The sequence below is a fragment of the uncultured Butyricimonas sp. genome, assembly GCF_959596855.1.
GTDB classification, from domain to species: domain Bacteria; phylum Bacteroidota; class Bacteroidia; order Bacteroidales; family Marinifilaceae; genus Butyricimonas; species Butyricimonas muris.
Genome location: NZ_CAUFYA010000022.1, coordinates 1 through 57,671 on the forward strand (window position 1 = coordinate 1; position 57,671 = coordinate 57,671).

A 57,671-nucleotide genomic window follows, 5' to 3' on the forward strand; every position below is an offset into this window, starting at 1 on the left:
CGGACGCCGAACCCACATGGAGCAACCTATATAAACACATCTTGTGCCTGAACACCATTCTGAGTGAAATCGATGACTTCAAAGACGAGAAAGGCGACGGCTACCGACGAATCAAAGGAGAATCACACTTTCTCCGGGCGGGATACTACTTCTTCCTGACAAACATTTACGCTAAACCCTACTCGAAAGCCACGGCAAACCGGGAGCTGGGCATACCCTTGAAACTAACGGCAAAAATCGAAGACCGCAACTTCACCCGCAACACCCTGCAAGAATGTTACGACCAAATGATCTCCGACTTACAAAACGCAACGGTGTGCTTGAAAGGCATCGACCAACCCACCACCTTCCGGGCATCGGCAGAAGCCGCACACCTTCTACTAAGCCGCCTATACCTCTACATGGGCGAATGGGACAAATGCGTAGAACATTGCGACTCCGTAATGAAAAAAACAAAATATCACCTTCTCGACTACAACACCGTGACCGCGGGCAAAGCGCTATCCGCCACGTCACCGGAAACCATATTCACGAATGGTGGAAACTCCTACGGTGGTTCCAACGAATTATATATGTACATGTACCGTAGTTTTTTCCGGGTACGGGACGAATTCTTAAAACTATATGCGCAGGGAGATTTACGCAACAAACTATTCTTCAAATCGGGTAATTTCGGGGGAGCCCGTTACAACTACCCGAACAAACAAGCCTCCTCTGCCGGGGGTGAATATTCCGATACCTTCGGGCTCCGGCTATCCGAAGCTTACCTAAACAAAGCCGAAGCCTTAGCCATCCTTGGCAAAGAAGCAGAAGCCATCGAATTGCTCAAAGCCTTGCGAGCAAAACGATTCGCGGACAAGAACGGTGGTGAAATCACTCAAAGCGGCGAAGACCTTGTAAACTTCATCCGCACCGAACGCCGTCTGGAATTCACCTTTGAAGGACATCGCTGGTTTGACCTGCGACGTTATGCCGTCAGTCCAAAATACCCTTCCGAAACAAGCATCCGCCACCCCTACTACGAGGATGGCTCCGCCGTCACCTTGAGCGATATGGTACTGGGCAAATACTCGGAAGAACCTTCCGGATGGACTCTCCTGATCCCGGAAGACGAAATCACCGAAAACCAAGGAGCCCTGCTCCAAAACGAAGGACGCAAAGACCGACAACCGGAAAGTAAAGAATAACACCCTAAAAAACACCATAATATGAAAAACAATATATTACTAAATATCCTTTTGGCAAGCCTACTTTTCTGCGGATGTGCAAGCGATGACGGCAAATTAGCCCCCACGTACGCCGATATCGACTGGTTCGCCATACAGCCCAGTGACGACCCTCTAGACGGATTGCGTTACGATATTTACAAGAACAACAGGATATCCGTCTACTACAACGACACCATCGGTTCTCAATACAGGGGTATGTCCGGATACGGCGATTCAGTCATCCATTACGAGATATTGGACTTATGCTACACGATAGAAGAAAACAACCAGACCGTCGAATACATGTTGTCGACAGACCGGGACAAACTCTACGACGCCGTCAGATTCATCCAGCAAAAAGTAATCCCCGACATCCCGGCAGTAGCCTATCCTAAAAGTTTCCTACTCGTCAAGGAACTGATATTAAACACGACCTCTTCCACCACCATGAGAACAGGGAAAACATGGACGGCAATGATGACCACCGCCGTTGGCAACGTTGAAGACATACAAGGAATGACCACGGAGGAACAGAATGATTTCGCTGCCGAAATCACGGGAGCAACCTGTGGGGCTTACCTGTACAGCAACCCGACGGAACAAGTCGAAAACTTCTACGCCCTCTCCGAGAAACTCGCGGAATGGGCAGACCCGGAAGCCGGGCATACCATATACAACTGCGTCCTTGACAATTACTATAAAGACCCTAGAGATGCCCATCCGGCATTCGACATCTGGTACGGGTTCGGCTTCCTCGCTCCCAACCCGGACGGCAGATACGCCGACGTCGACGAATACACCACCCCGACAAAAGCGCAAGACCTTGCCGCCTACCTCAAAGCCACACTCCTGTACGGGGACGACCTTGACCTATTCCGCGAGAACATGAAAAAAGAGATGAATGAAATCATCCCCGACTTCCTTGAAGAAAACCTTGACAAAAACGATCTGAAAGATCTCACGGAACAAGAATTTCAGGAACTCGTGGACGAATACGCAGAATACTACATGGAAATCCTGCTCGACAAATACCGAAATGCACTACTATTCGCGAATGAACTGAAAACCATGACAAAAAAATAATTCGGAAAACCTTAAAATTCGACGAACATGAAAAAGTTAATATATCTACTCTTGACCCTATGCCTCGGTAGCGTGATTGCCTGCAACGATGACAAAGAAGAAACACTGGACTTATCGGCGACAACCGTCACGCTCGAGGCAAGCGGAGAACCGCAAAAAGTGGAAGTGTTCACGGACAACCCCCAATGGCGAATCGTCGCTTCCAAAAACTCATGGATAACAACAGACCGTGACAGTTGCTACGTGATCGTGGGAGCCGAACCCAACCCCACCAAATCAGAACGGACGGAACGAGTGATCGTCGTTTCACGCAAAACCCCGGGCTTCCTCATGGTCACCCAAAAAGCCAGCATGCGGGCAATCGGCGACCCGTACCCGGATGCCACCCATCCCATCGGCATCGTCTACAAAGTCACCCACGGGGGAGAACACGGTCTGATCATGTCCCTCGATATGTTTGAAGGAGAATGGGGCGTACCGGATGTTCTTGAAAAAGTGCAATCGGAAACCGACGGCAAGAACAACACGCTCACCGTCATCCACAACCACAAAGACGCCCCCGACTTTGCCGAAAAATACCCGATTTTCCACTGGATATACAACACCAAAAACAGCAACAACCCCGACGGGGAATGGTACCTGCCCTCCTACCAAGAATTACAGGAACTTTATTTCGCCGCCACCGGGTGCAAACAACTTGCCGGTACACACAACATCACGTGGCGGAACCAATTCGACGCCATGGTAAAAGCCGTCGGCGGAACACCCTTCGTCTATGACAACAATATGCACCTGTGGGCATCTTCCGAAATGACCGCACAAAATGCCTATCAGGTACTCTTTAAAACAAACGAAAAAAGTATGCCCTACACCTCCAAAACGACCAAACGGTGGGTGAGAGCGATCCGAGCCTTTTAAATAACCACTCAATAAAAACAAAATGTTAACTTTAAAAACTGGATGTATGAAAAAATTGTATGTACTCATCCTGGCACTAGCCCTTCTTGTGCCATGTAGCCTAGCGTATGGAGGAGAAAAAAAGAGAAAGGACAAAAAGAAAACCACTCAAACAGACTCCATAAAAAAGAAAGTCAGCAAATACGACAAACTCCTCAAAAAACCGGGTTGCCAAACCGCGAAAGGAAATTTCATCACCTTACACAAACTCGGGGGAAAAGTCTACTTTGAATTCCCGTTAAAATACATGACACGGGAGATGCTGATCGCCTCCACCCCGGCGGAATCCAGTGAACCCACGGTATGCCCCATCGGGTACAAGGGACGGGACCCCATGCACGTGAAATTCGTCCTTGAGGACAGCCTCGTCTACCTGCAACGCGTGACCAGCTCGGTAACGTACGACGAATCCGACCCGAACCTGACCCGGGCAGTCAAAAGCAGTTTCAAAGACGTGTACATCAAAAAATACCCCGTTCTGGCATACAATCCGGACAGCACGGCTGTAGTTTTCGACATGACCTCCCTGTTCATGACCAATGAGCCCGAACTTTCCCCCATCATCACGCAACTGGGTCCCTTGTCCGTCGTTTCCAACATGAAATCAGACCTGTCCTCGTTAGGTAGCATCAAGGCATTCGACGACAACGTGACCATAGAATCCAATTTGTCGTTCAGCTACGTACTGCGCTACCTGTTCTTCTCCGGCGGCGGCGGCGACGTATCCGCCCGGGTAGTACGCACCGTACTGCTATTGCCGGAAGACAAAATGAAAGCCCGCGTATCCGACTCCCGCGTAGGTATCTTCCTCACCATGAAACAACACATCTCCACCGAGGAAGACAAAATCAACTTTTACAGCATAGCCAACCGCTGGCGGCTCGAACCAAAAGACATGAACGCATGGGAACGGGGCGAACTGGTAGAACCGAAGAAACCAATCGTGTACTACATCGACAATGCCTTCCCGCAATTGTGGCAAGCCCCCATAAAAGAGGGTGTACTCCGGTGGAACAAGGCATTCGAGAAAATCGGATTCAAAAACGCCGTGCAAGTCCGGGACTTCCCGAAAGACGACCCCGACTTTGATCCGGACAACCTGAAATATTCCTGTATCCGCTACGTCCCGCTCAGCATCGAGAACGCAATGGGTCCCTCGTGGGTTGATCCCACGACCGGGGAAATCATCAACGCATCGGTCATCGTCTACAACGACATCATCAAACTAATCAACAATTGGCGTTTCGTGCAAACGGCACACATCGATCCCTCCGTCCGTGCCAAAAAAATGCCGGACGACATCGTGAAGGAATCCATCGCCTATGTCATCGCCCACGAGGTAGGACACACCCTCGGGTTAATGCACAACATGTCCGCATCCAACGCCTACCCCGTTGATTCATTACGTTCCGCCTCCTTCACCCAAAAATACGGTACCACACCGTCGATCATGGATTACGCCAGATTCAACTACGTGGCACAACCGGCTGACACGGGTGTAAGGTTAACCCCTCCCGACTTGGGCGTGTACGATGAATTCGCCATCAAATGGTTATATTCCCCCATCTCCGGTAACCTAACCTCCGCCGAAGAAGCCAAAATTCTCGAAAAATGGGTGGACGAAAAAGCCGGAGACCCCCGTTTCCGTTATGGCAAACAACAAATCCTAAGCCGTTACGACCCGACTGCCATCGAGGAAGACCTCGGCGATGATCCGATCAAGGCAGGCGAATACGGGATCAAAAACCTGAAATACATCTTCGCCAACCTGAACGACTGGATTCAAAACGACGAAACCACCCTGCACCGGCAGGAACTGTACGGAGAACTAGCCAGCCAATACTTCCGCTACCTCCGCAATGTGATGTACAACGTGGGCGGCATACGCATGACCGCGGTGAAAGAAGGCACACCGGGCAAACGTTTCGAAGCCCTGCCCAAAACACTGCAAAAACGCTCCATCACTTGGGTATTGAACCAACTCCGGGACTGCGAATGGTTGGACAATCAAGCAAACGCCCCACAAGCAAGCCTTTCTCTGAAAATGTCCTCCCGTGTCGTTTCCGGTATGGCAGAAACCATATTTGAAACACTATCCAACAAGGTACAAGTGGCAGCCCAACTGTCTGACGATCCTTACACGATACAAGACTACTACGATGACTTATACACCGGTATCTGGAAAAACACCATCGACAACAAGAAGCTGACCGCGAATGACCGGATGCTGCAACGCTTCGCCATGCTGGTACTCGTGAAAGGAGCTACCCGAATCATCGAAGGCAAAACTCCGCTTTTCAACGCCTATGCCCCCTCGCTGGACGAAATCATTGACTACCGCCTTGACCCATCCGGTATTACCCAACGGTACTACAAAGAGTTGAAAGAAATCGAAAAAGAGAAAGGACAAGCAGCCATCGCCGAACGATTGGAACAAAACTTCGATTACGGCTACAAGTGGCAAAAGAAACTGGAAATCGAAAGCATTGACGAATCCGAAGGCTGCTACATAACCATGCTCAATAAAGTAAAAACTTTACTGGAAAATCGAATCGCCACTGCCAACAAAGTAGATAAAGCACACTATCAAGCGATCCTGTTTAAAATAAAAGCCTTGAACAAATAATCGGGCAAAACGGATTGTTTCATCCATAAAGGCTGATCGAAAAATAAAATTCGGTCAGCCTTTATCCACCGGTTCCCACACGCACACCGAATCCGATGTGTCTTTCCCGTCGGCTCTTCCCGCGAAAACGTAAACAAAAAGCCCGTCCGCTTCCGCCTGATTAGGGAACTCCATGCTCGCGACAAACGTTTTACCCCGCGTTCCCAACTCCTGCAATCGACAACGCCGTTTTGGCACAAAAAGGATTACCCCGTACACCTTGTCATCCGCGAAACAATCCACCGACTCCACGGGCATCCCCTCGTGGGTAAAAACGACCTTCCGGTTTTCCGCGTCCACCTCGACACCGACCACGGGGGTGACCAACTGTCCCGCCGCCACGCGCAATTTACGGTAATCAATCGTTCCCGTGAATTCCTTCTCTGCCTTTTTACGATTGCTCACCGGTTTTCCCGGGTCAATTTTCTCCACGGTAACCGCACTCGCCACGTTCGCCCCGGTAAAACCGTTAAACCCCTTGGCGTAACCGTTTCCCCCGGGGAATCCCACCCGGATTATATTCATTAACCACTGCTTTCTCCCCGCGACCGTCCCAAACGCCATAGACTGCCGTTTCTGAGGTTCGCCACCGGATTTGCGTTTTAACGACGCGCTTCTGCAACAATTTTTCCCGTCGGGTCTCACGTAACCTATCACGTTCCCGTATTTTCCTCGAATCTTTCCTACCGGATTTACAAATTCTGCCATAGATACTTCATTTTATTTTTCCTACCCACAAATATACAAAAATTAATCCACAATTAACCCTATACAAGGGGAATACATAAATTATTTCAATTTTATTTTCGAATCAATACGGTATCACTATCGTAAGAAACGCTGTAGATTCCCTGTAGGTTCGCTGTAGCAACGCTGTACATGTACAGCGTTGCTACAGCGAACTTATTGTATATTTACAATATTTTTTGTACTATTGCACCGGAATTGATAGCTTATTAATACTTAATTCATTTATGTTATGGATAGAACATCACCTATACTTCTTGCAATGCTTGCCAACGGACCGGTCCGGGTGGATGGGGTAACCTTCTTTCTTCAAGGCGGACAAGTGAGAACCTGCAAAACCAAGCGAGGACCCAAGAAAACAAGAACGGAAGGCGAGGAGCAATCCTCGAATCGCTTTACCGAAGTTCGCAAGATGTGGCGAGTGTACCGCCGTGCCATCGGGGGACTTCCGATATGGAGTGTATGGGCAAGACAAACAGGAGCACCCAAGAGCGACACGTTATTCCATACCGTCAACGGGAGCTGCTTCCGCCCGGGCGAGGGCGTGTGGGCGTTTCCCACCTTCCGCTTCTCGATGGGAACACTGGATGCCCCGGTCATCACGTGTGCCGAACGCAACGGCTGGACAGTAACCCTGCGGTGGGAGAACGATGTCGATTGCCCGAAAGCAAATGCAGCAGATCAGGTGTATCTCGGGTATTTCTACGGCACGCTACCCCGTTCCCCGCAATTCATCACCTGCATCAATGCACACCGGGGCGATGGCGAGGTTACCGTCGAAATTCCCCCGGCAAAACAACCGGATGGAACACCTTTACACCTGTATTTATTTTTCGGTAATGAAAACCCGAATCGCTTTTCACCGAGCGAATACGTGGGAGTTTGACACAACTAAAATAAAGCAGGAAATAAATAAAATCGAACAAACTCAAGTAAACATATATAAAGATATTTCGATATAGCTGATTCCAAGCAATTCATTACGATAATAAATAAATACGGTAATCTATCCCTATTACCGTCAGAGGGAAATACCCTTTAATTATCTATTATTAAACCTTCGTTTAATGCTATTTTACGATATTATCATTGTGTATTAAGCGCTTTCATGGAAATTCTTCATTACCAGTTAAAAAAAATATATTGATTTCGATTCGAAAGGATATTTTTTTTATTATTTTTGATACCATTAAACGAACGTTTTGTGCTATGAGTGTTTCAATCACATATGGAGATATTAAGAATGGGGATATCAAGGCATTTGAAGCTCTTTTTCAAGAGTTTTATCCTTCTATGTGTATTGTCGCCATGAAAATTATCACAGATCAAAGTGCCGCGGAAGATATTGTGCAAGAGGCATTCATAAAACTTTGGGAAAAACGTAGCGCATACAATGACATCCCGAGTTTGAAAACATTTCTTTATGTAGCGGTCAAAAATCTATGTTTCAATTACATTCGAGATAAAAAAATAACCGTGGATTACACCTCTCCCGAAGTCGAAAACCAAGAAGCCGTTTTTAAAGACCTCGTGATCGAGGAAGAAGCCTACCGAATCATAGATGATGCCGTGAATGCCCTCCCCCCGCAAAGTGCACGAATAGTTAAAATGTATTTAGACGGGAAACAAAATAAAGAGATCGCTGAAATATTAGGCATTTCTGTAAACTCCGTCAAGACACTAAAATATAACGCATTAGATTCACTAAAAACTTTATTAAAAGATTATTTCTATGTTCTTTTGCTATTTCTTGCAGAAAAATAATTCTAAAAGAAATGTCAAAATAAAGTGAAAAACGCACCCCCTATTCATCCTTTTCGAATTTAGCTGTGTTCTGCAAATAGAAATATAAATCAGAAACACAATAAAAATTTATGGAAGAAGCAGTAGTAAAAGTCGAACATCTCTCGCACCGTTATAGTGTGCAATGGGCGATAAAAGACATCAATTTCGAAATCAAGCAGAAGGGGACTCTCGGCCTGTTAGGTTCCAACGGGGCGGGGAAATCCACAACGATGAATATCATCTGCGGGGTTCTCAATCAAACAGAGGGCGAAGTATATATTAACGGTATCAGTCTTCGCGAGCATCCGGTAGAAGCTAAAAAACACATCGGCTTTCTTCCACAAAAGCCCCCGCTATACCCGGATCTGACTGTTGACGAATATCTCACGCACTGCGCACTGATGCGCCTCGTGGACAAAAGACAGGTTAAAGCAGCAGTGGATAAAGCAAAAGCTCGTTGTGGAATCACTCATTTCAGCAGACGATTAATTAAAAATCTATCCGGAGGGTACCAACAACGGGTAGGAATAGCCCAAGCCATCGTACACAATCCGAAATTCGTGATTCTCGATGAACCGACAAACGGGCTAGACCCGAACCAAATCATTGAAGTCCGCCATTTGATCAAGGAAATTGCCGAAGATCACTCCGTCATGCTTTCCACTCATATTCTACCCGAGGTGCAAGCTACTTGTGACACGATAGAAATGATCGAAAAGGGACGAGTTGTTTTTTCCGGCACCATTGGGGATTTCAATAATTACATGGAACCCAACACGTTTATCGTTTCCATGACAACACCCCCTTCTATAGAAACTCTATCCGCTATTCCCGGGATCACGCACGTGGAACATATCACGGATACCCGTTTCCGCATGCGCTTTTCTTCAGGTCAAGAGATCACGAAAAAAATGATCGAATTGAGCGTTGCCAATGAATGGCACCTTCACGAGATTATATTGGAAAGGGATTCTTTAGACGCGGTTTTCGCACAATTATCCGGAAAAAATATTTTAATATAAAAGATAATCATCTAACATGAAAACAATATTCAGATTAGCGAAGACGGAACTTCGCATCTTATTCTGTTCGCCTGTATCTTGGCTGATCCTAGTTATTTTTGCCTTTCAGGCTGGATTGAATTTCAGTGAAAATTTCGGGGGACAATTAAAACGCCAAGCCTTGGAATACGGGCTGGGAGAAGTGACATTGAATACTTTTGCCGGATACACAGGATTGTTGGTTTCCATGCTTAAAAGCCTGTATCTCTATATTCCCTTGATCACCATGGGAATCATGAGTCGGGAATTAAGCAGCGGTTCTATCAAATTTCTATATTCTTCCCCGATAACGACAACACAGATTATTCTAGGAAAATACCTTTCCATGTTAATTTACGGGGCAATGCTCATGGGCATACTTCTGATTTATATCATTTTCGGATTTTTTACCATCGAGAACATGGATATCGCATTCGTTCTTACCGGATTGCAGGGACTCTATTTACTGACTTGCGCCTATGCCGCCATAGGGCTTTTCATGTCAAGCATCACGTCTTATCAAGTCGTGGCAGCGATGGGTACACTTGCAGTCCTTGCCGTTTTGAATTTTATCGGTGACGTGGGACAGGATATTTCTTTCGTGCGGGATATCACGTATTGGCTATCCATCTCGGGACGCGCTTATCAATTTCTTGGAGGAATGATTTGCAGTGAAGACGTACTATATTTCATTATCGTAATTTCTCTATTTATTATCTTATCTATCATGCGCTTGCAGGCTGCCCGCAAGAAAAGAAGCAAGGCTGTTACATTTGCCCGCTATTTCGCGGTTATCGCGTGCGCATTGATCATAGGGTATGTATCCTCTCTTCCGACAAGTAAATTTTATTATGACGCAACCGCTTTAAAGAAAAATACCCTGACTCCCGGCAGTCAGGAAGTTGTAAAAAATCTGGACGGGGGATTAACCATCACGACTTACATGAATATCCTCGACGCGAATTACGGTAGCGCACTCCCGAGCCAACTAAAAGAAGATTTCTCCCGTTTCGAACAGTATGTCCGTTTTAAACCGGAGATCAAAATGAAGTACGTCTATTATTACGCTCCATCGGTTCAACCTTCTTTCGATGGACGTTTCGAGGAGTTACAAGGGAAAGAGCGTGCCGAGCGTATCTGCAAGATCATGGAACTTGATTTTGACATGTTCCTATCGCAGGAGGAGATTGACAAGGCTATTGATCTCAAGTCGGAAGGTTACCGTTTCCTTCGCGTACTGGAACGGGAAAATGGTCAGAAAACCACTCTTCGTCTTTACAATGACATGATGAAGCACCCGTCGGAAACCGAGATCACTACAGCGTTGAAACGCTTCCTAGTCCCCGCCCCTAAAGTTGCTTTTCTCACGGGACACGGGGAACGTAACGTGAATAGTGCCGGCGACCGTTACTATTACACGTTCGCCCGAAGTATTTATTTCCGTCACTCCCTGATCAACCAAGGATTCGATGCCACGGAATTATCTATTAAAGACTCCGATATTCCAGAAGACATTAACATTCTGGTTATTGCCGATATGCGTAGCCCTCTTTCCGAAGAAGAAATGACAAGATTGGAACATTATATAGAACGGGGCGGTAATCTTTTCATCCTTGGGGAACCCCATCGTCAAGAAGCGATGAATCCCTTGCTCGCCCGATTCGGGATAGAACTCATGCCGGGAACCCTCGTGCAACGTAATCAAGATTACCTGCCATCCGTTGTCACCGCGAAACTAACGGATAATGCCGCCGCACAAAGTCCCCGGTACGCCCAACTCAAACGATGGGGAGCCTCAATCGTTATGCCGGATGCCTCTCCTTTACATTATAGCACGGACAAAGGATACACTGTAAAACCTATTGCCATGACGCTTAAGGAGAATAGTTGGAATGAACTGGAAACAACCGATTTTCTGGACGGGGAGTTATCCATTAACGAGGCTATCGGGGAAAAGGAACAGTCTTATCCTGTCATTCTCTCGCTTACCCGCCAAAGGGGAAACAAGGAACAACGCATCGTGGTCACGGGTGACGCCGATTGTATCAGCAACACGGAACTGATGAATAGCCGGAACGGAATTTTCGCCGTCAATTTCGACTTCATCAGCGAAACGTTCAAATGGCTGTCATACGGGGAATTCCCTATCGATACATCCCGCCCGGAAGCTATTGACAACAGGATTCTTGTCAGCCGGGCAGCAACTCCTTGGATTTCAGCATTCGCACTGGGCGCCATACCGTTTATATTGGCCTTCATTGGCTTTATGGTATGGTACAAGAGAAAGAAATTTTAATAGCTAAATTTTAAATTATAACACATGGAAGATTCAATAGTAAAGGTCGAGCATTTGTCTCACCGGTATCATATACAATGGGCTATAGAAGATATAAACTTTGAGATCAAAGAAAAAGGGGTGTTAGGATTGCTCGGTTCCAACGGTGCCGGGAAGTCCACCACAATGAATATTATATGCGGCGTGCTGAACCAGACCGAAGGGGAAGTTTACCTTAACGGCTACAACCTACGGACGAACCCGGTGGAAGCCAAAAGACATATCGGGTTCCTTCCCCAAAAACCGCCACTATACCCGGATATTACCGTGGAAGAATATCTGACTTATTGCGCACACCTTCGGCTAATGCCGACACATGAAATCCCGGCTGCCGTGGAACGTGCCATGAAACGGTGTGATATCACACATTTCCGCGAACGTATTATCAACAATCTGTCGGGAGGATATCAACAACGCGTGGGCATCGCACAAGCCATTGTCCATAATCCCCGTTTTGTTGTCCTTGATGAACCGACAAATGGTCTTGACCCGAACCAGATTGTAGAAATACGCCACTTGATAAAAGAGATTGCTACCGATCATGCCGTATTGTTATCGACACATATCTTGTCCGAGGTACAAGCTACTTGTAATAACATCAAAATGATTGAACAAGGTAAACTCGTATTTTCCGGCAGCATGGACGATTTTAACAATTACGTTGCCCCTTCCACGTTGTTAGTCAAATTCGACGCGGCTCCATCCGAACAAACTCTAGGAGCGATAGAAGGCGTTGCCCGAGTGGAAAAGCTTGATCCCCGCAGCTATCGCCTGCAATTCGACGCGTCAAAGGATATTAGCGAACATATCGTACAACTCAGTGTTACCAATAACTGGGAATTAGCCGAGATACAACTGGAACGCTTGGCTCTTGACACGATATTCGCTCAATTATCAGGAAAAAAAGTACAACAGTAAACGCAAATTCTATCTATGAAAACAATATTAAAGATAACCAAAAACGAACTGAGCACGCTATTTTATTCCCCGATAGCATGGCTTATTCTTATTATCTTCACTTTCCAGTCGGGAATGGCTTATGCCGAAGCATGGGGTGATGCATTACGTTCCCAAGCTTTAGGGTATACTGTTATCGGGGCAACCAGACGCCTCTTGCTCGGTTGGCAGGGAGCTATTTCCAGTATGCAAGAACATTTGTTCCTATACATTCCATTACTCACGATGGGGCTTATGAGCCAAGAGTATAACCGTGGTTCTATTAAATTATTGTACTCATCCCCGATCACAAACCGGCAAATCATTTTTGGGAAATATCTTTCCATGATCGTGTACGCCTTGATTCTAGTAGCCATATTATTCGTTTATTATGCCTTCACGGCTTTCACGATCAAGGATATTGATTCGTCGTTTGCCTTGACTGCTTTACTGGGAATATTCCTCATGATTTGTGCTTACGCGGCAATCGGGTTATTCATGTCTTCGCTCACGTCTTATCAGGTTGTTGCAGCCGTGGGGACTCTTGCCATACTTGCCGTACTCAACTATATCGGGAATGTCGGTCAGGAAATCCCATTCGTGAGGGATATCACATACTGGCTTTCCATCTCGGGGCGTGCAGACACATTCTTTAAAGGTCTTATTACCAGCGAAGATCTACTTTATTTCCTACTGGTAATTATTCTTTTCATTATATTTTCCATTTTACGTTTACAATCCGAAAGAACCAAACGTACCGCATCACAATCCGCACTTCGCTATGGAGGAATTATTGTCGTGACTCTTTTGATCGGTTATGTTTCATCCCGTCCCGCACTTCGCTGTTATTATGATGCAACCGAAATGAAAGATAACACTTTGACTCAAAACAGTCTGGACGTCATGGAACAACTGGATGGTCCCCTGACTATCACCTCTTATGTCAACATTCTTGACGAAGATTATTTCCGGGTATTGCCCCGTTATCACAATCAAGATATCGAACGGTTCGAGAAATATATACGCTTCAAACCGGAGATCAAGATGAAATACGTTTATTATTACGACAAAGTAGACAACCCGAGTCTTGATCAACGCTATCCCGGTTTAAGCGACGAACAACGTGCTCAAAAAATATGTGAAGCTCTTGATTGGAATATAGATCAAGTATTGAATCCCGAACAAATACGGCAAACAGAAGACCTGTCTGCCGAGTACAATAAATTCGTACGGGTGTTGGAACGAGGCAACGGACAAAAATCATACCTCCGCCTTTATGACGATAATATGCGCTTCCCCACGGAAACCGAGATCACTGCCGCTCTTAAACGCATGGTCGTAAAAGCGCCTTTGGTTGCCTTCGTTACCGGACACGGTGAGAGAAATATAAACGGGGGTGGTGACCGGGATTATTATGCATTCTCTCAGTATAAAGGATTCCGTAATTCACTTATTAATCAAGGTTTTGATATTACTACACTCGCTCTTGATACCCTAGATAGAATACCCGATGAAGTGGATATTCTCGTGATTTCAGATATCCGCACCCCACTTTCTTCCAAAGAACAGGGTATGATTGATGGTTATATCGCCGAAGGGCGTAATCTGATTATCGCCGGAGAACCTCGTCGCCAAAAACAAATGAACCCCACGTTAGCAAATTTTGGATTAAGCTTCATGCCGGGTATTCTCGTGCAGGAGAGCAAGGATTATCCGGCAGATTTGATTTTATCTTCCATCACTAAAGCCGCTGAAGATTTAAGCAAAAGATTCAGCGATGCGGCATATTTCGGTTACAAGATCACGATGCCTTCCACTGTCGGAATCAAGCAAATAGAAGAGAAAGGTTTCACGATAATTCCATTGATGACAACCGACTCCACAGGTTCATGGAGTGAACTGGAAACGACGAACTTCGTTGAAGATACGGCACGCATCAATCCTGCTATCGGAGAAATCGAACAGGCAAATGTAACCATGATGTATTTAACCCGCCAGATAAACGGCAAAAAACAAGGCATCATAGTTCTCGGGGACGCAGATTGCATCGGAAACGGTGAACTTACACGCCAACGAAACGGGATCGAATCCTCTAATTTCACGGTTGTCACGGAATCATTCCGTCTTCTCACGAACGGAGAATACCCGATAGATACCAACCGAAAACGTTCCTCCGACAATAAGGTTTACTTGAATGAAAAGTCCGGTGTCTGGTTAAAAATTCTCTTCATGGGTGTTTTCCCCGGCATCTTGACTTTCTTAAGCCTTGCATTGTGGTGGAGGCGCAGGAAAAAATAAATCTCTTTATTTCCCCGATTCTTCCTTGTACGGGAGAATCGGGGAAGTATAAAAAAAATTCCATTTTCTATCAAAAAAAATAATTTTTCATTCATCCTTTTGACCTTATCCCGTGTTCTGTAAATAGATAATAGTTTTGTAACGTCTATATTTATGTTAGAATACACAAAAGAATACCGTATCGCACAACTCATTGCCAAAGAAATGGCAGGAGAGCTTTCACCGGAGGAAGAAGCCGAATTGCAACAATGGCAAGCAGAACACTCTTCCGGAGCCAAGTTGCATGAGCGAATCTTAAATCCCGACAATAAACGTTCTCGGGATCAGCAATTCCATCGCGTTAACCCTCATGCCTCATGGCAAAAGGTCGAGAAACAAATTGCGCCCGCGCACAAAACAAAATCCCGTACACTTTTATGGTGGTCTAGTGCTGCCGCTGTCGCGATAGTGGCAATCACGATCGGCTTGTTTGTCCCGAGGTATGACAAAACACAACAAGAGGTTCTTCCCGTAGCTGAAATTCATGCAGGAAGTTCAAAAGCGATATTAATCACACCGGAAGGAAGGCAAATCAGTTTATCACAACAATCCACGCAACAAACACTTGATTTAGGTAACGGAATTATTGCCATCAACAACGGAAATGCATTAGAATACAAACGACAAGCAGATTCTTTAAACATCAAACATAAACGACATACAATACAAGTTCCAAAAGGCGGAGAATATGAACTTATCCTACCGGACGGGACGCATGTCTGGATAAACTCGGATTCGGAATTGTCATTTCCTGCTCAATTTGATGAAACAAAACGAGAAGTTGTGCTTTCCGGAGAAGCTTATTTTTCTGTCACAAAAAACGCAGCAAAACCTTTTATCGTGAAAACGAACGGGAATATTGAAGTAAAAGTACTCGGAACGGAATTTAATATTTTGGCATACCCGAATGCCGATGTTATCGAAACTACGCTATGCGAGGGTTCTGTTAACGTGTCGGATAAAAAGCAAAATGTAACATTAACTCCATCCCATCAGGCTGTTTACGAAAAACATTCCAGTAATCTGACTACCCGCAAAGTAGATGTACGTTTATACACGACATGGAAGGAAGGATTGTTCGTGTTTGAAAACAAACCGCTCGAAGAGATCATGACAACACTTTCCCGTTGGTATAATATCAACGTGTTCTATGTCAACCCGGCAGTGAAAAAATACCATTTCACGGGAGATCTGGAGAGATACGGGGATTTCAGAAAGACCCTCGGGATGATAGAAAAAGCGACATCCATACGGTTCAAAGTGAATGGAAATAATATTATAGTGGAAGAAGTTATCAATCAATAAAAAACAGGAGGATCTGAGCCATCCTCCCATTTGTAACCAACTCATAAACAAGTCTATTTAGAAATCGATTATTTAAACTATTAAGTACTCAAAGTTATGGAAAAAAAACGGAAGTACACCTTTGATTTTCATCAAAGGTGGGAGAAAATTCTTCGGATTTTACGAGCAAGCCTCTTGATAGCGCTTATCACAACGATGTATTTCGACGTGAACGCTACCGCACAAGTCATCAAAGTGAGCGTTAAAATGGAAAACGCAACCATCGACGAAATGATTAAAACCGTCAGAACGGAAACGAACTATCGTTTCCTGTATCGGGTAGAAGAGGTTAATAAATACGGGAAACGTAATATCGACCTTCAAAATGTATCCATTGACGATTTCCTCAAGACCTTACTTGCAGGCACCAAGCTATCTTACGAGATTGAAGATGATGTCATCATCATCCGTCCTGCCGATGACAATAAAAAGGAAACTGAAAAACCTCGGACCATAAAAGGGAAAGTACTGGATGACAAAGGATTTACCTTGCCGGGAGCTACCGTCACAATCAAAGGCACAACACTAGGTGTTGTAACCGATGTGGATGGCAAGTTCAAGTTGGAAATACCTAAAATGGATAGTATTATCTTAGTTATTTCTTTCATCGGGTTTGAAACACAAAGTTATAAAGTAAGCAATGATCCTAAAAACGATGAAAACGAGATCGTTATTAAATTGCAGGAAGATGTAAAACAGATGGATGAGGTTGTCGTGACGGGATACGCCAACATCAAAAAGGAAAGTTTTACAGGAAGTTCTGTATCCGTAAAAAGAGATGAATTATTGAAGGTATCGAAAACGAATGTTATCAAGGCTTTACAAGTTTTTGATCCCTCTTTTCGTATACAAGAGAACAATCAATGGGGATCAGACCCGAATACCCTCCCGGAAATGTATATCCGCGGTCGCTCGGGGACAGGAGTAAAAGAACTTGACCCCAACTACACGACAAAAGCCAATTTGGAGAATAACCCGAACCTTCCTCTTTTTATCATGGACGGTTTCCAAGTCAGTATCCAGAAAGTGTATGACTTTGACCCGAACCGGATTGAAAGCATGACCATATTGAAAGATGCGGCTGCCACTGCCATGTACGGTTCCCGTGCAGCGAACGGCGTGGTGGTTATTACCACGGTAGCACCCAAACCGGGTAAAATAAATGTCAGTTATTCCATGACCGGTACGCTTTCCATCCCGGATTTAAGTGATTACAATCTGATGAATGCTAAAGAAAAACTTGCGACAGAAGTTGCCGCCCATATGTTTGAAGCAGATCCCATGTCCTCGTCCTACGAGGATAATCAAGCAACACTAGATAGAGAGTACCAGAGCAAACTAAACAATATTATCGAAGGGGTTGACACTTATTGGTTATCCAAACCGTTAAGAACCGTTTTCAATCACAAACACAGTATATTCCTTGAAGGCGGACACGAAGATTTACGTTTTGGCTTAAATCTAATTTATTCGAACAACGATGGTGTTATGAAAGAATCCAGTCGAAATAATACCGGAGTTGAATTTAGCATAGACTATAGGCTGGGAAATTTCCAAATCAAAGATAAAATTGTTTACCAACAAACCAAAAGTAAAGAATCACCCTATGGTAGTTTTTCCGAATACACGAAAAAGTTACCTTATGACAAATACAAAGATGAAAACGGTAACTATCTAGCACAAACGACAAGATGGAATAACGAATTTGCTGGCAATGGAAAAGATGCGATCAACCCGCTATGGGAAGCCACGTTATCTAGCTTCGACCGGACAAAAGATGAGCTCATCGAAAACGAATTAGGAATAAACTGGTTCATTACATCCTACTTGTTAGCTAAAGGAACATTCAAACTTTCAAAAACAATTAGCGACGGGAAGATATTCGTGGATCCGAAATCCAAAAAAAACACGAATCCATTGTCTGCAACCAATTTAACTTCAGGATCACTAACACAGCGTGATGGCAAAAGTGCATCATGGGAGTTTACTGCTAATTTATCCTACAACAGGAGCGTCGAGAATCACAATATAAACTTCAATCTCGGTATGAATGGTTCCAGTTCAGATTCTCAAAGTACAACAACGATTTATGAAGGATTTCCTTCCGGTATTTTCTCTTCCCCCAATTATGCTGAAAAAGTTAGTGAAAAACCATCGAATTCGAAAGATGTCAGCCACTTGATCGGTTTTATCGGTTTATTAAACTATTCGTATAATGATGTCTATTTATTAGATGCCTCTATACGTACCGATGGTTCATCAAAATTCGGACATAATAAAAAGTGGGCTTTATATTGGTCTGGGGGAGTTGGTATCAACTTACACAATTATGATTTCGCCAAAAATATTGGTTGGCTCAATCTTTTAAAACTACGCACAAGTTACGGATTAACAGGAAACGTGAGTTTCTCCCCGTATGAAGCACAAACCATGTACAAAACCATAGATGATGAATGGTACAAAACAGGATACGGAGCTACACTTATCGCATTGGGAAATGAAGACTTGGGATGGGAGAAAAAATACAAAACGAACTTCGGTATTGATTTTGATATATTCAACGGGATATTGAATCTTTCAGCGGATTATTATATTGAAAAAACCGTTGATATGGTGAATGATGTCACGATTCCTAGTTCTACTGGCTTCACGACTTATAAAGATAATATCGGAGAAGTAAAAGGTAAAGGTTACGAAATTATTTTAAAGAGCAATATCGTCAATAAAACAGACTGGAATTTTAACGTCTATTTCAATCTTGCACATGACAAACGTAAATTCGTGAAAATCGCAGAAAGCCTAAGGGCATACAACAAACAAGTTGAAGAGTATTTTAGCAATAGGGAGAATCAATACTACAATTCAAATTTGGACAGGACTAACGTATCCGAACCGTTCAAACAATTCGTGGAAGGAGGTTCACTAACCCCGATCTATGCCGTTCGTTCCTTGGGTATAGACCCGACAAACGGGCAAGAGATTTTCGTGAAGAAGAACGGTGAAATTACATACACCTGGAATACATCCGACCAAGTAGCATTAGGGGACACGGAACCGGACATCCAAGGTTCCTTCGGTTTTAATCTCCGGTATAAAAACTGGACTTTATTCACCTCTTTCATGTATAAATATGGCGGACAATACTACAATAAGACTTTAATAGAAAAAGTTGAAGACGCAAATATATATGTATATAATGTTGATAAAAGAGTACTAAAGGACAGATGGCAAAAACCCGGAGACCGCGCAAAATACAAATCTTTAGCCGACGGACTTAGTGGTAAAAAAACTCAGCCGACAGAACGTTTCATCCAAAACGAGAACGTGGTAAGTTTAAGTTCTCTTTCTTTAAGTTATGATTTCGATCCCACGTTATTGAAACGTATCGGTGTCAGCATGCTGCGCCTAGAACTCGGAGCCAACGATCTATTCCGCCTTTCCACTGTAAAAGCAGAAAGAGGTCTAAGTTACCCGTTCGCCCGAAGTATGAATATAACATTAAATGCAACTTTCTAAAACAGATATCATGAAATTCAATAAACTATTTTTATATATCATTTTACCATTTATATTAGGAGGCTGTAATGACTGGCTATCGGTTTCTCCCGAATCCAATATAAATGAAGAAGAGCTTTTTGCTAAAGAAGACGGCTACCAAGTAGCATTGAACGGCATTTACAAAAGCATGGCAGGAGCTAGTATGTACGGACAGGAAATGTCTTACGGGGCTTTGGAAATTCTCGCCCATACTTATAGCAACGGTTATTTTAGTGGAGCATACAGTGACATATATAGCAGTAGATTCACGACCGTAAACTCTAAAAATCTTTTTGAAAAGATGTGGAGTACAACCTATAACGCTATTGCCAATTGCAACAATCTTATCGAAAATGTAAAAAATGAACCGACTACTCAATTCGAGGAAGGAGAGATAGGTAAAAACCTTATCTTGGGGGAGGCTTATGCCTTAAGAGGATTCCTGCATTTCGATATGCTGAGGTTGTTTGCTCCTTCCAAAAAGGTGGATGACGGCAAAACTTATATTCCTTATTACGATCGCTATAAATCAACATTTGAGCCTCATTTAACCGTGGATCAAACTCTTGAAAAGATCAAAAACGACCTGCTCACCGCAAAAGACCTTGTAGCCACTTTTGATACACTTCCTGAACATAAAAAATGGTTTTCCGTATCCCATCGTATTGAAGGAAGCCTAACTCCTCCCGACAATTTATTCTATGCCTACAGAGGATATCGCATGAATTATTATGCAATCGTGGCGACACTCGCACGTGTATACTCTTGGGCCGGTGATTTGAAAGAAGCACACGATGCCGCTTTGGAAGTTATTAATGCAAAAGGAGGTGGAGCATATTTTTTCACTCTTCAAAACGGTTCCGTTTTTCCAGAAAATCACAAACTCAATAATGAATTAATCTTTGTATTATCCAACCAAAAATTAATTGAAAATTATAAAGTTTATCTACCCGGGTCGACGGCGGACAGAACAAGTACTTTTTATATTTATCTGAATCAAATGGAATGGTACTCATGGAATCCTCCTACCGAAGATACCAGATATTTAACCTTCCTCGGTACTTATTCATCTAATAAATATCCTTTAAAATATACCTCTCAAACCGGGAAATCATATGGCGAAGACGCTATTCCCATGATCCGGGTTAGTGAAATGTACTACATCGCTTCCGAATACCTATATAAAAATAATCAGTCAGAAGAAGCCTTTAAGATGATTGATCAAGTTCGTAATGTTCGAGGTATTTTAAGTGATCCGATTAAAAATTATATCACTAACGAAGCATCTTTTGAAAAAGAATTGATTAAGGAGATTCATAAAGATTTAATGGTAGAGGGACAAGCTTTCTATTGGTATAAAAAATTCAACCAAACACTAAGCAGGGGTACTATATTCGTTATCCCCACACCTGATAATGAAAATATTAACTAACAAACCCTTCAAATATGAAAACATTTATTTTTCTGATATTCAGTTTTATTATACTTTGGGCTTGCTCGGAGGACAAGACTTACGAGTACAAGTCCGTGAAATACCTGCATTTCTCGAAACCGGAAATACCTGACAGTGCTACAGTTCTGTCATTTACCCACTACCCGGGAGTAACAGAAAAAGAGATCGCTGTTGAAGTACTATTGGCCGGGGATCTCGTATCGAGGCCAACTCCATACCAATTAAAAGTCGATGCCGATTCTACCACTGCAAACGCAGAACAATACTCTTTTGACCTTATACAAGAATTCCCTGCCAATCAAATAAAAGATACAGTCTATATCAAATTATTCAATAAGGAGCTTGAAGGAAAAGAGGTAACTCTTTATATTCGGATAGTCGAGAATGAAAACTTTACCCCCGGTCTTAAAGCGAATCAAGCAGCTAGAATAATTTTCAACAACATCTCCAGCAAACCTGATTGGTGGGATGAAGAGGTTGAAACATTGTTTTTGGGAGAATGGAGTGCTAAAAAGTACTCTGAGTTTGTCAGTTTCACCAAGATTACAGATTTATCTGAATATGAATTTACCGTTAGACGAAAAATATGTCTTGAATTCAAGAAATACCTCAAAGATGAAGGTATTACAGAAGAAGACGGAGTTACTCCTATGGAAATTCCAGTAAATTAATCGAACGCTAAATTATTATGAATATGAAATTAATATATACATACTTAATTATTTTCCTCGCATTCATGAGTTGTTATGATGACAAGGGAAATTACGATTACACGTCATTAAATAATGTAACAATAGGTTCATTTTCAATTTATCCTATTAGTTACGGGGATACTCTTCAATATTCTCCGGAATTAACATTTAGCGGAGATACAGCCTCTAGCAATTTTGATTTCGAATGGACATTATTCGGAACGAAAAAATTTAAATCACGTGATCTTTTCTATATCGTGGACACAATAGGCTCGGGTATCATCATCCTGCATATCACAGATAAAAAAACCGGAGCGATATATAGTCAACACACAACTCTCACCACCAAATCACCTTATGAAACTGACGGATTTGTGATCTTATCCAGAGGAGCAGGTAACGAGTCCATTCTATCCTACCTCCGGCAATCTTATAATTCAAATTATAATGCCACGGAAACCAATTACTATACTTATAAAGATTTTTATAATGTCTACGAGGAGATCAACAAAGAATCCTTAGGACAAGAGCCAGTAAGAATCATGCAACATTTCCACGAAGACGATATTAACCATAATAGTGAAACCGGAAGCTTTTGGATTTTACAAGGTGGTAATAATTCGCTCGATGTATCCGGAATCAGTTTCGAAAAGGATGTGTTGTTAAAAGATCAATTCCTTGATGGTGTCCCTGCCGGATTTGAACCATTCGATATTGTTGATATGACTTGGAGTACCTTCGTGATTGGAAAAGACGGAAAAATGTATAGCCGCAAGAAGAGTAGTCAATTCCTATTTAACACAGGTTATTTTCTAAACGATCCGGTCACTTTTGAAGAAAACGGAGTCACCCATGAAGTAAACGGTCTTGGAGTTATTCACCATCGCTATACAGCAGGAAGTTACACGTTACTATATGAAAAAAATTTGCATAGATTTTTACTAATCATGGATAGCGACCAACAAGTTGCCGGTAAAGTCACGGCACCATTCGTTCCACACGATGCATACGAATCAAGTGACGTCGCACGAATTGATAACCTCGGGGACATGAAAATGATTCATTGTGGCGCATACAAATGGAATAATTATCCGGACGCAATCAGATTCCATGCAATTTTACAAGACCCTGAAGGAATCTTTTATTCCTATGATTTTGGTTTAAATAGCACCAAATATGGAGACGAACCTGCCATATCAACCATAAAACAACAAGTATTACCGGAAGCAACACAACAAGTATTAAGTAATATTATCGGCAACGGTAAAAACATATTCAACACCGGTTACACAGACGCTAGTGCATGGGGAGTAAAACAACTTCTAGGATATGTATTAATTACCCATAACAATGAATTATGGTTACTAAACCGCACTACAGGAACTATCATCCTATATGACACGTTTGAGGCTGATATCACATCTATTGACACTGAAATATATAATGCTTGGGTCGCAGGAATCGGATTAGCAAACGGGAAATTTTACGTGGAAGAAGTTTCTGCACCAGCATACACCAATGAAGTACCTCATAGGATGTTCTCTTTTGAAAAGAAATTTGGAGAAGAAATTATTAGCGTGAGATTCAAGAATGGAAGTACGTGGATGTAATGTAATTCATTCAAGCAAGGACTAAAAAATTCATTCCAAGTACAATCGTAATATAAAACATCAAGCAAGAGCCCGCCTAACAAAGAAAAGTTAGGCGGGCTTCTTACATTTTATAGTGCAAATACTACTCTCGCAACACAGTATCCACGATAACCCGTTCTTTAATAATCTTCGTGTTCAAATAAAGGAAAACAAGGCGGGGATTGGATTCACGCGCCACGAGACTCAATGTGTCTGTATTCAAGAGATCGATCTTCTCTTTAGTCTCGTAAACCTCTTTGCTTCCATCCTCCTCGATGCTAAAGCCTTTTATCAGCAGATAGCCTTCTTGAACACTCCATGTTTTCAGTTCCAACGAGGGGATATTGATCGCTTCACATACACCTCCTTTTTTGAAATGGAAGCCTTTCAACTCTCCGGTTGATTCATAGGTATAAGGATTGCACCATTCTCCGATAATTTTCTTTTCCATCTCTTTTCGTGGATCACTGGCACAAGCCAAACACAATAAGGTTAAACCAATAGTCAACAAATTTTTCATACTATTATTACAGATTAAAATTATTATTTCAAAAATTCACTTCACCAAATCATACTTTTGATCGAACCCACGCTCATTAGCGTGAATTCCTTCTCTCATCCAACGAGGTTCCGGACTCCCTTTCAGGTAATGGTCAAAAAACTGCTTCATCCGAATAGTCCAGTCCGCCTCTGCCGCTTTATTGTACAAGAAATGGCGTTCACCCTTGTAATTTAGCAACCAAGCGGGTTTCTGCAAACGTCGCATGGCAAGAAACAAATTCAGTCCCTCTGAATAGGGGACAGCCTCATCCTTGTCACAATGAAATATCAACAAGGGTGTCTGTATTTTATCGGCATCCAGAATGGGAGAATGGCGAAGATACATCTCCTTATCTTCCCACAAAGATTTACCCAGACGACTCTGTGTTTCCTCGTACATGAACATCCGGGGCATTCCGCTACCCGTACGGATTCCGGTATACGCTGAGACCATACTGGATACGGCAGCCCCCGGACTGGCACAAGCAAACATATTCGTCCGGGTGACCAAATAAGCAACCTGATAACCTGACCAACTATGTCCTTGTATACCGATACGATTCTTGTCGGCAATTCCCTGGTCGATTAGCATTCGCGTACCACTAACCACAGCATCATAGCAGCTTTCACCGGGTGCCCCTACTGTAAAATGTATATCCGGCATAAACACGACATACCCGTTGCTGACATAAGAAACGACATTCAGCATTCCACTACTCCAAGTGGGTACGACATACCAGTGTAAACCCTCGGTATGAGTCTCGTAAAAGTTCACGATGACGGGATAGCGTTTATTCGGATCATAATTCTCCGGCAAATAAAGTAACCCGGCATTTTCTTTGCCCCCGTAATTCATCCACTTGACTAATTTTACGGTTCCCCAAGCATAATCCTTTTGTTGCGGGTTTACATCCGTTATCCGCACGGGACGGGTAAAGTTCAAATCGCTCCACCACAGGTCACGGGATTCGGTGTAACTCTGCCGGGAAAAAATACAATATTTCCCGTTAGCGGAGCGTTGGTTTATTGAAATGGAATAAGCCCCTTCCACCAATTTCTTCATTTTCCTGCCAGGTGAAAAACGATAAATCCCTTCATCCCGGTTATCCAAGTTCACGGAAGTCATTAAAAAGTCATTTTTCAGGTCGAGTATCTTATCGTCGTAGTCATTTTTCAAGCGACGGAACTGGCGACTTGTGGCTCGCCCATAGCCATTCGTCAACGAATAAACTTTTCTTTGACCCGTCAGGTCAACTACCCACATATCATAACGATCGTACAGGACAACCTGATTCCCGTCTTCCGTCCACCCGGCAATGCCGTAAGGCTCGGCGGGCTTAGGAAGGTCGTGCCATTCATTATAAACGGGATAACCTATCTCCCTAGAGATATTGACACGTTCACGGGTTGCCGGATTGATTTTATACCAGGCTTTCTCCAGCGCATCATACCACAAAGCGTACTTACCGTTCGGGCTCCATACCGGTTCCTCGTAAGCATTCCGTTCGAAGAGCACCGCTTCTCCCGTGTTCAAATTAACCAAGTAAATATCTGCGTTAATATCGTTCTTCCAGTCGGCAAAACGCTTATAGGGAGTTCTATCCAAGGTAAAAGCATAATCGCCCCGGTTGTTCTCCGGTAAAATCAACTTTTCCATTTTTTGATTCATTACCCGACAGCACGTCTTCGTGTCGAGATTATAAGCAAATTTCACGTTACTTGCCCTATAATTACCGCTTCGCTGTTGAAGAGAAGAAACCTCATCATCCCAAGTCCATAATTCCAACTCGAAGCGGGTATCTTTCTTTCCTTGCTTTTTCTCCAGTTCCTGGTAGACGGTATCCACGTCCAAAATAATCCGGTTTCCATTAGCAGACAAGCGATAAGCCCGCCCTCGCCATGTATAGTTTTCGGGGAATTGCACCTGATCCCAGTCCACTAAAAACCGGCACTCTCCTTCCGGCAGGGAAAAGGAATAAAGCAGGTTAGGATTTTTACTTCTCGAAGAATCCGACGCAACGGCAAAGGTTCCCTGCATTTGGTGAGGCAATAACGAATAATCTTTTAATATCTTCTCCCTATCCGAAAAAATAATGACGGGAACCCCTCGCAACGGACGGTAGCGCAAAGATTTGTAATCCCCGTGATTCTTGATATAAACCATCGCTTTATGCCCTTTCAACAAGGTGTAATTCTCGACACTATCCATCACGATGGAATCATTCGTCCCGATGTCCCGAATAACCAGTCTTTTCATATCCGGTCGTTCTTTATCTATCGGGTAAGAATAAGTGATTAATTCGGAAGTATTGTATTCCCTAAAATCATATTCCCTGTCCCAATAAATCTTTTTCATGTCATGCAAACGCAACAAGAATGTGGAATCGCAAGCACAGGAATCCACTTCAGAAACCGCCACCGTGTAACGCAACCATTTCCCGTTAGCGAAAAAAGTGGGGCGAACGACGTGTTCAAGTGCCACTTTTGTTTTTTTCTCTGGATGATATAAATAAGTCACGGGGGGCAATGTATCATAACGGGAATCGATATGAACCAACCGATAGGTCACCCATTTCCCATCATCCGAGATATCAGGAGCATCCACTCTTCGCCATAATTTGTATGTAGCCGTGTCCAAAACTCTCTTTTGGGCAAGCCCGATTTCTCCGCTGAAGAGAATCAACAAAAAAATTATTCCGTATTTAATTAATTTCATCATGATAAATTTAATATCCCCTACTTCAAGGATTTTATCTCTTCATAAAATAATCCAGATCTGTCTGATAGTCCGCAGAGGAATCCCCTAAAAGCAAACGGGCAAAATGATGCCACAACTTCCGTTCAAAAAATACCTCAGCATCCCCACCAAACCCATGATCCTGTCCCGGGAGCACCAACATATCAAAATGTTTACCAGCTTCAATCAAAGCATTCACCATACGATAAGTATGAGCCGGATGGACATTGTCATCCATATCCCCCGTCACCAGCAACAAACCACCCTTGTAACGTTTCGCCAAATCCATGTTCGTGCCGACTTTAAATTCATACGTGTATTCGCCCTGGTTACCGAGTACACTGTCTTTCACTTCCCGTTTCTCTTCTTTCACCCCGTTGTGTGTTTCCGTGAACCATTTATTATAAATATAATTGTCATGGTTACCCGCAGTCGCTACCGCCGCCGAATAAAACTCGGGGTATGTACAGATAGCCGCAGCAGCCATAAATCCGCCACCCGAATGACCGAAAATGCCCACTTTACTCCTATCAATATAGGGATATCGATCAGCCAACTGCTCGATAACATATTTGTCATCCGCCAGAGGATAATCCCTCATATTTCCATAACCATAAGTGTGGTAATACTTCCCCCGCATGGGACTTCCCCCTCGGTGTCCCACGGCTATCACGATAAAGCCAAGCTGTGCCAATCGGGTATTATGCTTATGAACAATTTCAAATTGCGTCGGAACATGCTCGTAGAACGGCCCGGGGTAAACCGCTGAAATAACCGGGTAACGTTTGGTTGAATCAAAATCAAACGGTTTCCACATCACCCCGTACAAATCTACCTGCCCATCTGTCGCTTTCACGCTAAAACGTTCCGGAGCTTTCCACCCCATCTCTTTCACACGTGAAATATCCGCTTTCTCCAAATCCATTACCTTTTTCCCACGCTTATCCCTCACCACCATGTGCGGTTCCAAATCCACCCGTTGATAGGTGTCCACGAAATAATTAAAAGACTTCGACCAATCAACCATATGATTTACATCATCAAAAGTCAATTGTTGCACGCTATTCGGTTTATCCAGTTCAGCCCTACACAAGGTATAATAATACGGATCTATATTTTTATCTTTCCCCAAAGCATAAAAATAAAGCACACGGTCCGCAGTATCGATATCACAAATCGGTCCCGCAACCCAAGCTCCCGATGTAATTTCATTTTTCAAATTTCCTTCCCCATCATACAAATAATAATGTCCCCATCCCGTACGCTCGGAGCGATACACAATATCCTCACCGTCATTCAAAAACGAAATATTTACCATCTTGAAATCCAAAAAAGGTTTATCTTCCTCGTGAATCAGTACCTTCGTTGTTCCCGTGTTCAAGTCCGCCACACACAACTCTTTCTCGTTAAAAGCTCTGTTAATACGTTCAAAATAAACCTTATCCGATTTTTTATTCGTGTACAGCACTTCTACATATTGATCCTGCCATTTAGCCGTTTCCACTCTCGTGATTTTGTTCGTTTCCACGTCTATAATCAATAATTCACTTTGGGAAATCTCCTTATCTCCCGGCATGTCATATTTATACGTCTTCAATGTCGGACGAGGATTGGACAAACTATTCACCAGATACAAGTCTTCCACTTTACGGGCATCTTCCCGCACGGCATACACCTTTTTAGAATCCTTAAACCATGCCGCAATCGATTCGACCTCCACGTCCGATCCCTCAAACTCTTTGGCAAAAGTAAAATCCTTCTCCGCATCAAATGTCAATTGAACGGCGGTCGTATCCTTTCCTTTTTCTTGATTCCCCCTGACGTATAAATTATGATTCAAGGCATATAATATATAAGCACTGTCCGGCGAATATTTCATCCATGACTCTTTCCCCACCCAAGGTTTCAAGGTATCAATCTTTTCCACCAGTTTTGTTTTAAACGTGTATCTATATTTTGCCCCGTCAAATTCAAAAGTGAAAGAACGTTCTTTCTTATCAAATTCCAAAGCCTGCAAAGACAGTGTTTTCGAGTTATACGCCTTTCTTGTCTCCTTGCTTATTTGCGCCAATAATTCGTCATTATCAAACAGCAGACGTTTAATTTTTCTCGCCGGGTCCACGTAATAATATCTTTTCCCCTTACTATCTGAAAAATAATACCAGAAACGCTCGGAATCATTGATAAACTCCGGTCGAATAGCCATACTATTTCCCGAAATACCTTCTATATCGTACTTGTTGAAACGTTGTGCCAACTTATAATTTGCTTTCTGCTGCCCAGTTGCAAAAAGAACACAAAACAGCAAACCCATTAAAACAATATTTCTCTTATTCATACCTTGTTTCCTTTTCAATATTCATCTTCAATAACAGTTTCATCTCCCAACAAATATTTCGCAAAATGATACCATAAACGACGCTCGAAATATTTTTCCGCTTTTCCCCTGAAGCCATGGCCGTTCCCCGGCAAAATAAGCATTTCAAAATTCTTTCCCGCCTTAATCAAAGCATCCGCCATCCGCAACGTGCTTGCCGGATGTACCGTCTTATCTATATCTCCACTAACTAATAGTAAATGCCCTTTCAAATGTTCTGCCAATTCCATATTCGTGGGAACTTTACAAGCATACATGTAGATGGTACTGTCTTGCCCGTCACGACCTTTGACCGTTTTAAGAGACTCACGCACACCATGATAGATTTCCGACCACCCACGATTGAATATATTGTTGTCATGATTCCCTGCAGAAGATACGGCAGCCGTGTAAAAATCCGGATAAGTACAAATGGCCGCAGTAGACATAAAACCTCCCCCGGAATGCCCGAAAATCCCAACCTTCGTGATATCAATATAAGAACAGCGATCTGCCAACTGTTCAATGACATACTTATCATCAGCCAAAGGATAATCACGCAAATGTCCATACCCGTACCGATGATAAAATTTCCCCCTCAAAGGACTACCTCCCCGATGCCCCACAGCAATCACGATAAAACCAAGTTGAGCCAATCTCGTGTTATAACCGTCATTCAAATGAAACGAAGTATTCACGTACTCGAAAAACGGACCGGGATACACGGAAGAAATAATCGGGTATTTCTTATTCGGGTCAAAATCTGCCGGTTTCCACATAATACCGTACAAATCCGTCAATCCGTCAGCCGCTTTCACAGTAAAGCGTTCTGGGGCACACCATCCCAACTCCTTCAAACGCCGAGTATCCGGTTTTGCCAATTCCATAATCATTTTTCCTTGGTTATTCTTCAACACAAATTTAGGTTCCGTATCTACCCGAGAATAGGTATCTATGAAATAACGCCGTGAAGTCAAAAATGAAATACTATGCTGGGCATTCTCCGTCGTTAACAACGTAACTCCCTCTTTGTCTATATTAGCTTTATACAACATATAATAATACGGGTCAATATCTTTTTCCCGTCCATAACCGTAAAAGTAAATCGCACGTCCTACCGTATCAATAGCAGCCATGTGTCCAGCAACCCATGCGCCGGAAGTAATCACGTTTTTCAAACGTCCTTCACCGTCGTAATGATAATAGTGTCCCCATCCTGTGCGTTCCGAACGAAACAAAATATCCTTTCCGTCATTCAATATTACCGTATTTTGCATATGATAATCACGAAAAGGTTTATCTACCTCGTGTATCAATTCTTTCACATCCAAAGTTTCCGTGTTCACCACACAAATATCCACCTCGTCCCACGTGCGTTTAAAACGCTGAAAGAAAAGTTTATCCCCTTTCTCCCCGGGGTAAAGTACCTGAATATATTGATCCGTCCATTTGTCAGCAGGAACCCGATTGGCTGTTTTCTTTTCCACATCAATAATCCACAACTCATATTGACACAAATCCTTTTCCCCAGGCATCTCGTAGCGGTATTTTTCAAGCATAGGACGCTTCGTCAAAGAATTTACCACAAACATATCTTTCAATTTCCGAGTATCTTCACGCACGAGATAAATATGCCTAGAATCTTTAAACCAACGGGCATCGGTTTCCGCCTCTCCTCCCTTATCATCCTCGGCATCCCGGGCAAAAGAGTAATACTTCTCCCCGTCCGTGGTCAATTGAATCTCGGTCGTATCCATACCTTTGTATTTATTTCCCCGCATGTACAAGTTATGATTCTTAGCGTACAATATATATTTTCGATCTGGCGAAAAATTCATCCAAGAATATATGTCTCCCTCCTCCTCCGCATCCTTTTTCTCCTCTATCGCCCGTACTTTTTTAGTCTCAAAATCAAATTCATATTTTCCGTCCATGGAAAAAGTCATCTTTGTCAAATCCTTGGAAAACTTCATGCCGGATATCCTTAAATCTTTCTCATTATAAGCTTTACGAGTTATTTGGCTAACTCCTTGAGCTATATCCGAGTTGTTGAAAAGCAAACGTTTCTCTCCTTTTACCGGATCGACAAAATAAAAATTCCGCCCCTCTTCCGTGACAAATTCAAACCAAAATTTATCCGTATTGTTAATTTGTCGCGGAAATATACTCATACTGTATTTTCCCAACAAACCGCCAAATGAAACCGCCTGAAACTTTTCAGCCAATTTATAATTTGCTTTTTGCTGCGCATTTCCCCCGGCAAATAACAATAGTAATGGCAATAACATGCACACTCTTTTCATAATACAATCTGATTTACATGCAATTATACAATTCCTTTTTTTTTCATACAACACGAAAGGTCTTCGGAGGGAATAATATTCCTCCCCCCGAAATCCATATCTAAAAATAACATTCTAATACAAACCCGGATAACTCGGATTAGTCCCGTGTCCAAATTTATACTCTATATCAACAATCTCACCAAAGCCGCCTTTATGGTATAACTCCAACAATTCGGCAGAATCCTTATCTTGATTACATTTCACCTCAAACACATATACTTCTCCCGATTTCAATGCTACAGCCAAATGAGCGTTAAGCAACTGGTTATAATCTTTATAATCCTTCACGGCAAGTCCGACTATTTCTGACCCGAAGTGCGGGACTGAGGTTAAATTCAGAATCAAGCCATCCCAATAATTATAAATATTCAACTTATTACCGGAAGCCACTACCAATAACTCCTTCCAAGGCAACAAAGCCGCACATCGATAATCATTCATAATTGCAGCCGGTAATTGGGCATACTCACTTGATTCGACAATCATTTTTTGTCCGGGTTTATAACGATCAGTTTCTGCATTCAATTCATAATAATGCCAATAATAGTCATCACCATTTTTCAATATCGAAATATAAGCAGGAGAAGTATAGTAATTCGCTCTATTCGCCCAAGCATGAAATACGAATTCCCACTCAACATCCCTAAATAAAAACGGATGATTTCTTTCTGGAACATTACCCAACTCTAAATAAGAACCGACATAATTTGCAGGTGTTATCGTGTAACTTTTATCATTATAAGCACATTGACCATCATCCATAATACCAAAATACGTATTGTCCTCACCAATACCCACCACCAAGAAATTGTCAGTATAATCTCCTTTAAAATAAGGCAATAAGGCTTTTACTTTCTTCCCGTTCAAACTCGGATCATTCAAATAAAATCCGGAATGCAAGTCTACCGCAACAGAAAGATTGGTCATATAAATATAATTATCTGCATTTAACAACCATTTCCCATCATAACATAACACCGCATCTACCGGATCAAAATTGTCCGGAACTCCATCAAAAAACTCATTTTTCGCAGAGCCAACCGGAGCCAATTCAATACCATCCAATTCTACAACTCCACTTTCCTGCAATACCATCACCTCATCTTCCACAAGAAATCCCGCTGCAGAGGGATAAATAAAATTCTCGACCAATTTACGAGGTCCCTGCCCCAAACCGGGCGTAACATTCATGAGTTCTCCTACATATACGATAGTATCTCTAGGTTTTTCCTCACCATCAACATACACTACTTTGGACTGTTTTTTACTCAATATCATCGACAATTGCGACTCATTACCAGCACCTCTAGACAAGATCAACCAGCCGTTTTTCTTCGGAGCCACCACATATACAGATATTTCCATAGTAAACGTAACACCAGTTTTATTATCCGTAGAACAAAACAACAATGTAAAATCACCCAACTCTTCTGCCACGTACGTGTAATTCAATTTATCGCTCAACAAAATCATTTCCTCTTCTTCTCCCGAATACCACGCATAAGAAGCATCAGGACTTAAGGTATCGATCGAGAAATGCACCTCCGGTTCAAATTTAATTTCCTCCCCCGGATACAACGTGTAGCTATATCGCACACCATCAACACTCCAATTCGTAAAATCATTCAAATCCTTATAATCGTAGTTACTTTTATCATCCAAGCACCCCACGGTAAACAATAGAATGAATATATATATTAATTTTTTTTTCATAATAACTCATTTTTTATCCTACAGCAGGAATAATTATTTCATTACCAAATTCATCTTTTAATGGAGCCTTACCCGATGCTATATTTTCCGGATCGCTATTGAATGCTTCAATCCGATACTTCAAGCGTAAAGAATACTTCTTCAAAATCATCTTGTCTTGTCCGTCAAATTCCACCCCATCTTTCGCCAATTCTTCCAAAAACATCGTGTATTTAGTTTCAGAATAATCCCCTAAATAAAGATATTCTGCAATATTATACTGGGGCTTACCTCCATAACCACCGTCCCACTCAGTCCACCACTGAGGACGTTCAATTTTATCCGATACCCAAATAATTGATCGGGTATACTTATCATCACCCTCTTTAACCCATTCCGTTTCATCAACTTTCAACATTAAACGACAAGCTTTTTCTTTCAACAACTCCCCGTTCAATAACGTGATTTCTATCGTATCTTGTGATGCCCCTGCCGGGAATACACATTTCTCGGGTAACACGTACAAGTCGGAAGGTAATGTGGTGTATTTCTCGTCTGCCGACACCGTGTACTCCCGCTCTTCTGTCAACCAAACCCCATTGGATTTCATTGGAATTCGTACACGAATCTCGCCACTTGGGTAAGCTTTAAATGAATAAGTAACACTATCGACAGTAGCATCAGCCACGAAATACACGTAAAGCGTATTATCGTTATATTCCATGATATCCTTTTCACTACAAGCTGAAATAACACCCATCCACGCGAATAACAATAATATATATCTTCTCATAATCTATTAATTTATATTGGTTTCAATATCAGGAAGAGGAACTACAAACACACTTTCCGAAGCCTTCACAAAACGACCTTGTGCCTCTGGAATGTCTTTATTTAAACGCTTGTAAATAAAATAAATCTGTCCTTCTCCCAACCACTCGCGACGCATATCATTAATCAAAATATCCATAAATTCGTTCGCATCGGCACGAGCAATATTTATCATTGAAGCATCGCGATCCTTCAATCCGCGACATTTTTTCACGTATGTCAAATAAGTCTTCGCCTTACTCAATCCTTCCGCCCCTCTCTTACACAAAATCTCTGAAGCAATGTAATACATCTCACTCATTCTGAGCAGTGGCACAAGATGATCAGAAATCTCTATTACACTTTTCGTGGAACCAGAAGTCATCGCATCATATTTCCTAAATCGAAAATAATTGTGTTGGTTTTTTATATCTTCAACCCAATATGTAAAACGATAATCGTTACTCTTCATAATCTCTTCGCCCGCAATATCCTCTTTTTCCAAGTCTTCGCCAAAATAATTTCTTTCGAGCTCAGAAACACATAAATAACGCGCCCTATTTTCATTTTCCATCTCATTTACTGCTGAATTATACTTTAACAAATCAATCACATGCAATCCGAATATAACATCAGCATAACATTTTCGATCCCCCCGACTATAGTTATTTGCCATACCAAAAGCTCTTGTCTGTGAAGCAAAACGAATCACTTCATTAGCTTGCTCTAAAGCCTCATCCTCTTTCTGCGCATACAAATATACCCGTGCTAATAACGCCGTTGCCGCCCAATAATTCATGTGAAAACCTCTATTAACAAGAAATCCCGCATCTGTTTTAAAATTATCATTTACACTGAACGTCCGAGCCGAATCGAACTTCCACAACAATTGCTTTGCATCTCTCAAATCTCTGGCAATCAAATCCAAGCATTCGTCGACTGTTTTAGGATTTGAAACGTAAGAAGGATAAATGTCCACATAAGGGATAAACTTACGTTCCCCAGGATTAGCAGCCGGGGATGGCGCAAACAAACGCAACATATCAAACTGTATAAAGGCTCGCAACACCAAGGCTTCTCCCAAAATCATATTTCTTTCCCACCATCCCTTTTCAAATTTCTCCGGTTCCGCATGTTCTATCTGCTGTACCAAATTATTACAATTAGCCACAATATTATATGCCTCTTTCCAAATCGAAGTGATGATCGGCTTGAAATCATAATATTCCCAATCATAATTATCTGCCCCATATTGCATGTCCCCCACACGACCAGATTTACTATAATCATACACTTGTCCCAACGCATCAACATCCCCCCATGTCAAGTTCTTTCCATACAAATTTATTGATTCCATACTATAATAGATGCCATTCAAAGCGTGGCGAAAACCATTTCCCGTGCTGAACAATTTCTCCTCAGAAATCTCATCCTCCGGCTCCACGTTCAACCACTCATTGCAGGAAAACATGAAGAATGACAAACCTAAAATCAAATATAATAACTTATTTCTCATATCTTAACTAACTAAAAAGTTGCACGTAAAGAAAAATTCACAGAACGGGCAAAAGGATAACTAGTTCCCCTTTCTTGTTTTACCGTCGACAAACGGAACAACTCGTTCGTACTCGCTTCCAAACGCAATGTCTTCAAATAAATCTTGCGAAGCCAAGCCGAATTAAAATCATAACTCACCGTCAATGCACTCAACGACAAGACATTCTCATCCTGTACAAAGCGGGAGGTCGGTAACGTTACATGATCCATATCTTGTATATCTTTCAGCGGAGTAATATCTCCCGGCTTTTCCCAACGCTGAGTCAACACTCGTTTATCCACGTTACTCCCCTGAATATCGGCATTCTCCACGTTCATCACCAACGTTTCATTGTACGTCTGTTTACCCCACTCATAAGCAAACGAGGCAAACAATGAAAAATTCTTATACGTGGCATTTATACCAAATGAACCGCTAGCCTTAGGCTCTGTATCACCAAGTACAACCTCTTCAGTCGCTTTCCACACGTTACTGACTTTACCGTTACGATATTGATACAACTCCTTACCATTCGTCGGATCGATACCCAATGAACGTACACCATAAATCGCAGTCAAAGAAGACCCCTCTTCATATTTCATGACCGGTTTAATAAAATCCTTATATGTCTTCCCTTCAGCTATCCAGTCAGCAGAAGAGGTCTGATCTTCTTCTGCGGCTTGATAATATTCATTTACTTGAGAATTATATGCTTTCAAAGCATCCGACACTTTCAATATCTTATTCGTGTTATGGTTCAAATTTCCCCATAATGCCACTTGCCAATCTTTGTTCTGCACGATATTAAAACGGAACTGAATATCTATTCCCTCATTCAATGTTTCTCCTAAATTACTCTTGTAAGAAGAGAAACCCGCAGACCCCGGCAAGGTTACGTCCGTAATCAAATCCACGGTTTTATTGTGATAATAATCAAATACCAACGAAATTCGACTATTCCAAAATTCCATATCCGCACCAACATTCAGCTTATTCGTTGTCTCCCACTTCAAGTCCCGGTTTCCCAAAGCCCTCAGTGCCACACCGAAGCCACCTATATACCAACGATCAAAAGTCTTATAAACTGTTTTCGCACTATACGACGGGAAATTCACCTTACCAGTCTGCCCATAGGAAGCTCGAAGTTTCAAACGATTAATAATTTTACTACTTCTCCAAAAGCTATAATTATGCACGTTAACACCCGCCCCGAAAGACCAGAATGGAGCCCATTTCTGATCGGAACCAAATTCTGACGACCCATCAAAACGAGCAGAAACATCTGCCAAATAAATATCATTCCACGTGTAATTTGCCATCAACAAAAAACCCGCCAAACGACTTTCTCCCTGATTTTTATTCGGTTTCACATAAATCTCTGCTGCATAATTAGGCGAATGATACTCCCCCGAAGGGAATCCGCGATAATGACTGGAAGTAGTTTCCGAGAAACGAGAAGTAGCATTCATCACAGCAGAAGCATTCACGGCATGTCCTCCGAACACTTTCGAGAAATACGCCCCAACCTGCATATCCCAATTGGTAGATTCTCCTTTCGTCAAATAAAGATCACCCGCCAATGCACTATCTTCTCCAGTAGCCGACACATTAGAAGAAAGAGGATCTATGAAACGTTCCCTCTTATTCAACTCTTTGGTTATAGCAAACTGACCTTTCAAATAGAAATAATCAGTCAAATACCACTGTGCCATCAAACGCTCGATAAAAACATCCCCCTTTTCAATATCAAAATTCGCCAAAAGAGCCTCATACAAAGGATTATTCAATTGTGTCTCACTATGAGTGCGTTTAGAAAAATCCAATTTACCTTTAATTATATCTCCATTTTTGTCATAAGGACGATCATAAGGCTGTAAATGAGCATAATCGGAGAAATCACCGTAAGGAGATTCATTTGCTTTCATGTAATTGTACTCTATATAATTCACAACCTGCAAATTCTTAAGTCGATAATCCACGTGAAATCCCAAATTGACTGTATTCCGGTAAGAATCTTTCATAACACCATTATTGTTATTGTAAGCAAGATCAAGCCCGTAACGTAAATCGGCATTTCCCCCTTCAATCGACAAGCTATGCTTATGATTTAGGGCATTTCGCAAAGGCAGCGACAGCCAATCCGTGTTTACACCTTCCTGCACTCGCAACAAACGTTCATTATATGCATTTAACGCCTGACGCCAAGTCATATAATATTTAGTCGTGTAAATCCCTGCTTTCGTTTCAATCTCCAATTTTTCTCTAGCCGAAGCCAAATTATAATCCGAAAGATCAGGCATGGAAACGGTTCCAGTCAAACTATAAGAAATAGTCACCTCCCCCGGCTTGGGAGCAACAGTCGTGATCACGACAACACCATTCGCCGCACGGGAACCATACATAGCAGTGGCAGCCGCATCTTTCAATATCTGAATATTCTCCACCCGCATCGGGTCCATATCGTACACCTTCTGCACGCTGACCTCGAAGCCGTCCATGATAAAAACCGGAAGGTTCGGGTTATTTTTCAACGAAGATTTGGATAAGGCATCTTTATCCAATTCTTTCACCCCAATACCGGAACGCCCGCGGATGTAAATCTCCGGTATAGCATTCGGGTCTGATCCCCATTTATTACTTTGCTGGATACGAAACGAGGGATCAAATGAAGACAACGCTTGAATAACATTCGTGGAAGAGGCTTTTAACAAATCCTCACGCTTCACGGAAACCGAACTACCCGTGAAACTCTCTTTCCTGATATTACCATATCCCGTCACGACCACCTCGTCCATCTCCTCCACGTCTTCCTTCATCGTGATAACCAATTCTTTTCCATCGTTCTTCCGGTCGTTGCTCAATCGATAATGAATGGTTTCCATTCCAATAAACGAGAATACCAGGATTGTGCTATCCATCTGCGGTATCTCGACTTTAAACTTACCATCGATATCTGTCACCATCCCCAGTTTCGTTCCTTTTATAAGAATTGTAACCCCGGGCAGCGGCTCGCCTTTTCCATCGATCACTTTACCGTTTATCAAGCGAGATTTTTTCTCCACCTTCTCATCTTTTGCCGGGGTAATAATGACAACATCGTTTTGAATAACATAAGACAAAGGCGTGTCTTTCAACAACAACTTCAACGTTTCGTCCAACGTTGCATCCGTCACCTTCAGATCTCGTTTTCCATACTTCGCTACCTCTTCTATCTGGTACAAAAAACGATAACCTGTTTTTTGACTCACGTCCATGATAGCTTGATCAATCGTAACATTTACCAGATTTATCGTCAATCTTACGACCTGCGACTTTGCCTCTACCTGCAGGAAGAAGAGAGAGATAAACAGAAGAAGAAGGCTGCGTTTAAAAATAAATCGCATCTTTTCAAATCTTTGCATTCCGCTAAAGACTCCGTTTCCGTTTTTTTTCATACATTTACATGCTTAATAATTAATAATTGACTTTTTAATCGTTATTAAACTCACCTAGGAGCAGAAAATATTGGTACTATTTTCTGCTCTTTATATATAACAACATCTATTTGAATATTTTATTCACGAACACTGTTCTCCCTTTCACCTCGAAATGCACCCGCGTAGCCTTCTCCAGCATATCCAATATCTCCGTGAAATCCTCGTACCGGGTTAACTCCCCGGAAAAATGATACTCTTTCAGCTCCGGATTCACCCAAAATATATCGATATTATACCAGCGTCCCAAACGATTCATGATATCCTCCAGCGTGTTGTTCAACAACACAAAACGTCCGTCTTTCCACGCAGAATAAAGACTAGCGTCTACCTGCCGGACAACAAGTTGCCCGCCCTCTCCATTATACACGACCTGTTGATTGGGTTGAATCTTCACACTCTGCTTTTCGTCATACACCCGAACCAATCCTTCGTTCAACGTGGTTTCCACAATTTTCTTATCCGGATAAGCCTGCAAATTGAACTGAGTTCCCAAGACCTCGACCGCAATCTTGTCATCCGCATTCACGACAAACGGACGTGCTGCATCTTTTCTAACAATAAAGAAAGCCTCACCCCGCAAAAAAACATCCCGTTCGTTCTTCCCGAATTTTACGGGAAATCGAATCTCTGAATCCGAATTCAAAAATACCTCCGTACTATCGGACAAAAACAACTTGTACTCTCCGCCGCGAGGCACCCGAATGGTATTATACACTAGAACATCTCTTCCACTTTCTCCCGCAATCTCTTCATAAGAAACTTGACGACCATCATTTTTGGCTATCATGCCGCTTCCCAAAGCGATTAATTGTTTCGTACTATCCTGCAATACAATTTCGTCACCGGAAGAAGTAATCAGAACAGCCTTGGAACCACCCGTTTCGATATGAGCTATCGGTTGCGCAATCTCTCGTTCCATCGGCTTTCTAAAAAGTCCCCAATACAACCCTACCCCGACAAGTAAAATCATAGAAGCCGCTATCCCCATCCACCAGGGAAATATACTCCGGCGTTTATCCTGTTCTACCAACTGCTTCTTGAGCAACTCCCATGACTCATTCACTTCAAAACGCCCAGCATATAAATCCCGGTCGGGAACATTTTTCCCTTCAAGGATACATTGAAACAATTCCCCGTTCCGAACATCCTCTTTCAACCACGCCTCCAATTTTTCTTCTTCAGCGGGAAGAATTGTACCGACCATTTTTTTGGCGATCAAACGAGATATTTTATAATCCTTCGGATATTCCATCATAAAACGTCCTAATTCTAATTTATATTTCTATCTACAGAACGTCAAAATTTCAAAAAGGGATGAGTGAACTTTTCGTTTTTTTTCAATTATATTTTTAACAGCAGAATCAGAAATACATAATAATAATCCTTCAACGCCACACGCAACACATCCATCGCTTTATATTTAAGCGACTTAACAGTATTCACGGTAATCCCCAATTCCTCTGAAATTTCTTTATTCTGTTTACCTTCCAAACTCAATTTTATAATTCGACGACTTTGAGTCGGTAGTGCATCAATTGCCTCGTTAACAATCCGGTATGTTTCCTCCTCTATCAATACGTCTCGAAAAAAATATTCATTGTCAGCAGCTCCTAGATTATCTTGAACAGGCATTTTCTTTTGCTTCCTCAAATAATCGAAACATTTATTCTTGACGGTTACATATAAAAATATATCCGGCGTTGTTTCAAAATCATAAAATTCCCTTTTTTCCCACAAACGCATAAACACCTCCTGAACGATATCTTTTGCAATATCCTCATCCCCGACAAGACGGCAAGCGACCATACACATAGATAGAAAATATTTTTTAAACAAGACTTCATAAGCCGCAATATTACCCGCACGAATGGAGTCAAATAAAAAATCTTCGCTATTTTGATCACTTTCAGACATAATTCTATGAGTTACACCAGAAAAAACTCTTCCGGTCACAAAAGTAGAGAAAAAAATGAAAATAACAATTTCACGAATAATTACTACTCATTCGCAACACAAATTATTTTGCAATAAAAAACTCGTTTTACAGATGTAAAACGAGTTCTTCACGTTAAATTATCTCACTCAATCATACTTCTGGTCTATCCCCCTCTCGTCTATATTTATCCCCTCTTTCATCCACCGGGGCATAGGTGCGTCTTTCAAGTAATGGTCAAAAAATTGTTGTAAACGAATCGTCCAATCCATTTCTGCCGCCTTGTTATACAAGAAATGTTTATCCCCCTTGTAATTCAGTAACCAAGCCGGTTTCTGCAAACGCCGCATGGCAAGAAATAAATTCAAACCCTCCGAATAAGGTACCGCCTCATCTTTATCACAATGGAATATTAATAGAGGCGTCTGTATCTTATCGGCATAGAATATCGGGGAATTTTTAATATACATTTCGGGGTCGTCCCAAAGTGTTTTTCCCATGCGGCTTTGAGTTTCCTCGTACATGAACATACGGGGCATGCCGCTTCCCTCCCGGATTCCGGTATAGGCGGAAACCATGCTTGAAACAGCCGCACCGGGACTGGCACACCGGAACATATTCGTGCGAGTCACCAGATAAGCCACCTGATACCCGGACCAACTATGCCCCTGTATACCGATACGGTCTTTGTCGGCAATGCCCCGGTCAATCAACATCCGGGTTCCGCTCACCACGGCATTGTAACTACTCTCACCCGGGGCACCTATCGTGAAATGCACATCCGGCATGAAAACCACGTAACCGTTGCTCACGTACGTTACCACGTTAATCATGGCACTACTCAAAGCCGGCACGGGATTCACGTGTATATCCCCGGTATGGGTTTCATAGAAATTCACGATAACGGGGTAACGTTTCGACGGGTCGTAATCATCCGGCAGGTACAACAATCCCCGGTTGCGTTTTCCCTCGAAATTCGTCCACTCGACCAGTTTCACCGAACCCCAGCGGTAATCCTTCTGCTGCGGGTTCGTGTCCGTTATCTTCACGGGACGGACGAAATCGGTTTTACTCCACCAGATATCACGGAATTCATGGTAATTCTGACGAATGTACATGCAATATTTCCCGTCATTGGTCACTTGATTAAAATTCAAGGCATAAGGCCCTTCCATCAATTTACGGATTTTGCGGGCGGGAGTCAGCACGTAAACCCCTTGGTCGAGAGTTTCAGTATTCCATGTTTTCAACAAAACATTCTGTTTCGTGTCAATCCACTTGGAATCGTAATTCGCTTTCAATAAACGCAAAGAGGTATTATTTTTCCGTCCCCAGCCATTCGTGAGGGAATACACTGCATTTTTACCCGTCAGATCTATCACCCACATATCATACCTGTCATACAAAACCACTTTATTTCCCCCGTCAAGCCATCCGGCGATGCCGTATGAATCGGCAGGTTTCGGCTTATCGTGCTCTTCGTCGTACACGGGATAACCAATCGCAGAAGATATATCCGTCAATTCTCCCGTGGTTGGTTCCAATTTATACCATGTTTTCTTTTCCCCGTGATAAAATAAAGCATATTTCCCGTTCGGACTCCATACCGGACGTTGACGAAAATCCGAGAATATCAATTTCCGCTCTCCCGTTTCTAAATTCACCAAGTATAAATCTGATGACTCACCATCCCTCCAGTCCGTCAGTCCGCGGTAAGGCGCCTCATTCGAAATAATCACGTAATTATATTCGTCACAGGTAGGATGAAACACTTGATCAAACTCCGCCGGCGAAACAAGTACACATTCCTTCGTGTCTACATGATAGACGTACTTCGGGGTGTTGCGCCGATAACCTCTCCCGTTCCTTTGGCGACTTTGAGAAAGTTCATCATCCCATTTCCACAATTCAAGTTCGAAACTCTTGTCCGGTTCCACTTTCGGGCGACGAGGCGTTGCCACCTTAGGCACACCGTCGACAAAAATATACCGACCGTTATTAAACGGCATATTCAACCCGCCACGAACTTTATACGCGGTATCGGGAAGCACCACCTCTTTCGTGTCCATGATCAACTTGTAAGTACCGTCTTTCATGTTAAAAGCATACAACAAGTCGGGATCTTTCAAGAAAGAAGTGTCCGACGCTACCGTGAATACCCCCTTCATATTCTCTCTATCCAACGTGAAATTTGTCAACCGGGCATCCGGATTACCATAAATCAACTTCTGCTTCCCCTTCACCGGACCGGCATAAAGAGATTTGTAACCATCACGCTCTTTCGTGTAGATGATCGTCTTGTTATTATCGAGCAATATATGGTAATCCAAACTATCCATGACAGTCGAATCTCCCGTTTCATAGTTCCAAATTACCAATCGTTTGATATCTTTGTCTTTCTCGTTTTTCCCGATAGGATAGGAATAAGTCATAACCGGAGAATCGGATGATTCGTTACAGTCATACGGTCTGTCCCATAACTGCTTTTTCATGTTCCTCAGAGTCAACAGGAAAACGGAATCCTTTACCAGCCCCGAAGTATCCCGCGGAGAAGGGGAAACCACGTATTTCAAGCATTTCCCGTTATTGAAGAAATGAGCTTGCCGCACATTTTCCAGTTCGTAAGTCTTACCCGACTCGTTATGGTGCAAATAAGTGACGGGGGAATCTTTCTCGTGCCCTTCACCGTCAATATACACGAAACGGTAGGTAATCCATTTCCCGTCATCCGACATATGCTGCCCCTCTACCCTTCGCCATAATTTATAAGCCTCCATATCGAGGGGCTTTTTCTGTGCCATACCATCCGTCAACCAAGCGAATAACAAACAACACAGCAAAATATATCGTCTTTTCATACCTATATCTTTTTATCTTTCCAAAAAGTAATCCAAATCCCCTTGATAATCCGCTGAGGCATCCCCTAACAGATATTTAGCGAAATGGAACCATAACTTGCGTTCAAAAAACTCATCGGCAGCCCCGGAGAACCCGTGAGAATTACCGGGCAACACGAGCATATCGAAGTTCTTCCCCTCTTTAATCAAAGCATCGACCACTCGCAGGGTATGTGACGGGTGCACCGTACGATCCATATCCCCGGTCACGATCAACAAGCCACCCTTGTAATTCTTCGCCAATTCCTGATTCGTCTTACTTCGGGTTTCAAAGGAGATTTCTTCTCGCTCGTTTCCGGCACTATCTTTTACTACCTGCTTTTTCTCCTTCACACCGTAATGGATTTCGACAAAGCCTTTATTATAAATATTATTATCGTGATTCCCTGCCGAAGATACCGCCGCACTGTAAAAATCCGGATAGGTCAACAGTGCCGCCGTGGACATAAACCCGCCACCGGAGTGACCGAATATACCCACCTTTTTCACGTTAATAAAGGGGTAACGTTGTGCCAATTGCTCGATCGCATATTTATCGTCAGCCAAAGGATAATCCCGCTGGTTGCCGTACCCGTAAGTATGGTAATATTTCCCCCGCATAGGCGTTCCACCCCGGTGTCCCATGGATACCACGATAAAGCCCACTTGAGCCAAACGGGTATTCATGTCATCGTTTACAGTGAAACGGGTTTGCACGTACTCGAAGAAAGGTCCCGGGTAAACCGACGAAATAATCGGATAGGTTTTCGTGGAATCGAAATCCGCCGGTTTCCACATCACGCCATAAATATCCGTCACCCCGTCTGCCGCCTTCACCTTGAACCGTTCGGGTTTCTTCCAACCGAATGCATAAAGGTTCTCCAAGTCCGGCTTCTCCAACTCCAAAATCACTTTGCCTTTCCGGTCGCGTACCACGTTGACAGGTTCCATATCCACCCGAGAATAGCTATCCACGAAATACTTGCTCGACGGAGAGATATCCACGTTATGCGAGGCATTTTCCGGGGTTAATAATGTTATCGCATCGGTCTTATCCAAATCGGCTCGATAAAGAACATAATAGTAAGGGTCAATCTCTTTCTCCTTGCCTAAACCTATAAAATAAATCTGTCGGCTCGCCGTGTCAATCTTCATGATCGGTCCGGCAACCCATGCCCCGGAAGTAACTTGATTCTTCAAGTTACCATCCTTATCATACAAATAATAGTGTCCCCACCCGCTACGCTCGGAGCGGAAAAGGATCTCGTTCCCATCGTTCAAGAAATGAACGGCTCGCATCTGGTAATCCAGATAAGGTTTGTCTACCTCGTGTATCAACACTTTTACCTCTCCCGTTTCCGTGTCGACGACACAAATCTCACACTCGTCCCAAGTTCTTTTATAACGTTGAAAATAAAGACGTTTTGCATCCTTACTAGCATACAGGATATCGATATATTGATCTTTCCAACGATCGATATTAACCTTTTTCACCTCCCGGGTATTCGCATCCCCGATCAACAACTCGAACTGAATCACATGTTCATCACCCGCCAATTCTGCCTTGTAAGTTTTCAGACGGGGACGGGGATTTGCCAAAGCATCAATCAACCACAAATCTTCGACTTGACGGGAATCGTCCCGAATAGCATAAAACTTGTGTCCGGTTGGGAACCATTTCGCGGAGCATCCCATGCGTTCGTCCAACTCGCCTTCATCTTCCCGGTTAAAGGTATAATAACGTTCCCCGTCGCTTGTCAATTGTACTTCTGTCGTGTCCTTGCCCTTAGCCGCATTTCCCACGATATAGAGATTATGCCGCTTGGCAAACAACATATAGGAACTGTCCCGTGAATAGTATTTCCAATAAGGATCATAATTCATCTGCCCTTTCTGTTTTTCGGCTAATTTCAGTTCTTTCGTGTTAATATTGTACGTGAAATCATTCCGGTCAAACCAGAAACGGATTGTTTCCCCGTCCTCGTCAAAAGTGAAATCCAATTCCAAATCCTTGTGGTTATATCCCTTCCTAGTAATCTCACTGATTTTCATCAATAACTCCGCGTTATCGAAAATCAAGCGTTTTTGTCTTTTAGCCGGATCAACCAAATAATAGTTTTTTCCCTCGCTCGTACGGAAAGAATACCAGAAACGATCGGTATTATTTACATAACGAGGATGTACTTCCAAGCTATTCTTTGTCAACGGCACTTGTGTTATGCGCCGGAAGCGCTCGGCAAGCTCGTAATTCGCTTTTTGCTGCCCGACCGCCCCGACCGAAACAAGTAAAAACAGACCAATAATAAATTTCTTTATCATCCTATCTATCCCCATTCTTGTATTGTTCAACTTCATAATAGTAATCCCCGGTATCATCTCCTAACAGAATACGGGCAAAGTGGAACCACATCTTACGCTCGTAAAATGTATTCTCGGCTCCCCCGAAACCGTGGTTCGACCTCGGTAAAATGATCATATCAAAATTCTTGTCCGCTTTAATCAACGCATCGACCATCCGCAACGTGTGAGCCGGATGCACGTTATCATCCATCCAGCCGTGAATCAACAACAGACCGCCTTTATATCGCTTTGCCAGCTCCATATTCGTACCCACCTTAAATTTAAAAGTCGATTCCGTCCGGTCACCGTTCACGCTATCCTTGATCACTTTCTTTTCTTTTTTCACACCGTTGTGAGTTTCGCCCCACCAATGATTATAAATTGTATTATCATGATTTCCCGCAGAAGATACAGCCGCCTTGTAGAAATCCGGGTAAGTACAGATGGCCGCAGTAGACATAAATCCACCCCCGGAATGACCGTAGATACCCACTTTTGTCGCGTCGATAAAAGGATAACGGTCAGCCAGTTGCTCTATCGCGTATTTATCATCCGCTAACGGGTAATCCCGCAACCTTCCATGACTGTAAGTGTGATAAAATTTACCCCGCATAGGCGTTCCACCCCGGTGTCCCACGGCAATCACGATAAAACCCAATTGAGCCAAACGGGTATTGTCGTCATGAATCAACCGGAATTGCGTCGGCACGTACTCGTAGAAAGGACCGGGATACACGGAAGAAATAATCGGGTAGACTTTCGTCGAATCGAAATCAAACGGTTTCCACATCACCCCGTAGAGGTCGGTCACTCCATCGGCAGCCTTCACCTTAAAACGCTCCGGAGCCTTCCACCCTATCTCCAAAGCCCGGCGAATATCAGGCTTTTCCAATTCCATAATCTCTTTCCCTTTCCGGTTTTTCAACACGATACGGGGAACCATATCCACCCGCTCGTGAATATCCACGAAATACTTGAATGACTTCGAGAAATGTACCTGATGATTCGTGTTATCAAAAGTCAATTGTGTCAAACTCTCCGGTTTATCAATATTCACCTTGCACGGGATATAATAATACGGGTCTATATTTTCATCCTTCCCTAAAGCATAGAAATAAAGCGTACGTCCCACGGTATCAATATCCGAGCAAGGCCCTGCCACCCATTCCCCGGAAGTAATGGCATGCTTAAAGTTTCCCTCGTTATCGTAAAGATAATAATGCCCCCATCCCGTGCGCTCGGAACGATAAATAATATCCTTCCCGTCATTCAGGAACATAATATTCGCCATTTTATAATCCATAAAAGGTTTGTCAATCTCGTGAATCAACACTTTCACCTCTCCCGTCGTGAGATCGGCAACACAAACCTCCTGTTCGTCAAAAGCCCGGGTTTTCCGTTCAAAATAGATCTTATTACCATCCTTCGAGGTATAAAGTACATCCACGTACTGGTCTTGCCAGCGATCGACATCTATCGTTTTCATCTCCTTCGTTTCCACATCGATAACCGTCAATACGGTTTTCTCCAATTTCTGGTCGCCTGCCATCGAATACTTGTACGTTTTCACCTTGGGACGGGGAGTTGCCATCACGTCCACCAGAAACAATTCATCCACGTGGCGGGTATCTTCCCGCACGGCATACACCTTTTTAGAATCTTTCATCCACACGGCAACCGGAGTTGCTGGAAATGTATCCGTACCAACCTCTTCTTCTTCCTTGAAATAAGAGAAATATCTCTCGCCATCCGTCGTCAATTGTATGACAGTCGTGTCTTTCCCTTTATCCTTATTCCCCATGATATAAAGATTATGACGTTGAGCAAACATGATATAGGTACTATCCGGAGAATACTTTTTCCAAGAATCCCCGAAACCTTTATTAATCACGGTATCCAACTTCGTCACCTCCTCCGTCTTCATATCATAACGGTATTTGTGTTTCTCGAAATCAAAAGTGAAAGAAGTCCCTTTTTTATCAAACTCCAATCCTTGGAACGTGAAATCCTTCGCGTCACACACCTCGTGCGTTTCCTGATTCAAGAACCCGAACAGTTTTTCCGAGTTGAACAGCAAGCGCTTCTCTCTCTTCTCCGGATTCACGTAATAATAACGCTTTCCTTCTTCCGTCGTGAACGAGTACCAAAAACACTCTCCGTCATTAATATACATGGGATATATACTCATGCTGTTTCTATCTGCCGATCGGAAATTCCGACTCGTGAAACGATCGGCAAGTCTGAAATTCGCCTTTTGTTGCGCGCATACAGAACTTCCTGCCACCAACAACAAAAGCATTATGATATATTTTGTTCTCATTTTCAATTCTCCATTTTCAATTTTCGATTCCCTTGTATTCCTCTATATTACCGTAATGATCGGCAGTGGTATCCCCTAACAAGTATTTCGCGAAATGATACCACAACTTCCGTTCAAAAAATCTATCCGCACTCCCGTAACCATGAGTCTTACCGGGTAATACCAGCATATCAAAATTCTTCCCGGCTTCAATCAAGGCATCCACCATCCGCAAAGTATGAGCGGGATGCACGTTCTTGTCCATATCCCCCGTCACGAGCAAAAGATGCCCTTTCAAGTTTTTAGCCAACTCCATGTTCGTGGGCACCTTCACACTGAACTTTGACACTTCACGATCCCCGTTCACACTATCTTTTACCGTTTCCTTGGCTTCTCTCACTCCATGATGAATCTCCACCCAACCATTATTATAAATATTATTATCATGATTACCGGAAGAAGACACCGCAGCAGTGTAAAAATCAGGATAAGTACACAAAGCCGCCGTCGACATGAAACCACCCCCGGAATGACCGAAAATACCAACTTTCGTGATATCGATATAAGAATAACGATCCGCCAACTGCTCGATAGCGTATTTATCATCGGCCAAAGGATAATCCCTCAAATTTCCATACCCGTAACGATGGTAGAACTTGCCCCGCATAGGGCTTCCTCCCCGGTGTCCCATGGAAACCACGATAAACCCGAGCTGAGCCAGCTTCATATTATAACTATCATCCAAAGTAAACGACGTACTCACGTATTCAAAGAAAGGTCCCGGGTAAACGGACGAAATAATCGGGTATTTCTTGTTCGGGTCAAAATCTGCCGGCTTCCACATGATACCATGCAGGTCAGTCAACCCGTCGGCAGCCTTCACCACGAAACGTTCCGGCGCACGCCATCCCATCTCGTAAGCCCTCCGCACATCCACTTTTGCCAAATCTTTAATAATCACCCGCCCGTTATTATCCTTCAACGTGAACCTCGGCTCCATATCCACCCGCGAATAACTATCCACGAAATACTTCCGGGATTTAGAAAACTCCGCCTTGTGTTGTCCGTCTTCCGGGCTCAACAACTTCACTCCTTCACGATCAAGATGAGCCTTCACCACTTGGTAATAATAAGGATTCATCTTTTTGTCATACCCGTGCGCGTACAAATAGATCGTTCTGCCCACCGTATCGATAGCAGCAATCTGCCCTGCCACCCAATCGCCTGAAGTAATCGTGTTTTTCAAAACCCCGTTACCATCATAATGGTAATAATGCGCCCATCCGGAACGTTCTGAACGATAAAGAATATCATTCCCCTCGTTCAAAAAAACGATATTACGCATATGATAATCAATATAAGGTTTATCCACCTCATGTATCAACACCTTCACCTCTCCCGTTTCCGTGTTCCCCACGCACAACTCCACCTCATCCCGTACCCGGTTATAGCGTTCAAAGAAAATCTTATCTCCCTTGTCCGTCACGTACCGAACCTCGGCATCCTGATCCTGCCAACGCTCGATATTAAAATCCGTCACTTTACGCTTGTCCACATCAATCACCGAAAGCACCCACTTCGACAAGTTCTTATCTCCCGCCATATCATATTTATAGCGTTCCAGTACAGGTTTAGGCTTCGCCAATACATTAATCACCGCCATCTCGTCAGAGTTCCGGTTATCTTGACGCAAGACATAAACCTTATTCACTTTCGGGAACCAACGCCCTGCCATCGCTTCTTCATCAGATACCGTATCCTGACCATTCCGGGCATAGGAAAAATAACGTTCCCCGTTCGTGGTCAACTGAATCTCTGTCGTATCCTGTCCTTTATATTTATTTCCTCTCATATAGAGGTTATGATTCTTCGCGTATACTATATAATTCGTGTCCGGAGAAAAAGACATCCACGAGTATATCACCATGTCCTCCTCCTTCTTCTCTTTTTTTGGCAACTCCTTTACCTTCTTCGTCTTCATATTATACTCGAAATCTCCCCCTCCCAACGAAAAAGTCATCTTCGACATATCTTTTGAAAAATCTATATTTGATAGTTGTAGATCCTTCTCGTTATACGCCTTCCGGGTAATACTACTCACCCCTTGCGCTATATCCGTATTCTCGAAAAGCAATCGTTTTTCCGCTTTCACCGGATCAACCAAATAATACATCGTCCCCTCGTCCGTCCTAAAATCAAACCAAAACTTCTCCCCATTATGAATATAACGAGGAACTACCCGCATACTATTCCGAGCGGCAATCCCCGCCAACCCCATCTGGGTAAACTTTTCTGCCAACTTATAATTCGCTCTCTGTTGGGCATCCCCTCCCAAGTAAGAAATAAGTAGGCATAACATTACGAATGTTTTTTTCATAACAACAATTTACATAAACGTATATTAACATCGAAGGGAGCACGAAACTCCCTTCAAGAACCTTCAAACATAATAAACTTTAGTTCAAATATCCATCTGTATTAGTACCTGCACCATACTTATGAATCATATCTACAACCTCTACAATATTTGGATCTAATTGTTTTAAATTTTTATCAAAAATTGTTTTAGTCGTAAACGTTGCTGAATTAGCATCATAATTAACCTCCAACACAAGAAAAGTTCCATCTACCAATAATACCCCCAAATGAATATATTTATTAGAACTATCATTAGCAAGACTATTATAAAAATAACGAGCCTTTATAGAAACGATATCCTCTCGAGCAGTAAAAAAGTCCTTACTTACTAGCCCCTCATCCCATTTCATCACCGTTCCATATAACTTATTTCCAGAAGCAACAAACAACCATTCCGTATCCTCATAAGCTGTGTTCCGTCCTTTTACAAAAGCTGCGTCCTTAAAATCAGTAAACATCTCCGCTGCCAACACTCCTGTTTTAGAACTTGTTACCGCTATCTCGCTACCGACAGTGTAACTACGATCAACTTCTATCAAATATTTATGCCACAAATACTTTCCATCTCTTTCTAAAAGAGATAAAAAATACTTGTTCGAATGCACTAATAGATGTTTAACATATCTTCCTGTAAAATTATTGAACAAGGTCATATCAAAACTTCCCGAGGAATTATTTTTCAAACGAGCTCTAGCCCCTATCTTATTCCTTGGATCCATAAGTCCATCGCCATAAGATTTTTCGGATCCATCATTGACCAGCGCCCACATCGTATTTGTCTCATCTATAGCAAGTATTACATCTGAGACACTATAAGAGTCGCCTGCAGTCTGTCCCTCTACCAATGTTTCATATTTTGCACCATTAAAAGCCGGATCATCAGAATATCGCCCCGAATGCAAATCAGTCAGTACTTTTGACACAGAAAAATACAATTGATTGTCATCAGTTTGTAACCATTTGCTACTCCATCCTAAAACAGCATTCTTTATTTTCAAATTGGGCTTCTCTCCTACAAATTCATTCAAAGGACTTCCAGTAAAGTCCAATTCGTAACCTCCTAGTTCAATAGGTCCACTTTCCTGTAAAATCATAACTTCCGAAGGTAAAGTTAAATTCTCTCCAGGAAAAGCGAACTCCTCAATTAATTTGATAGGTCCCGTCCCCAATAATGTTTCTCCTAGATTTGTGTAAAAATCCACATATATTAAAGAATCTCTTCGAGTAGCATAATCATCCGGATTTAGAACCGTTTTCTTTCCCGCTAACAACGACAAGTGAGAATTTCCCGAGGCGGTACGACTAAGGAATAACCACCCGAATTTATATGGAGGAGCTACCTGAATGTCTGCTTCTGCCGGAAATGACACTCCAGTTTTTTTATCTGTTGCCAAATAAACTAAATTATACTCTCCATACTCCGTTGCCTCAAAAGTATAAGAAGGTCCTGTTGCAACCTCGATTCCATCTAACAACCAATGTCCTTCCACATCCGGATTCAAGGTGTCCATCGATAAGCGTACCACCGGAGTTAATGTTATCGATTCCCCTGGAAAAAGACTATACTCACCACCTATTCCTGTTATCTTCCACTTATTATCATCATAGTTATTTATATCTCTATAATCATAATTTGATTTGTCATCCAGGCAAGCTCCTGCCACAAACAACACTAATATCAAAAATAAAATCCGTTTCATATTATTTCTATTTTTACATTAACCAGCAACAGGAACTTGCATCAATTGATCATTCTCTTCATCTTTCATCGGTGCTGCTCCCGAAGCTATATTATCCGGATTACTATTAAAATCCTCTAACCAATATTTCAAACGCAGGGCATATTTTTTCATCACCACCATATCTTCCCCGTCAAACGAAGCGTTATCCTCTGCTAAGCGGTCCAAGAATAATTTATACTTTTTTACCGAATATTTTCCCAAATATACCTGTTCTACAATATTGTAAGGATTCGATTCTGTATTGTCATTACGACTCCACCACGTAGGTTTCTCTAATTTATCGGAAACATAAAATTTTGCTTTCCGATAGGCATACTCCCCTTGCTTAACGTTATCACTCTCATTGATCTGTAAAAATAAACGATAAGTCTTATTTTTCAAATCCTCAAAATTATTAAAGAATTTAATTCTTATCGTATCTAACTCCTGCCCGGGAGCAAACTCGCACTTTTCCGGCAACTCGAAAGCTGTTGCTGGCAAATTAGTGGAGTCCGGATTTGCCGAAACCGTAAACACCCGGGGGGCTGTCAACCAATGTCCCCGCACTCGAACTGGAACTTCTGCTACAATTTCTCCACTCGGGTAAGTTTGAAAACTATAAACTACACTATCCTTCGAAGCATCCTTCGTGAATGAAATGTAAACCACATCCCCCGAGAATATCTCTATATCTTTTTCAGAACAAGCCCAAAAAGCGACTAGACTCAATATAATTGATAAAACATATACTTTTCTTTTCATCATAATGCTTTTTAATTCAAATTAGTTTCAGTATCAGGAACCGGCACAATCATATGCTCTGCATCCGCCGGAATAAAATCACCCAACTTTGCAGCAGGAATCGTTTTATTCAAACGCTTGTACATGAAAAAGATTTGTCCCTCTCCCAACCATTCTCTCCGGGCATCATTAATCAAAACATCCATAAAATTGCTCTCATCTACTCGATCTAAATTTATCATAGAAGCATCACCACTTTGCAAACCGCGACCTGATTTTACCTTACGAACATACCCTTTAGCTTCAGATAAATTTTTCTCGTAAATAGCTTCTGCTGCAATATAATACACCTCGCTCATCCGCACCATCGGAATCATATAATTACTAATTTTAGCCTTTGTTTCTTCCGAATCATATTTTTCATATTTCGTAAAACGAAAATTTGTTCCTGCTCCTAGATCATACATCCAATATTTGAAACGCAGATCATTACATTCCTTATCCACGATATCGTCTTGGAAAAAAGATTCTTTTACATTCAACACTTGCAGGTAATATTGATACCATGGATCTGGATTTGTCAATCGATTAATTGCATTTATATACTCTATTAAATCCAATGACTCTAATCCCCAAATAATATCGGAATAAAATTTTTTATCTCCGGAACTCGTTTGATTCCTGTATCTAAATGCGTTTGTCTCATTTTGGTAATCAATAATCTCTTTAGCATAAGTATACGCCTTTTCAGTCTTTTGTGCATATAAACAGGCTCTTGCCAATATAGCTGTAGTCGCATAATAATTCAAACGAAAACCTCGTTTCCCCTCAAAAAAAAGCTTTACTCCTGTTACATTTTTCTCAAATCGCGAGTCAGAACTAAAAGACACCCCCGAATCTGCCTTCCAAAGCAAGCCTCGAGCATCTTCCAAATCTCGAATAACGTGACTCAAACAACTATCCGCTGTCAAACGTTTGGAAACATACGACGGATATTCTGAAACATAAGGAATGTACACTTTATTTTTATCTTTGGCATCCATTGCAGGCGATGCTGCAAAAAGACGTACCATATCCAACTGTATTGCGGCACGTACGGCTAAAGCCTCTCCCCAAATCATACGTTTCTCTGCTTCCTTGTAATAGAATTTTTCAGGATCTTCATTCTCGATATTCTGAATCAAGTTATTACAATTTGCAACGATCTTATAAGTGTTCTCCCACATCCTCTCGATAGCTGGCTTCAATTGATAATTATCCCACAAGTAACCTGTAGCCCCATACTTTGCCATCTGTCCCGTAGTTTCAGAAGTGGTTTCATCAAAATTATAACATTGAGCCAATGCATCAACAATCCCCCAAGTCAATTCCTGTCCATACAAACTCTTGTCAGACATCCCGTAATAAATTCCATTCAACAAATGACGATATCCATCCCCACTGGCAAACAAATCCTTTTCGTCTATTTCGTCTTGCGGCTTTACATCCAACCACCCGCTACAAGAAAATGTAACTAGCGATATCAATAATAAAAACAATAACTTATATTTTCTCATCTCATCTAATTTTTAAAAAGTTGCCCGTAACGAAAAATTCACACTCCGTGCAAACGGATAACTCGTACCTCGTTCCTGTCTTACTGTCGAAATTCTGAAAAGATCATTAGAACTGAGTTCCAAACGCAATCTCTGTAAATAAAGTTTCTTGACAAACTCTGTGTTAAAATCATAACTTAACGTAAGAGCACTCAAAGATAATTCATTATCATCTTGGACAAAACGAGAAGTAGGTTTCGTAGCAGTTCGAAAATCTTTAATATCTTTTAAAGGAGCAATATCTCCCGGATTTTGCCAACGGTCTGTCAAAACACGACGGTCAACATTACTATACTGAATATTGGCATTTTCAACCTCATTAACCAAAGTTTCATTATAAGTCTGTTTACCCCAGTCATAACTAAACGAAGCGAATAAAGACAAATTCTTGTACACAAGATTTACCCCGAAAGATCCGCTTGCTTTGGGTTCGGTATCTCCCACACGCACCTCTTGTAAAGCAGACCATGTATTGGAAATAGAACCATTGCGATTTAGAAACAACTCTTTTCCAGTCACAGGATCGATACCCAAAGAACGAACGGCAAAAATAGAAGTCAGAGAAGCCCCTTCTTCATATTTCATAATTGGCTTAGAATACTTTTCGTCCCACAACGAGCTATTACTATCCGCGTAATAATCATTCACTTGATCATTATAAGCTCGCAATGCATCGGATACTTTCAATATTTTATTCGTGTTATGGTTCAAATTTCCCCATAAAGACACACTCCAATCCTTCGTTTGATACACATCGAAACGTACTTGAATATCAAATCCTTCATTCAAAGTTTCTCCCAAATTATCCTTATAAGAGGTAAAACCTGAAGAAGAAGGCAAAGTCACATCCGTGATCAAATCTACTGTTTTATTGTAATAATAATCAAAATTCAAAGAAATTCTTTCATTCCAAAACTGCAAATCCGTACCTACATTCAATTTATTGGTCGTCTCCCATTTTAGATCTGTATTTCCTAATGCCTTCAGATTCACACCAAATCCCGTTGCATACCAACGATCATAAGTTTGAAAAACAGTTTTGGCTGCATAAGACGGGAAATTAACCTTACCTGTTTGACCATATGATACTCGCAATTTTAGCTGATTAATCCAAGCATTATCTTTTAAAAATCCATAATTATGAACATTTACACCCACACCTCCAGACCAGAATGGTGCCCATTTTTGATCCGAACCAAATTCCGACGAACCATCAAAACGTACAGATAAGTCTGCCAAATAAATATCATTCCATGTATAATTGGCACTCAACAAAAATCCCATCAAGCGACGAACACTCTCTGTCTTTGTCGGTTTTCGATAAATTTCAGCAGCATAATTAGGAGAATGAAACTCTCCGGAGGGAAACCCTCTATAATGTGAAGACGTTGATTCAGATTTCGTTGACATTGCATTTATTGTTGTCGAAGCATTTAAATTATGCAACCCGAATGTTTTGGTAAAATATAGTGAGAACTGTGTATCCCACTTCGTCATATCACTCCTATTCACGTAAAGATCACCTAATAATGATGTATTCGTCTTACTTGAATTAATATTCAAAGCTGTTGCGTTAGATGAATTCGGGTCTATAAAACGCTCCCCATTAGTTATCGACTTTGTTACAGCCAACTGTCCTTTAAAAGTGAAATAATCAGACAAGAACCATTGAAACATAAATTGATCAATAAACTCATCTGTTTTTTCAAAATCATAATTATTCAATTTCGCTTCATACAAAGGGTTATTCAAATTATACCCACTCCCACTTTTATCTTTTGAAAAATCCAGCTTTTCCACTAGAACACCATCTTTATTATAAGGGCGATCGTACGGCAGTAAATGCGCATAATCAGAAAAACTACCATAAGGAGATTCCGTTGCATCCGTATACGTGTAGGTGATCTTATTCAACACTTGCAATTTATCTCTCAAACGCCAATCCACAGTAAAGCCGAGATCCACATTCTCTCGATACGATCCCTTCATAACACCATTATTTCCCGTGTAACCTAATTCCAGATTATAACGCAAATCCGCATTACCACCTTCAACAGACAAACTATGCTTATGATTTACAGCATTGCGCAAAGGGATTGACAACCAATCTGTATTTACCCCTTCCTCAACTCGAGTCAATCTTTTATTATATTCCCTCTGGGCATCAAAGGTTGTAGCAAAATAATCTGTCGTATAAACACCCGCTCTTTTTTCTATATCCAGTTTTTCTCTAGCATTAGACAAATTATAATCAGACAAATCGGGCATTGTCACCGTTCCTGTCAAATTATAAGAAATCGTCACTTCACCCGGCTTCGGAGCTCTAGTTGTAATAACAATCACACCATTAGCCGCACGGGAACCATACATAGCCGTAGCGGCAGCATCCTTTAATATGGTAATGCTTTCTACTCTATTAGGATCTAAATCATATACTTTTTGCACACTAACCTCAAAACCATCCATAATGAAAGTCGGAAGATTAGGATTATTCTCCAAAGCCGA

The 57,671-nt window shown here is 42.3% G+C and carries 34 protein-coding genes (1 of these 34 running past the window's edge); 15 read left to right on the forward strand and 19 right to left on the reverse strand.

Going from position 1 to position 57,671, the window contains the following annotated elements; genetic code table 11:
- The 4 genes from Q5866_RS10835 to Q5866_RS10850 all read left to right on the forward strand — a co-directional run.
- Positions 1-1,187 (forward strand): RagB/SusD family nutrient uptake outer membrane protein (locus tag Q5866_RS10835; RefSeq protein ID WP_303180218.1); only part of this gene is annotated, 1,187 nt, incomplete at its 5' end.
- Between the two features lie 21 nt (positions 1,188-1,208).
- The gene (locus tag Q5866_RS10840) at positions 1,209-2,291 is read left to right on the forward strand and encodes a hypothetical protein (RefSeq protein WP_099290689.1); all 1,083 of its coding nucleotides are present in this window, start codon (positions 1,209-1,211) and stop codon (positions 2,289-2,291) included.
- Positions 2,292-2,318: 27 nt separating this feature from the next.
- Positions 2,319-3,209 (forward strand): BACON domain-containing protein, encoded by an 891-nt coding sequence (locus Q5866_RS10845; protein ID WP_303180220.1) that lies wholly within the window; start codon positions 2,319-2,321, stop codon positions 3,207-3,209.
- 46 nt (positions 3,210-3,255) lie between these two features.
- Complete coding sequence (locus tag Q5866_RS10850; protein WP_303180222.1) at positions 3,256-5,874, forward strand: zinc-dependent metalloprotease; 2,619 nt, start codon at positions 3,256-3,258, stop codon at positions 5,872-5,874.
- Between the two features lie 54 nt (positions 5,875-5,928).
- Here Q5866_RS10850 and Q5866_RS10855 read toward each other — a convergent pair whose 3' ends face one another.
- Positions 5,929-6,621 carry a hypothetical protein gene (locus tag Q5866_RS10855; RefSeq protein WP_303180223.1) on the reverse strand — a complete coding sequence of 231 codons (693 nt, stop codon included), beginning with the start codon at positions 6,619-6,621 and terminating at the stop codon, positions 5,929-5,931.
- Positions 6,622-6,892: 271 nt separating this feature from the next.
- Here Q5866_RS10855 and Q5866_RS10860 point away from each other — a divergent pair, with 271 nt between their 5' ends.
- From Q5866_RS10860 to Q5866_RS10910, 11 genes are all read left to right on the forward strand, one after another.
- Positions 6,893-7,546 (forward strand): hypothetical protein, encoded by a 654-nt coding sequence (locus Q5866_RS10860; protein WP_227217495.1) that lies wholly within the window; start codon positions 6,893-6,895, stop codon positions 7,544-7,546.
- 257 nt (positions 7,547-7,803) lie between these two features.
- Positions 7,804-8,424: an RNA polymerase sigma factor gene (locus Q5866_RS10865; RefSeq protein WP_255469553.1), complete on the forward strand. Its 621-nt coding sequence runs from the start codon at positions 7,804-7,806 to the stop codon at positions 8,422-8,424.
- Between the two features lie 110 nt (positions 8,425-8,534).
- Complete coding sequence (locus tag Q5866_RS10870) at positions 8,535-9,467, forward strand: ABC transporter ATP-binding protein (protein ID WP_099290694.1); 933 nt, start codon at positions 8,535-8,537, stop codon at positions 9,465-9,467.
- Positions 9,468-9,483: 16 nt separating this feature from the next.
- A complete protein-coding gene (locus Q5866_RS10875; RefSeq protein ID WP_303180226.1) occupies positions 9,484-11,781 on the forward strand; it encodes a Gldg family protein in 2,298 nt (765 codons plus the stop codon).
- Between the two features lie 24 nt (positions 11,782-11,805).
- Complete coding sequence (locus tag Q5866_RS10880) at positions 11,806-12,738, forward strand: ABC transporter ATP-binding protein (protein WP_303180228.1); 933 nt, start codon at positions 11,806-11,808, stop codon at positions 12,736-12,738.
- 15 nt (positions 12,739-12,753) lie between these two features.
- On the forward strand, positions 12,754-15,054 hold the full coding sequence (locus tag Q5866_RS10885; protein ID WP_303180229.1) for a Gldg family protein: 2,301 nt from the start codon (positions 12,754-12,756) through the stop codon (positions 15,052-15,054).
- A gap of 153 nt (positions 15,055-15,207) precedes the next feature.
- A complete protein-coding gene (locus Q5866_RS10890; RefSeq protein WP_303180230.1) occupies positions 15,208-16,398 on the forward strand; it encodes a FecR family protein in 1,191 nt (396 codons plus the stop codon).
- Between the two features lie 96 nt (positions 16,399-16,494).
- Positions 16,495-19,953 carry a SusC/RagA family TonB-linked outer membrane protein gene (locus Q5866_RS10895; protein ID WP_303180232.1) on the forward strand — a complete coding sequence of 1,153 codons (3,459 nt, stop codon included), beginning with the start codon at positions 16,495-16,497 and terminating at the stop codon, positions 19,951-19,953.
- A 10-nt stretch (positions 19,954-19,963) separates the two neighbouring features.
- Entirely contained in the window at positions 19,964-21,406 is a 1,443-nt protein-coding gene (locus Q5866_RS10900) for a RagB/SusD family nutrient uptake outer membrane protein (RefSeq protein ID WP_176554935.1), read from the forward strand.
- A 14-nt stretch (positions 21,407-21,420) separates the two neighbouring features.
- Positions 21,421-22,098, forward strand: coding sequence for a DUF4843 domain-containing protein (locus tag Q5866_RS10905; RefSeq protein WP_303180235.1), 678 nt, complete (start codon positions 21,421-21,423; stop codon positions 22,096-22,098).
- A 23-nt stretch (positions 22,099-22,121) separates the two neighbouring features.
- Complete coding sequence (locus Q5866_RS10910) at positions 22,122-23,729, forward strand: PKD-like family lipoprotein (protein ID WP_303180236.1); 1,608 nt, start codon at positions 22,122-22,124, stop codon at positions 23,727-23,729.
- 124 nt (positions 23,730-23,853) lie between these two features.
- Here the strand turns inward: Q5866_RS10910 and Q5866_RS10915 are convergent, their stop codons facing one another.
- From Q5866_RS10915 to Q5866_RS11000, 18 genes are all read right to left on the reverse strand, one after another.
- On the reverse strand, positions 23,854-24,270 hold the full coding sequence (locus Q5866_RS10915) for a lipocalin family protein (protein ID WP_099290703.1): 417 nt from the start codon (positions 24,268-24,270) through the stop codon (positions 23,854-23,856).
- Positions 24,271-24,306: 36 nt separating this feature from the next.
- The gene (locus Q5866_RS10920) at positions 24,307-27,009 is read right to left on the reverse strand and encodes a prolyl oligopeptidase family serine peptidase (RefSeq protein WP_303180239.1); all 2,703 of its coding nucleotides are present in this window, start codon (positions 27,007-27,009) and stop codon (positions 24,307-24,309) included.
- A gap of 31 nt (positions 27,010-27,040) precedes the next feature.
- Positions 27,041-29,365 (reverse strand): DPP IV N-terminal domain-containing protein, encoded by a 2,325-nt coding sequence (locus tag Q5866_RS10925; RefSeq protein ID WP_099290817.1) that lies wholly within the window; start codon positions 29,363-29,365, stop codon positions 27,041-27,043.
- Between the two features lie 14 nt (positions 29,366-29,379).
- Positions 29,380-31,686 (reverse strand): DPP IV N-terminal domain-containing protein, encoded by a 2,307-nt coding sequence (locus tag Q5866_RS10930; protein WP_303180240.1) that lies wholly within the window; start codon positions 31,684-31,686, stop codon positions 29,380-29,382.
- A 114-nt stretch (positions 31,687-31,800) separates the two neighbouring features.
- The gene (locus Q5866_RS10935; protein WP_303180241.1) at positions 31,801-33,441 is read right to left on the reverse strand and encodes a PKD-like family lipoprotein; all 1,641 of its coding nucleotides are present in this window, start codon (positions 33,439-33,441) and stop codon (positions 31,801-31,803) included.
- 13 nt (positions 33,442-33,454) lie between these two features.
- Entirely contained in the window at positions 33,455-34,213 is a 759-nt protein-coding gene (locus Q5866_RS10940; protein WP_099290707.1) for a DUF4843 domain-containing protein, read from the reverse strand.
- A gap of 6 nt (positions 34,214-34,219) precedes the next feature.
- Complete coding sequence (locus Q5866_RS10945) at positions 34,220-35,746, reverse strand: RagB/SusD family nutrient uptake outer membrane protein (protein WP_303180242.1); 1,527 nt, start codon at positions 35,744-35,746, stop codon at positions 34,220-34,222.
- Positions 35,747-35,757: 11 nt separating this feature from the next.
- The gene (locus tag Q5866_RS10950) at positions 35,758-39,201 is read right to left on the reverse strand and encodes a SusC/RagA family TonB-linked outer membrane protein (protein WP_099290709.1); all 3,444 of its coding nucleotides are present in this window, start codon (positions 39,199-39,201) and stop codon (positions 35,758-35,760) included.
- Positions 39,202-39,307: 106 nt separating this feature from the next.
- A complete protein-coding gene (locus Q5866_RS10955) occupies positions 39,308-40,498 on the reverse strand; it encodes a FecR family protein (RefSeq protein ID WP_303180243.1) in 1,191 nt (396 codons plus the stop codon).
- Between the two features lie 86 nt (positions 40,499-40,584).
- The gene (locus Q5866_RS10960) at positions 40,585-41,196 is read right to left on the reverse strand and encodes an RNA polymerase sigma-70 factor (RefSeq protein ID WP_255301868.1); all 612 of its coding nucleotides are present in this window, start codon (positions 41,194-41,196) and stop codon (positions 40,585-40,587) included.
- Positions 41,197-41,325: 129 nt separating this feature from the next.
- Complete coding sequence (locus Q5866_RS10965) at positions 41,326-44,034, reverse strand: prolyl oligopeptidase family serine peptidase (protein ID WP_303180245.1); 2,709 nt, start codon at positions 44,032-44,034, stop codon at positions 41,326-41,328.
- Positions 44,035-44,046: 12 nt separating this feature from the next.
- Positions 44,047-46,371 (reverse strand): DPP IV N-terminal domain-containing protein, encoded by a 2,325-nt coding sequence (locus Q5866_RS10970; protein WP_303180267.1) that lies wholly within the window; start codon positions 46,369-46,371, stop codon positions 44,047-44,049.
- A gap of 1 nt (position 46,372) precedes the next feature.
- Complete coding sequence (locus tag Q5866_RS10975; RefSeq protein WP_303180246.1) at positions 46,373-48,712, reverse strand: DPP IV N-terminal domain-containing protein; 2,340 nt, start codon at positions 48,710-48,712, stop codon at positions 46,373-46,375.
- A gap of 16 nt (positions 48,713-48,728) precedes the next feature.
- Positions 48,729-51,068 carry a DPP IV N-terminal domain-containing protein gene (locus tag Q5866_RS10980; RefSeq protein ID WP_303180247.1) on the reverse strand — a complete coding sequence of 780 codons (2,340 nt, stop codon included), beginning with the start codon at positions 51,066-51,068 and terminating at the stop codon, positions 48,729-48,731.
- A 79-nt stretch (positions 51,069-51,147) separates the two neighbouring features.
- The gene (locus tag Q5866_RS10985) at positions 51,148-52,809 is read right to left on the reverse strand and encodes a PKD-like family lipoprotein (protein ID WP_303180249.1); all 1,662 of its coding nucleotides are present in this window, start codon (positions 52,807-52,809) and stop codon (positions 51,148-51,150) included.
- A gap of 18 nt (positions 52,810-52,827) precedes the next feature.
- Positions 52,828-53,595 carry a DUF4843 domain-containing protein gene (locus tag Q5866_RS10990; protein ID WP_303180250.1) on the reverse strand — a complete coding sequence of 256 codons (768 nt, stop codon included), beginning with the start codon at positions 53,593-53,595 and terminating at the stop codon, positions 52,828-52,830.
- Positions 53,596-53,603: 8 nt separating this feature from the next.
- On the reverse strand, positions 53,604-55,127 hold the full coding sequence (locus Q5866_RS10995) for a RagB/SusD family nutrient uptake outer membrane protein (RefSeq protein WP_303180252.1): 1,524 nt from the start codon (positions 55,125-55,127) through the stop codon (positions 53,604-53,606).
- Between the two features lie 12 nt (positions 55,128-55,139).
- Positions 55,140-57,671: the 3' portion of a SusC/RagA family TonB-linked outer membrane protein gene (locus Q5866_RS11000; protein WP_303180254.1), read on the reverse strand. Its footprint extends 882 nt past the window's final position; 2,532 of the gene's 3,414 nt are visible here — the last part of the coding sequence; its start codon lies beyond the right edge, outside the window; it ends in the stop codon at positions 55,140-55,142.

Excerpts from the sequence above, each read along its gene's own strand:
- Q5866_RS10840 (WP_099290689.1), top strand. The coding sequence starts at position 1,209 with ATGAAAAACAATATATTACTAAATATCCTTTTGGCAAGCCTACTTTTC.
- Q5866_RS10845 (WP_303180220.1), top strand. The coding sequence starts at position 2,319 with ATGAAAAAGTTAATATATCTACTCTTGACCCTATGCCTCGGTAGCGTG.
- Q5866_RS10850 (WP_303180222.1), top strand. The coding sequence starts at position 3,256 with ATGAAAAAATTGTATGTACTCATCCTGGCACTAGCCCTTCTTGTGCCA.
- Q5866_RS10855 (WP_303180223.1), bottom strand. The coding sequence starts at position 6,621 with ATGGCAGAATTTGTAAATCCGGTAGGAAAGATTCGAGGAAAATACGGG.
- Q5866_RS10860 (WP_227217495.1), top strand. The coding sequence starts at position 6,893 with ATGGATAGAACATCACCTATACTTCTTGCAATGCTTGCCAACGGACCG.
- Q5866_RS10870 (WP_099290694.1), top strand. The coding sequence starts at position 8,535 with ATGGAAGAAGCAGTAGTAAAAGTCGAACATCTCTCGCACCGTTATAGT.
- Q5866_RS10875 (WP_303180226.1), top strand. The coding sequence starts at position 9,484 with ATGAAAACAATATTCAGATTAGCGAAGACGGAACTTCGCATCTTATTC.
- Q5866_RS10880 (WP_303180228.1), top strand. The coding sequence starts at position 11,806 with ATGGAAGATTCAATAGTAAAGGTCGAGCATTTGTCTCACCGGTATCAT.
- Q5866_RS10885 (WP_303180229.1), top strand. The coding sequence starts at position 12,754 with ATGAAAACAATATTAAAGATAACCAAAAACGAACTGAGCACGCTATTT.
- Q5866_RS10890 (WP_303180230.1), top strand. The coding sequence starts at position 15,208 with ATGTTAGAATACACAAAAGAATACCGTATCGCACAACTCATTGCCAAA.
- Q5866_RS10895 (WP_303180232.1), top strand. The coding sequence starts at position 16,495 with ATGGAAAAAAAACGGAAGTACACCTTTGATTTTCATCAAAGGTGGGAG.
- Q5866_RS10900 (WP_176554935.1), top strand. The coding sequence starts at position 19,964 with ATGAAATTCAATAAACTATTTTTATATATCATTTTACCATTTATATTA.
- Q5866_RS10905 (WP_303180235.1), top strand. The coding sequence starts at position 21,421 with ATGAAAACATTTATTTTTCTGATATTCAGTTTTATTATACTTTGGGCT.
- Q5866_RS10910 (WP_303180236.1), top strand. The coding sequence starts at position 22,122 with ATGAAATTAATATATACATACTTAATTATTTTCCTCGCATTCATGAGT.
- Q5866_RS10915 (WP_099290703.1), bottom strand. The coding sequence starts at position 24,270 with ATGAAAAATTTGTTGACTATTGGTTTAACCTTATTGTGTTTGGCTTGT.
- Q5866_RS10920 (WP_303180239.1), bottom strand. The coding sequence starts at position 27,009 with ATGATGAAATTAATTAAATACGGAATAATTTTTTTGTTGATTCTCTTC.
- Q5866_RS10925 (WP_099290817.1), bottom strand. The coding sequence starts at position 29,365 with ATGAATAAGAGAAATATTGTTTTAATGGGTTTGCTGTTTTGTGTTCTT.
- Q5866_RS10930 (WP_303180240.1), bottom strand. The coding sequence starts at position 31,686 with ATGAAAAGAGTGTGCATGTTATTGCCATTACTATTGTTATTTGCCGGG.
- Q5866_RS10935 (WP_303180241.1), bottom strand. The coding sequence starts at position 33,441 with ATGAAAAAAAAATTAATATATATATTCATTCTATTGTTTACCGTGGGG.
- Q5866_RS10940 (WP_099290707.1), bottom strand. The coding sequence starts at position 34,213 with ATGAGAAGATATATATTATTGTTATTCGCGTGGATGGGTGTTATTTCA.
- Q5866_RS10945 (WP_303180242.1), bottom strand. The coding sequence starts at position 35,746 with ATGAGAAATAAGTTATTATATTTGATTTTAGGTTTGTCATTCTTCATG.
- Q5866_RS10950 (WP_099290709.1), bottom strand. The coding sequence starts at position 39,201 with ATGAAAAAAAACGGAAACGGAGTCTTTAGCGGAATGCAAAGATTTGAA.
- Q5866_RS10955 (WP_303180243.1), bottom strand. The coding sequence starts at position 40,498 with ATGATGGAATATCCGAAGGATTATAAAATATCTCGTTTGATCGCCAAA.
- Q5866_RS10965 (WP_303180245.1), bottom strand. The coding sequence starts at position 44,034 with ATGAAAAGACGATATATTTTGCTGTGTTGTTTGTTATTCGCTTGGTTG.
- Q5866_RS10970 (WP_303180267.1), bottom strand. The coding sequence starts at position 46,371 with ATGATAAAGAAATTTATTATTGGTCTGTTTTTACTTGTTTCGGTCGGG.
- Q5866_RS10975 (WP_303180246.1), bottom strand. The coding sequence starts at position 48,712 with ATGAGAACAAAATATATCATAATGCTTTTGTTGTTGGTGGCAGGAAGT.
- Q5866_RS10980 (WP_303180247.1), bottom strand. The coding sequence starts at position 51,068 with ATGAAAAAAACATTCGTAATGTTATGCCTACTTATTTCTTACTTGGGA.
- Q5866_RS10985 (WP_303180249.1), bottom strand. The coding sequence starts at position 52,809 with ATGAAACGGATTTTATTTTTGATATTAGTGTTGTTTGTGGCAGGAGCT.
- Q5866_RS10990 (WP_303180250.1), bottom strand. The coding sequence starts at position 53,595 with ATGATGAAAAGAAAAGTATATGTTTTATCAATTATATTGAGTCTAGTC.
- Q5866_RS10995 (WP_303180252.1), bottom strand. The coding sequence starts at position 55,127 with ATGAGAAAATATAAGTTATTGTTTTTATTATTGATATCGCTAGTTACA.